General features: G+C 36.2%; 46 protein-coding genes and 1 pseudogene (1 of these 47 running past the window's edge). 23 read left to right on the forward strand and 24 right to left on the reverse strand.

Annotation, left to right across the window (positions count from 1 at the left end; all coding sequences use genetic code 11):
- Positions 1 to 188: 188 nt before the first annotated feature.
- The 3 genes from BD809_RS14550 to BD809_RS14560 all read right to left on the reverse strand — a co-directional run bounded on the left by BD809_RS14550 (position 189) and on the right by BD809_RS14560 (position 4,859).
- Positions 189 to 1,448, reverse strand: a complete 1,260-nt coding sequence (locus tag BD809_RS14550; RefSeq protein ID WP_148783715.1) for an aminotransferase class I/II-fold pyridoxal phosphate-dependent enzyme — start codon at positions 1,446 to 1,448, stop codon at positions 189 to 191.
- Positions 1,449 to 1,597: 149 nt separating this feature from the next.
- Positions 1,598 to 2,638 carry a PLP-dependent cysteine synthase family protein gene (locus BD809_RS14555; protein WP_148783716.1) on the reverse strand — a complete coding sequence of 347 codons (1,041 nt, stop codon included), beginning with the start codon at positions 2,636 to 2,638 and terminating at the stop codon, positions 1,598 to 1,600.
- Positions 2,639 to 2,726: 88 nt separating this feature from the next.
- Positions 2,727 to 4,859 carry a S9 family peptidase gene (locus BD809_RS14560; protein WP_148783717.1) on the reverse strand — a complete coding sequence of 711 codons (2,133 nt, stop codon included), beginning with the start codon at positions 4,857 to 4,859 and terminating at the stop codon, positions 2,727 to 2,729.
- A 165-nt stretch (positions 4,860 to 5,024) separates the two neighbouring features.
- On the opposite strand from BD809_RS14560, the gene BD809_RS14565 reads away from it, so the two are divergent.
- Both BD809_RS14565 and BD809_RS14570 read left to right on the forward strand, forming a co-directional pair.
- Complete coding sequence (locus BD809_RS14565; protein ID WP_148783718.1) at positions 5,025 to 5,348, forward strand: YbaB/EbfC family nucleoid-associated protein; 324 nt, start codon at positions 5,025 to 5,027, stop codon at positions 5,346 to 5,348.
- A gap of 80 nt (positions 5,349 to 5,428) precedes the next feature.
- Positions 5,429 to 5,749 (forward strand): YegP family protein, encoded by a 321-nt coding sequence (locus BD809_RS14570; protein ID WP_148783719.1) that lies wholly within the window; start codon positions 5,429 to 5,431, stop codon positions 5,747 to 5,749.
- A gap of 62 nt (positions 5,750 to 5,811) precedes the next feature.
- Here the strand turns inward: BD809_RS14570 and BD809_RS14575 are convergent, their stop codons facing one another.
- On the reverse strand, positions 5,812 to 6,828 hold the full coding sequence (locus BD809_RS14575; protein ID WP_148783720.1) for a threonine aldolase family protein: 1,017 nt from the start codon (positions 6,826 to 6,828) through the stop codon (positions 5,812 to 5,814).
- Positions 6,829 to 6,857: 29 nt separating this feature from the next.
- Positions 6,858 to 9,263, reverse strand: coding sequence for a zinc-dependent metalloprotease (locus tag BD809_RS14580; RefSeq protein ID WP_148783721.1), 2,406 nt, complete (start codon positions 9,261 to 9,263; stop codon positions 6,858 to 6,860).
- Between the two features lie 100 nt (positions 9,264 to 9,363).
- Here BD809_RS14580 and prfB point away from each other — a divergent pair.
- The 4 genes from prfB (at position 9,364) to BD809_RS14600 (ending at position 16,114) form a co-directional block, all read left to right on the forward strand.
- Positions 9,364 to 10,462 (forward strand): peptide chain release factor 2 gene (gene prfB / locus BD809_RS14585; RefSeq protein ID WP_148783722.1). Its coding sequence is split into 2 segments (ribosomal slippage): positions 9,364 to 9,426 and positions 9,428 to 10,462, totalling 1,098 coding nucleotides; the frame shifts between segments, so codons are not numbered across the junction.
- Between the two features lie 12 nt (positions 10,463 to 10,474).
- Positions 10,475 to 10,819 carry an arsenate reductase (glutaredoxin) gene (gene arsC / locus BD809_RS14590; protein WP_148783723.1) on the forward strand — a complete coding sequence of 115 codons (345 nt, stop codon included), beginning with the start codon at positions 10,475 to 10,477 and terminating at the stop codon, positions 10,817 to 10,819.
- 305 nt (positions 10,820 to 11,124) lie between these two features.
- On the forward strand, positions 11,125 to 13,545 hold the full coding sequence (locus BD809_RS14595; RefSeq protein ID WP_148783724.1) for a TonB-dependent receptor domain-containing protein: 2,421 nt from the start codon (positions 11,125 to 11,127) through the stop codon (positions 13,543 to 13,545).
- Positions 13,546 to 13,651: 106 nt separating this feature from the next.
- Positions 13,652 to 16,114 (forward strand): TonB-dependent receptor domain-containing protein, encoded by a 2,463-nt coding sequence (locus tag BD809_RS14600; RefSeq protein ID WP_148783725.1) that lies wholly within the window; start codon positions 13,652 to 13,654, stop codon positions 16,112 to 16,114.
- A gap of 61 nt (positions 16,115 to 16,175) precedes the next feature.
- Here the strand turns inward: BD809_RS14600 and BD809_RS15660 are convergent, their stop codons facing one another.
- Positions 16,176 to 16,352: a hypothetical protein gene (locus tag BD809_RS15660; RefSeq protein ID WP_170251900.1), complete on the reverse strand. Its 177-nt coding sequence runs from the start codon at positions 16,350 to 16,352 to the stop codon at positions 16,176 to 16,178.
- A gap of 181 nt (positions 16,353 to 16,533) precedes the next feature.
- Between BD809_RS15660 and fumC the strand changes: the two genes are divergently transcribed.
- Entirely contained in the window at positions 16,534 to 17,931 is a 1,398-nt protein-coding gene (fumC, locus tag BD809_RS14605; protein WP_148783726.1) for a class II fumarate hydratase, read from the forward strand.
- Positions 17,932 to 18,004: 73 nt separating this feature from the next.
- On the opposite strand, the gene BD809_RS14610 is transcribed toward fumC, so the two are convergent.
- Positions 18,005 to 19,255, reverse strand: coding sequence for a cystathionine gamma-synthase family protein (locus tag BD809_RS14610; RefSeq protein ID WP_148783727.1), 1,251 nt, complete (start codon positions 19,253 to 19,255; stop codon positions 18,005 to 18,007).
- Between the two features lie 203 nt (positions 19,256 to 19,458).
- On the opposite strand from BD809_RS14610, the gene BD809_RS14615 reads away from it, so the two are divergent.
- Both BD809_RS14615 and BD809_RS14620 read left to right on the forward strand, forming a co-directional pair.
- Positions 19,459 to 19,911: an Lrp/AsnC family transcriptional regulator gene (locus tag BD809_RS14615; RefSeq protein ID WP_148783728.1), complete on the forward strand. Its 453-nt coding sequence runs from the start codon at positions 19,459 to 19,461 to the stop codon at positions 19,909 to 19,911.
- Between the two features lie 378 nt (positions 19,912 to 20,289).
- Positions 20,290 to 20,895, forward strand: a complete 606-nt coding sequence (locus BD809_RS14620) for a porin family protein (protein ID WP_148783729.1) — start codon at positions 20,290 to 20,292, stop codon at positions 20,893 to 20,895.
- Between the two features lie 6 nt (positions 20,896 to 20,901).
- Here the strand turns inward: BD809_RS14620 and holA are convergent, their stop codons facing one another.
- Positions 20,902 to 21,906, reverse strand: a complete 1,005-nt coding sequence (holA, locus tag BD809_RS14625) for a DNA polymerase III subunit delta (RefSeq protein WP_148783730.1) — start codon at positions 21,904 to 21,906, stop codon at positions 20,902 to 20,904.
- Between the two features lie 26 nt (positions 21,907 to 21,932).
- Between holA and BD809_RS14630 the strand changes: the two genes are divergently transcribed.
- From BD809_RS14630 to BD809_RS14645, 4 genes are all read left to right on the forward strand, one after another.
- On the forward strand, positions 21,933 to 22,382 hold the full coding sequence (locus tag BD809_RS14630) for a type I restriction enzyme HsdR N-terminal domain-containing protein (protein ID WP_148783731.1): 450 nt from the start codon (positions 21,933 to 21,935) through the stop codon (positions 22,380 to 22,382).
- A gap of 120 nt (positions 22,383 to 22,502) precedes the next feature.
- Entirely contained in the window at positions 22,503 to 23,528 is a 1,026-nt protein-coding gene (locus BD809_RS14635; RefSeq protein WP_246131556.1) for a glycosyltransferase family 2 protein, read from the forward strand.
- Between the two features lie 109 nt (positions 23,529 to 23,637).
- Complete coding sequence (locus BD809_RS14640) at positions 23,638 to 24,504, forward strand: OmpA/MotB family protein (RefSeq protein ID WP_148783732.1); 867 nt, start codon at positions 23,638 to 23,640, stop codon at positions 24,502 to 24,504.
- Between the two features lie 210 nt (positions 24,505 to 24,714).
- Complete coding sequence (locus tag BD809_RS14645; protein WP_148783733.1) at positions 24,715 to 26,796, forward strand: DUF5723 family protein; 2,082 nt, start codon at positions 24,715 to 24,717, stop codon at positions 26,794 to 26,796.
- Between the two features lie 58 nt (positions 26,797 to 26,854).
- Here the strand turns inward: BD809_RS14645 and BD809_RS14650 are convergent, their stop codons facing one another.
- The 4 genes from BD809_RS14650 to BD809_RS14665 form a co-directional block, all read right to left on the reverse strand.
- Complete coding sequence (locus BD809_RS14650; RefSeq protein ID WP_148783734.1) at positions 26,855 to 27,475, reverse strand: L-threonylcarbamoyladenylate synthase; 621 nt, start codon at positions 27,473 to 27,475, stop codon at positions 26,855 to 26,857.
- Positions 27,476 to 27,555: 80 nt separating this feature from the next.
- A complete protein-coding gene (locus BD809_RS14655; RefSeq protein ID WP_148783735.1) occupies positions 27,556 to 28,104 on the reverse strand; it encodes a hypothetical protein in 549 nt (182 codons plus the stop codon).
- 41 nt (positions 28,105 to 28,145) lie between these two features.
- A complete protein-coding gene (locus tag BD809_RS14660; RefSeq protein WP_148783736.1) occupies positions 28,146 to 28,667 on the reverse strand; it encodes a GNAT family N-acetyltransferase in 522 nt (173 codons plus the stop codon).
- A gap of 26 nt (positions 28,668 to 28,693) precedes the next feature.
- A complete protein-coding gene (locus tag BD809_RS14665; protein WP_148783737.1) occupies positions 28,694 to 31,018 on the reverse strand; it encodes an ATP-dependent helicase in 2,325 nt (774 codons plus the stop codon).
- A gap of 278 nt (positions 31,019 to 31,296) precedes the next feature.
- On the opposite strand from BD809_RS14665, the gene BD809_RS14670 reads away from it, so the two are divergent.
- The 5 genes from BD809_RS14670 to BD809_RS14690 all read left to right on the forward strand — a co-directional run bounded on the left by BD809_RS14670 (position 31,297) and on the right by BD809_RS14690 (position 35,786).
- Complete coding sequence (locus BD809_RS14670; RefSeq protein ID WP_148783738.1) at positions 31,297 to 31,584, forward strand: hypothetical protein; 288 nt, start codon at positions 31,297 to 31,299, stop codon at positions 31,582 to 31,584.
- Positions 31,585 to 31,798: 214 nt separating this feature from the next.
- A complete protein-coding gene (locus BD809_RS14675) occupies positions 31,799 to 32,335 on the forward strand; it encodes a DsrE family protein (protein WP_148783739.1) in 537 nt (178 codons plus the stop codon).
- A 4-nt stretch (positions 32,336 to 32,339) separates the two neighbouring features.
- Positions 32,340 to 33,632, forward strand: coding sequence for an amidohydrolase (locus tag BD809_RS14680; RefSeq protein WP_148783740.1), 1,293 nt, complete (start codon positions 32,340 to 32,342; stop codon positions 33,630 to 33,632).
- Between the two features lie 9 nt (positions 33,633 to 33,641).
- Positions 33,642 to 35,246 carry an FMN-binding glutamate synthase family protein gene (locus tag BD809_RS14685; RefSeq protein WP_148783741.1) on the forward strand — a complete coding sequence of 535 codons (1,605 nt, stop codon included), beginning with the start codon at positions 33,642 to 33,644 and terminating at the stop codon, positions 35,244 to 35,246.
- A 21-nt stretch (positions 35,247 to 35,267) separates the two neighbouring features.
- Positions 35,268 to 35,786, forward strand: a complete 519-nt coding sequence (locus BD809_RS14690; RefSeq protein ID WP_148783742.1) for a DUF7935 family protein — start codon at positions 35,268 to 35,270, stop codon at positions 35,784 to 35,786.
- A 164-nt stretch (positions 35,787 to 35,950) separates the two neighbouring features.
- On the opposite strand, the gene BD809_RS14695 is transcribed toward BD809_RS14690, so the two are convergent.
- Positions 35,951 to 36,874 carry a patatin-like phospholipase family protein gene (locus tag BD809_RS14695; protein WP_148783743.1) on the reverse strand — a complete coding sequence of 308 codons (924 nt, stop codon included), beginning with the start codon at positions 36,872 to 36,874 and terminating at the stop codon, positions 35,951 to 35,953.
- 8 nt (positions 36,875 to 36,882) lie between these two features.
- Positions 36,883 to 38,958, reverse strand: a complete 2,076-nt coding sequence (locus BD809_RS14700) for a M1 family metallopeptidase (protein WP_246131558.1) — start codon at positions 38,956 to 38,958, stop codon at positions 36,883 to 36,885.
- A gap of 102 nt (positions 38,959 to 39,060) precedes the next feature.
- Between BD809_RS14700 and recG the strand changes: the two genes are divergently transcribed.
- Both recG and BD809_RS14710 read left to right on the forward strand, forming a co-directional pair.
- Positions 39,061 to 41,163 (forward strand): ATP-dependent DNA helicase RecG, encoded by a 2,103-nt coding sequence (gene recG, locus BD809_RS14705; RefSeq protein ID WP_148783744.1) that lies wholly within the window; start codon positions 39,061 to 39,063, stop codon positions 41,161 to 41,163.
- Positions 41,164 to 41,293: 130 nt separating this feature from the next.
- Positions 41,294 to 42,439, forward strand: a complete 1,146-nt coding sequence (locus BD809_RS14710; RefSeq protein WP_148783745.1) for a saccharopine dehydrogenase family protein — start codon at positions 41,294 to 41,296, stop codon at positions 42,437 to 42,439.
- A gap of 2 nt (positions 42,440 to 42,441) precedes the next feature.
- Here BD809_RS14710 and BD809_RS14715 read toward each other — a convergent pair whose 3' ends face one another.
- Positions 42,442 to 43,173: a DUF3307 domain-containing protein gene (locus tag BD809_RS14715; protein WP_148783746.1), complete on the reverse strand. Its 732-nt coding sequence runs from the start codon at positions 43,171 to 43,173 to the stop codon at positions 42,442 to 42,444.
- Complete coding sequence (locus BD809_RS14720; protein WP_148783747.1) at positions 43,170 to 43,769, reverse strand: SatD family protein; 600 nt, start codon at positions 43,767 to 43,769, stop codon at positions 43,170 to 43,172. Before BD809_RS14720 ends, BD809_RS14715 begins: the two co-directional genes overlap by 4 nt.
- Positions 43,770 to 44,368: 599 nt before the next feature.
- Here BD809_RS14720 and BD809_RS15905 point away from each other — a divergent pair.
- Positions 44,369 to 44,650, forward strand: a complete 282-nt coding sequence (locus tag BD809_RS15905; protein WP_246131559.1) for a hypothetical protein — start codon at positions 44,369 to 44,371, stop codon at positions 44,648 to 44,650.
- Positions 44,651 to 44,781: 131 nt separating this feature from the next.
- Complete coding sequence (locus BD809_RS14730; RefSeq protein WP_148783749.1) at positions 44,782 to 45,300, forward strand: hypothetical protein; 519 nt, start codon at positions 44,782 to 44,784, stop codon at positions 45,298 to 45,300.
- A gap of 38 nt (positions 45,301 to 45,338) precedes the next feature.
- Here BD809_RS14730 and BD809_RS14735 read toward each other — a convergent pair whose 3' ends face one another.
- From BD809_RS14735 to BD809_RS14770, 8 genes and pseudogenes are all read right to left on the reverse strand, one after another.
- Positions 45,339 to 45,953 (reverse strand): hypothetical protein, encoded by a 615-nt coding sequence (locus BD809_RS14735; RefSeq protein WP_148783750.1) that lies wholly within the window; start codon positions 45,951 to 45,953, stop codon positions 45,339 to 45,341.
- Positions 45,954 to 46,047: 94 nt separating this feature from the next.
- The gene (locus BD809_RS14740; protein ID WP_148783751.1) at positions 46,048 to 46,653 is read right to left on the reverse strand and encodes a hypothetical protein; all 606 of its coding nucleotides are present in this window, start codon (positions 46,651 to 46,653) and stop codon (positions 46,048 to 46,050) included.
- A gap of 141 nt (positions 46,654 to 46,794) precedes the next feature.
- Positions 46,795 to 48,975 carry an endonuclease gene (locus BD809_RS14745; protein WP_148783752.1) on the reverse strand — a complete coding sequence of 727 codons (2,181 nt, stop codon included), beginning with the start codon at positions 48,973 to 48,975 and terminating at the stop codon, positions 46,795 to 46,797.
- A 147-nt stretch (positions 48,976 to 49,122) separates the two neighbouring features.
- Positions 49,123 to 49,737 (reverse strand): annotated as a pseudogene (locus BD809_RS14750) (nitroreductase family protein); the annotation flags it as partial.
- A gap of 537 nt (positions 49,738 to 50,274) precedes the next feature.
- Complete coding sequence (locus BD809_RS14755) at positions 50,275 to 51,459, reverse strand: acetate/propionate family kinase (RefSeq protein ID WP_148783753.1); 1,185 nt, start codon at positions 51,457 to 51,459, stop codon at positions 50,275 to 50,277.
- A 37-nt stretch (positions 51,460 to 51,496) separates the two neighbouring features.
- Entirely contained in the window at positions 51,497 to 53,590 is a 2,094-nt protein-coding gene (gene pta / locus BD809_RS14760) for a phosphate acetyltransferase (RefSeq protein ID WP_148783754.1), read from the reverse strand.
- A gap of 78 nt (positions 53,591 to 53,668) precedes the next feature.
- Positions 53,669 to 54,898: a peroxiredoxin family protein gene (locus BD809_RS14765; protein ID WP_148783755.1), complete on the reverse strand. Its 1,230-nt coding sequence runs from the start codon at positions 54,896 to 54,898 to the stop codon at positions 53,669 to 53,671.
- Positions 54,899 to 54,984: 86 nt separating this feature from the next.
- The gene (locus BD809_RS14770) at positions 54,985 to 55,383 is read right to left on the reverse strand and encodes a hypothetical protein (RefSeq protein WP_148783756.1); all 399 of its coding nucleotides are present in this window, start codon (positions 55,381 to 55,383) and stop codon (positions 54,985 to 54,987) included.
- A 210-nt stretch (positions 55,384 to 55,593) separates the two neighbouring features.
- Here BD809_RS14770 and pheT point away from each other — a divergent pair, with 210 nt between their 5' ends.
- On the forward strand, positions 55,594 to 57,671 hold the 5' portion of the coding sequence (gene pheT, locus BD809_RS14775) for a phenylalanine--tRNA ligase subunit beta (protein ID WP_148783757.1). Its footprint extends 349 nt past the window's final position; 2,078 of the gene's 2,427 nt are visible here — the first part of the coding sequence; the start codon lies at positions 55,594 to 55,596; the stop codon falls past the right edge of the window.

A 57,671-nucleotide genomic window follows, 5' to 3' on the forward strand; every position in this document is an offset into this window, starting at 1 on the left:
GAGAACTAATTCATCACTAACAGCAGTAATACTTAAATTATTCCTTAAAACCTTTTGTACTGCTTTAAATTTAAAATCTTTGGAATGTTTGATTTTTCTACTCATAAAATACCCCCAAATAGTGTCTAACTTTTTGGGGGCACTTCAGATTGGTGGCTTTTTCTTATAATATAACGGAGGAATTAAGGCTACTCCCCCATAGCTGCTGCAACTGCAGCTGAAATTCTTTTATAAGTACCGTTTTCCAGTGTCTCACGAATGGCTGAGAAAGCAACTAATGTTTCATCTATATCCTGTTGTGTATGAGACGCAGTTGGGATCAATCTCAATAAAATTAATCCTTTTGGAATCACAGGATATACCACAATCGAACAGAAAACCCCATGATTTTCCCGTAAGTCTTTCACCAATGCCATTGCCTCAGGAATACTTCCTTTGAGATACACAGGTGTCACACAACTTTGCGTTGTACCTAGATCAAAGCCTCTTTCACGCAATCCGTTTTGCAATGCATTTGTATTTTCCCATAACTTATCTTTAAGCTCTGGCATTGTTCTAAGCATATCCAAACGCTTTAACGCTCCGATAACTAATTGCATTTGCAAAGACTTTGCAAACATTTGGGATCTTAAATTATACTTTAAGAAATCTATAATTTCTTTATCAGCAGCAATGAATGCTCCTGTACTTGCCATTGATTTTGCAAATGTAGCAAAATAAACATCTATCTGATCTTGGACACCTTGCTCTTCACCAGTTCCTGCACCTGTTTTACCTAAGGTACCAAATCCGTGAGCATCGTCTACAAAAAGTCTGAAGTTATATTTCTCCTTTAGCGCTACAATTTCTCTTAGTTTTCCTTGTTCACCGCGCATACCAAAAACCCCTTCAGAAATCAATAAAATTCCTCCACCGGTTTTTTCTGCCATCTTAGTGGCACGTATCAGATTTTTCTCTATACTCTCTACATCATTATGACGATATGTATATCGCTGCCCTTGATGGAGTCTTACCCCATCAATAATACATGCATGTGCGTCCACATCATAAACTATGATATCATCTTTTGTTACCAATGCATCTACTGTAGATACCATACCCTGATAACCAAAGTTAAGAAGATAGGCCGCCTCTTTATCAACAAAAGCTGCTAATTCATCCTGAAGCTTTTCATGTAGATCTGTATGACCACTCATCATTCTGGCCCCCATAGGATATGCAGAACCATAATCAGCTGCTGCTTGAGCATCCACTTCTCTTATTTCAGCTTTATTAGCCAATCCTAAATAATCATTGATACTCCAGGTGATTACATCTCTACCCTGAAACTTCATTCTATTTGATATAGGGCCTTCAAGCTTTGGAAATACAAAATAACCTTCTGCTTTGTCTGCCCACTTTCCTAAAGGACCTTTATCCTTGTAAATTTTATCAAATAAATCTCTCATCTACCTTAAATTTGATTTTATAAGTTTGCGAAAATACTGAAAATTGATGTGATGACATAATAATATTTATCATCACTTAAGAAAAAATAGTATTTCACAAAAAAGCACCTGAAAAATGATCAGATGCCTATTGTTTTTAACTTGTACTATTACTTAACCACTTCGATATCTGAAGTTGTCGTTGTTTCTTTGCTATCCATAAAGCCTTGCTCCTGCATCCATTCGTCACTATAAACTTTACTCATATACCTGGATCCGTGATCCGGCAGCAACACAACAACATTACTTGTGCTATCAAATTCTCCTTGTTCAGCTAATTGCTTAATTCCTTGAATGGCAGCACCACTGGTATAACCCAGAAACAAACCTTCTAATCTAGCCAATTCTCTTGCAGTAAGTGCGCTATCTTCATCTCCAACCTTTTCAAATTTATCAATACTATCAAAATCAGTAGCTGTTGGAATTAAATTCTTTCCTAAACCTTCTATACGGTATGGATAAATTTCATTTACATCCAACTCCTTAGTTTCGTGATACTTTTTCAAAACTGAGCCATAGGCATCTATTCCCAATACGCGAACTTCCGGATTTTTAGATTTCAAATATCTTGCTGTACCGGATATTGTTCCTCCAGTTCCGCAACAAGCTACCAAGTGAGTAATATGCCCGTTGGTTTGTTTCCATATTTCCGGTCCCGTAGACTTAAAGTGTGCATCGATATTCAGCTCATTAAAATATTGATTAATATAAACCGAACCTTTTGTTTCTTTGTGTATTCTTTTGGCAACTTCATAATAGGATCTTGGATCATCTGCAGCTACATGTGCAGGGCAAACATGCACCTGAGCCCCCATAGTCTGAAGCATAGCTATTTTATCCTTCGATGATTTTGAGCTAACTGCCAAAATACACTTATACCCTTTAATTGCACTTACCATAGCCAGACTGAATCCGGTATTTCCGCTGGTAGTCTCAACTATAGTATCTCCCGGTTTTAAGATTCCTTTCTTTTCTGCCTGTTCTAAAATATAAAGAGCAATTCTATCTTTAGAAGAATGTCCCGGATTAAAAGATTCAACCTTTGCATAATAATTGCCGGGGAAATCCTTTATTATTCTGTTCAATTTAATGAGTGGAGTGTCGCCGATAAGCTCCAGAATACTATTGTACGCCTGTATCTTTTCTTTCATAAAGTAAGTTTTTACAGTTTATCGAACAGTATTTTGGGGTGTCGATAAACGGCTAAAAAACGCCACGAAGTTACATTATTTTTTTCAATTATTCGGTTATCCCCTCTAAATCTAGCAAAAACGCATACTCTTCGGCCACTTCTTTTAGGGCTTCAAAGCGCCCTGAAGCTCCTCCGTGACCAGCCTCCATATTAGTATGTAATAACAATAAATTATCTCCTTTCTTTGTCGCTCTCATTTTTGCCACCCATTTTGCAGGCTCCCAATATTGTACTTGAGAATCATGCAAACCTGTGGTCACTAATAAATTTGGATACTCTTGTGCAGTCACATTATCATAAGGAGAGTACGTTTTCATATAATTGTAATACTCCTCATTATTTGGATTACCCCATTCGTCATATTCTCCAGTTGTTAATGGTATACTATCGTCTAGCATTGTTGTAATCACATCTACAAATGGTACAGCTGCTACTACCCCATTATATAATTCGGGTGCCATATTAATAACGGCTCCCATAAGTAACCCTCCGGCTGAGCCTCCCATAGCGTATAAATGCTCCTTTGAAGTATACCCTTCAGAAATCAAAAATTTTGAACAATCTATAAAATCAGTGAAGGTGTTTTTCTTCTTTAGTAATTTTCCGTCTTCATACCAGGGACGTCCAAGATATTCCCCACCTCGTACATGCGCAATAACGTATACAAATCCTCTGTCAAGTAAACTTAATCGTACTGTAGAAAAATAGGGATCAATCGTCGCTCCGTAAGAACCATATCCATATTGCAATACAGGATTAGTTCCGTCCTTTTTTAAGCCTTTGCGATAGACAAGAGACATCGGTATTTTAGTTCCATCTGATGCCGTTGCCCAAACACGTTCTGAGGTATAATTATTTTTATCAAATGTTCCCCCCAATACTTCTTGTTCTTTTTTAACTTCTTTCTCTTTTGATTCCATATTGAAATCAATTACCGAATTAGGTGTTGACAAAGAGTTGTATGCATATCTCAAAACTTTGGTGTCAAAATCCGGATTTGTACTTACATAAGCAGTATACGTTTCATTATCGAAAGGAAGGTAGTAGGTTTGTGAACCATCCCATCGTTTAATTTGAATTTTATTAAGTCCGTTATTACGTTCACTTACTACCAAATACTCCTTAAAAATCTCAATATCTTCAAGTAAAGTTTCTTCTCGATGTGGTATAACGTCTACCCAGTTTTCTTTACTTGTCTTACCCTCTCCAGTTTTCATAAGTTTGAAGTTGGTAGCATTATCGGCATTGGTCAGAACATAGAAATGATCTTTATAATGTGAAATCCCATATTCTAAACCACGCACTCTGGGTTGAAAAATTTTAAACTCCCCATCAGGTTCATCTGCTTTTAATATTCTATACTCAGAGGTAAGGGTACTTGTTGATCCTATAACAATATATTTGTCTGATTTAGTTTTATAAACAAAGGTATTAAAGGTGTCGTCATCTTCTCTAAAAACTTCAACATCATCAGAAACCCGAGTACCTAATGTATGCTTCATAATTTTATAAGATCGAAGCGTTTCAGCGTCTTTTTTTGTGTAAAACAAAGTTTTACCATCTGCAGCCCACGTACTACTACCGGTAGCATTTTCTATGGTATCATCATACACGGTTCCGTCGACCAAATTCTTGATTTGAATGGTATACTGACGACGACTCACTGTATCCACTCCAAAAGCTACACGGGTATTGTCCGGACTTACGTTTAAACCAACTAAACGATAATAACTATGACCTTTTGCCTCTTCATTACAATCAAATAAAATTTCTTCTTTCGCGTCCAGCGTTTCCTTCTTTCTTGAATAAATTGGATAATCCTTTCCTTTTTCATAACGCGTAATATACCAGTAGCCATTATATTTATACGGAACCGAAGCATCATCCTCCTTTATGCGCGCTTTCATCTCTTCAAAAAGTTGCTTTTGCAACCCCTTGGTATGAGCGGTCATTTGATCGTTATATTCGTTTTCTCTTTCCAGATAATCAATAACTTCAGGGTCTTCTCGGTCATTTAACCAAAAATAATTATCCTGTCGAATGTCATCAAATTTCTCTAATTGATTTTCTTTTATTTCTGCGACTGGAGGCGTTGGTTTTGTATTCAATTTATTTTCTTTTTTGGTACACGAAGTTGCAAAAATAAGCGATACTACGCAGATAATTTGAAAGGTTTTCATCTAATGTTGGTTTTTCAGAAATTTAGCTAAACAACAGCATTGTAGGGAAAATTTGAGATTTACCACTGAATTAAAAGTAATGCATAGTTTTTAATAAAAATCCTGTCTAGTTTATCATAGCAAAATAGTAATTTTGTATTTAATACTAATTAAAAAGAAAAAGAAATGTTTGGAGACATGATGGGAATGATGGGGAAACTAAAAGAAACCCAGGCTCGAGTAGAAGAAACTAAAAAAAGAATGAGCTCTGTACTTATCGATGAAAACAGTACAGATAATTTATTACAAGTGACCGTAACTGCAAACCGAGAAATAAAAAAAATCGCTATTGCTGATGAACTTATGGAGGACAAAGATCAATTAGAAGATTATTTGATTCTAACACTGAACAAAGCTATTGCAAAGGCAACAAAAGTAAATGAAGATGAATTGGCAGCCGTTGCAAAAGATGGTATGCCAAATATCCCTGGACTGGATAAATTCATGTAAACACTGTTACGACAGTTTCCTTTTAATTCATCATTTAATTCCATATTTTTATAGAATTAACTTTAACTTGAAGCGTTTATATGTTTGAATTAACGAAAAAGGATGATGATACATATCACTTTATACTGAAGGCCAAAAATGGTCAGATTATTTTAAGTAGTGAGCTATATTCCAGTAAAGGTGCTGCTGAAAACGGTATCGAATCCGTAAAGAAGAATTCGGTAGAAGATATTCGTTACGAGAGAAAAACTGCTAAAGATGGCCGCTTTTATTTTAATTTGAAATCCTCAAATGGTCAAGTCATAGGAAGCAGCCAAACGTATACCTCTGAGTCAGGTATGGAAAATGGCATTGCATCGGTTAAGAAAAATGCGTCTAACGCAACAAAGACCGCTATGTAAATAATTAATTTTGATATATACAGGCTGAAATCATATCCGTTTCAGCCTGTATACACTAAAATTTAATCCATACTTTGTAAGACTTCCAAAAAATACTGATGCATTCGTTCTGAATAATCATGATGTGTTACAAGCCGTAGCTTACCTTGCCCCATACTGTAAAAATGAATATCTTTTTCTGCCATTTTAGCAATAAATTCATCTTCATTGGTAGCTATTTTGAAAATTACAATATTAGTATCGATCGGTTCAACATGCAATACAAAAGGCAAGGTACTTAATACCTCTCCTATTTCTTGTGCACGCTTATGATCCTCTGCTAATCGATCCCACTGATGTTTTACCCCATAGAGTCCTGCAGCAGCCATAAAACCTACCTGACGCATACCTCCTCCCAAAACTTTGCGCACACGTATCGCATTTTTCATTAGTTCAGTATCCCCAATAAGAACTGATCCCATAGGAGCTCCTAAACCTTTGCTTAAACATACCGATATAGTATCGAAAAGCTTACCAAAATCTTTTGGCGATTGATCTTTTGCAATCATGGCATTCCATAAACGTGCTCCATCCAGATGAAAGCCTAATCCATGTCTTTCACAAACATCTTTTATGCTTTTTAAGGTCTCTATATCATAGCATGCTCCCCCACCTTTATTCGTTGTGTTTTCTACGCAAACTAAGGCTGTTAATGGACTGTGATAAAAATCCGGTGGATTTATAGCCGCTTCCACCTGATCAGCAGTAATCATTCCGCGATTCCCTTCTATTAATTTACAAGACACTCCGCTATTAAATGAAACCCCTCCCCCTTCATAATTAAATACGTGGGCATAGTGATCCGCTATCAATTGTTCTCCCGGTTGTGTATGTAATTTTATAGCTGCCTGATTTGCCATACTTCCCGTTGGAAAAAACAGAGCCGTCTCTTTGCCAAAAAGGTTCGCTAGGTAAGCTTCCAGTTCATTAACTGATGGATCCTCTTTATACACATCATCACCTACTACCGCATTCATCATACTTTGAAGCATCCCCTTAGTGGGCTTGGTTATGGTATCACTTCGTAAATCTATTCTCATTCGTTATAATGCTATTATAAAATTTGTTTTTAAAAGGTACACTGAAAGCTCCCAATTGGAGATCCATCAGGAATTTCTATAGTATTCGATTTTAGAATTAAATCTGGTTTTTCTGTATACTTTTTTAGGGTATGAATTAAAAATGTGTTGTATGCATCATCCATTTTTAACGTCTTATTTTCAAGCTTTACTTGCAATGCCTTCAATTGAGTCAGAGCAATGGCGTTAACCTGTGGATAGGCTGTAGGTTCTCTGCTCAAACGAAGTAAATGCTTTATGACACTGAACTGTATACTCTTTTGAATCTCCATATAATAAGTATTCGAGGCCTTGTTTAAAAAAGTTGTCGCTATTACCTGATCAAGTACCTCTGATAAACCTAGTTGATCTGCATCTAAACTTTTTTGTTGAACAAGTCGAGAAGCACGCTCCGGATGCAGCAATAATGATAAGGTCATTTCACTTGCAGTAACAGGCGCACTAATTGCATCAAATGCGACTCCGGTTTTACTTTTAAAGGATTCTCTCGTTCTCGCAAAGCCATACGCTCTTGGCGGAAATAAATTCAATTTATCTTCCGGAATCGCTAGAACGTCTGCTGATAAGGTTTTACTTAAAACCTGTAATGCTTTGCGCTGCTTTTTTGGTGAAACCACCGACGTGATAAGTTGCTTATCACCTTTAATTGCATAATTATAGGTTAATCCGCCAATTGACTTTATGACTGCCTCTGTTTGATACCGATGAAAGAAATACAGAGGAACAAAAACATCTTCTAACACAGAATAGGATTCACCAACACGAATATTATCCTTAGAAAAATTGCGCATTGCTATTTTTCGAATAGCCAACACCTCTTCTAGTCCATCGCTCACATCTGCCCCATTATCCCATAAGTGTGCCTTAGCATGTGCACCTCCTTTGGTCCGTGCGTCGCTATCAGTAATAAAACGCAGACCTTTGGCATAGGCAGTATTCAGTATTGAATCCAAAACGTTGCTCTCATTAGCCTCTCCGGCATCAGCATAACTGTACGCGACAGTTACTTTATCCCATGCTCCAATTTCTTGTGTGTACGCTTCTGACAAATCAATTTTACCTCCCTCTAATTGCACCAAAGGATGCGGATAATCCATGACGGATGCGCGCTCAAATGTACTTGCAGCAAAATTATGAGCAAATCCAAGGGTGTGCCCAACCTCATGAGCCGACAGTTGTCGGATTCTGGCCAATGCCATGTCCAACATGGGTTGATGATTAACATCACTAGCCGCAAAAGGTTTATTAAGCAGCGCTTGGGCAATTAAAAAATCTTGTCTAATTCTCAAGCTTCCTAAACTTACATGACCTTTTAGTATTTCTCCTGTTCGAGGATCAATAATACTGGCTCCGTAACTCCACCCTCTTGTCGAGCGATGCACCCACTGTATAACATTATATCGTAGATCCAACGGGTCAGCATCAGGTGGTAACATTTTAACCTGAAATGCATTTTTATATCCAATCGCTTCAAAGGCTGTATTCCACCAAGAGGCTCCCTCTAACAAAGCACTTCTTACCGGCTCTGGTGTACCCGGATCTAAATAATAAATAATAGGTTCTTTTGCTTCACTCAATGGTGCATCCGGATTCTTTTTTTCCAACCGGTGACGTAAAATAAATTGTTTTTTTAATGGAGATTCAATCGGCGTTGCATAGTCATAGAATGACATTGATATGGCCCCACTACGCGGATCAAAACTTCTCATTTTATAACCAGCATCCGGCAACGCTACAAAGGAATGATGCTGTACAACGGTAATCGCCTTTGTATCTGGTACCACACTTGCTAGATATTTGCCGGTGGACGTCCCTGTGAAAGTAAGCAGGCTCTCAAACTCCAGATTCTTCGGAAAAGCTTTTAATTTATCAAGTAGTAAAGCACTTCGTTTTTTATCCAAAGCATACGTTCCTTCTTTCATTTTTTTTAGCCGCTGAGTTACACCGTGACTATCTTGCAACAAAAAAGGTGTAAGATCAATAACGTACTTCCCGTTTTTTTCTTCCTTGATAGGGAAACCAAACAAGACTGATTGTGCAAATGCCTGAGCTACACTTTTCTTCTCAAGCATATTATCAGTATTGGCCCTGTATTTTAGATTTTCTTGAACTAAAAGTAATTTATTGCCTCGTTTCTGAAACTTTACGATATCTCCTCCTCCCAATTGTCCGCGGTCTAGTCCTATATCATTAGAACCTACACCGCTTACTAAAGCATGAACATACAAAAACTCTTCATTTAAACGATTAACTTCCAAATACAACTCATCCTTAGCTTCATTATAATGAAAAGTAAAAAATCCTTTGTATGATTTTAGTTCTTCTTGCTTCTCTAAAAACTGAGCGCTTACTTCAGTACATAGAATCACTAAAAAGTAAAAGCTAAGTATTCTCATGAGTATGGGTTTATATTTAAGACCTTAAATCTATAAAAATAATACCAAAATCATTTTATTCTAGTCGCTTAAATCCTATTTTTGCCTAAAAATCGAACATATGATTACAGCTGAGACAATTCTTGATCTTAGAGAGCGCCAGGTAGCGTTAAGGAGGTATCTTTGACATTGATGCCAAAACTATAGAAATCACCAATCAGGAAGAAAAAACATTTGCTCCTGATTTTTGGAACGATGCTCGTAAAGCCGAACAATTGATGCGAGAATTGAATACCGAAAAAAAATGGGTCGCAGATTACACTAAGAGTGAATCACTTGTGGATGATCTGGAAGTAGTATTTGAATTTTACAAAGAAGGAGAAGCTACAGAAAAAGAACTTCAGGAACGTTATTCATCTGCATTGGAGCTAATTGAAGGTTTGGAATTCAAAAACATGCTTAGTGATGAAGGGGACTCTTTAAGTGCTGTTATACAAATCACTGCCGGTGCCGGAGGTACTGAAAGCTGTGATTGGGCCAGTATGCTCATGAGAATGTACCTCATGTGGGCTGAAAAACACGGCTACAAAATAAAAGAACTGAATTACCAGGAAGGCGATGTAGCCGGCATTAAAACCGTTACGCTTGAAATTGAAGGAGACTACGCCTTTGGCTGGTTAAAAGGTGAAAATGGTGTTCATCGGTTAGTTCGTATATCACCTTTTGACAGCAATGCTAAACGCCATACATCCTTTGCTTCTATTTATGTATATCCACTTGTCGATGATTCTATCGAGATCGAAATAAACCCTGCTGATATTAATTGGGATTTTGCAAGATCGAGTGGTGCGGGAGGACAAAATGTAAATAAGGTAGAAACTAAAGCCATTCTTACCCATCACCCAACCGGCATCGTTATTCATAACTCTGAAACACGTTCGCAACTAGAAAACAGAGAAAAAGCAATGCAAATGCTTAAATCTCAGCTTTACGAAATAGAACTAAAGAAACAACAAGCTCAGCGTGATGAAATTGAATCTTCGAAAATGAAAATAGAATGGGGATCACAAATACGTAATTATGTGATGCACCCCTATAAGTTAGTGAAAGATGTCCGTACAGCGCATGAAACCGGAAATGTTGATGCTGTTATGAACGGGAATCTTGATGAGTTTTTAAAAGCCTATCTTATGATGATGGGACAAAAAGAAGAAGAATAAATTATATATTTTATGTACACAATCTATCATAATCCCCGCTGCAGTAAATCAAGAGCTACATTAACTATCTTGCAGGAAGAGCAAACAGCGCCCGTGGAAATCATCAAATATTTAGATCAAAAATTAACGAAAAAGGAAATGCAAGCGTTATTGACAAAGCTACAGATGGCTCCCCATGAACTAGTGCGCAAAAACGAAGCCGTATGGAAGGAAAATTATAAAGACAAGCAATTGACTGATGATGAACTTATCTCAATTTTGATTGAGCACCCAAAATTGATCGAGCGACCGATTGTCACAAAAGATAGTCAAGGGGTGATTGGTCGACCACCAGAAAATGTAAAAAAGCTGTTCTAAAGCCCCAATGCAATAAATAAAAAATTTTAAAAAGCGATACGCATGTTAAATGCATATCGCTTTTTTAATTAGAATCCTAAAATCGTCCGGGTTTGCCGTACGATAAATGGTTTAATTACGTATTTCAAAAAGATTTAAACTTTAAACCTAATTTTTATTAAAGAATAGTTAATTATTTCTTGATTATTACGGGGTATAGTCATAAAATTGTAGTCCTAAAGAAGCCAACACTTTAGTCATTAGTATATTATTTGAAATAAATTACCAACCCCAAACAGTAAAAAAACTCTTGAACCCATAGAATAATGAAGAAAGTTATTGTGCTTACTATAATGCTTTTGAGTTTGTCAATATATGCGCAAAACAAAAAAGAAATAACAGTATCTGGACAGATTTTGGAAGCCGGTAGTTCAATACCTCTAGAATATGCCACTATTGCTTTTATAGAACAGAATACCGAAAACATAGCGTTTGGCGGCATCACAGACAAAAAGGGTAAATTTCAGATAAAAATTAATCCGGGTATATATTCCATCCATCTTGAGTATATTTCTTGTGAAACCCGAATAATTGAACACACTAAGTATCTCAAGAATACTGATCTGGGAAATATCGAATTAAAACCATCCTCTGAGATGCTGGAGGATGTAATCATACAAGGGGATAAAACCACTGTAGAAATTCGATTGGACAAAAAAATATACAATGTTGGAAAAGATCTGACTGCGGCAGGCGGCTCATTGAGTGATGTCTTAAATAATGTTCCCTCGGTAACTGTAGCTCCATCAGGAAGCGTTGCGCTAAGAGGTAACGGAAATGTTCGTATTTTGGTGGACGGTAAACCTTCTGCACTGGTAGGTTTACGAAGTGCAGAGGCACTAAGACAACTCCCGGCAGAATCTATTGATCGCATTGAAGTTATCACCTCCCCTTCCGCCAGATATGACGCTGAAGGTACAGCAGGGATAATTAATTTAATAATGAAGAGAAACAAGTTGGCAGGAATCAATGCAACCTTTCTTGCTAAAACCGGTTATCCCGAAACAGGTGGAGGTTCAGGAAATTTTAATTATCGAACAGATAAGGTGAATATTACCAATTTTACTAGTTATACCTATCGCGAAACGCCTGGTAACTCCTTTGTGGAAAATCACTTTTTTAATTTAATTGAAGACCCTACAGCGCCCAATGGGGTCAGAAATGATCCGGACTCTTACATTCAGGAAGATAGAGAATATGATAGAATTTATAGAGGTCTTACCATCAACTCGGGAATCGAATGGTTTGTGAATCAATCTTCTTCTATTACCAATAAGTTTTTATACCGTGCTTCCAATATAGATAATAAAACTACCAACTTTATTACGGAGTTTGACGAGAATAGAAATGCAGTTTCTGATAATGTACGGATTGATCCCAATAAGGAAAAAAATATAACTCGTCAGTATTCTCTAAACTATGATAAAAAGTTTGAAAATACAGATCATAGACTTTCATTTGATTTTCAATTTGAGAATAGTGAAGAAAACGACAATACTCGCATCACGCAAACAAATTCAAGCATCGAAGAGTTAGTCGAGACAGTTATCGATCAACAAAATATCTTATTGCAATCAGATTATAATTTACCATTATCTGACAACTATAAAATTGAACTTGGGTATAGAGGTATTTTTAATAATAGAGAAACAGCATATTTGGTAGAAGAAGATAGAAACAATACTATCATCACAAATACGGATCTATCCAATACGTTAGATTTTCAACAGTATGTGAATGCCGGGTATGCTCAATTCGAAAGTAAATTCGGAAAATTCTCTATTCTTCTGGGAGTTCGAGCTGAAAATACACGAATTACAATTGAGCAAAAAACAAGCAACGATTTTAACAAGAAAAAATACACCGATCTATTTCCTACCACGAACATTGGTTATGAAATTGGTGAAAAACATACACTTACTTTAGGGTTCAATAGAAGAATCAGAAGGCCCGGAACTGCATTCTTAAATCCTTTTCCAGCACGATCAAGTATTTCAAATATTTTTCAGGGAAATCCCAATCTTGATCCCAGCTATAGTAATGTAGTGGAGTTATCCTACTTAAATAAAATGCCTAAACTCACACTAAATGCTTCGGTATATTATAATCATACGTCTGATGTTTTTACCTTTATTGACATTAATACAGGAGAACGTGTAACGATTGGTACAGATGCAAATAATAATCCAACGTTTGTACCTGTGATCTCAAGAACACCGGTAAATTTAGACCAATCAGATCGTTACGGAGTGGAATTTACCGTCATTTATAATCCTACTAAGAAATGGAGAATTAATGGTAATTTCAACGGGTCGTATTACGGTATCAAAGGAGATTTCGAAAATGAAAATTTTGACGCTTCAGATGTTAGCTGGTCAGCACGTTTGAATAACAAATTTACATTACCTGGCGAAGTTGATTGGCAAACTATTTTAGATTACCGAGGTCCTATACGTAATGGACAAATTGAAAATGAAGGTGTTTTCACAGCCAATCTTGCCTTCAGCAAGAACTTATTCAAAAACAAGGCTACGCTAACATTTGGTATTAATGACCTTTTTAATTCAAACGTAGGTAAAAGTACCGTTTCAGCCACGACTTTTTCATCGTATAGTGAATACCAATGGCGTATACGAACATTCAATCTTTCCTTTACTTACCGTTTTAAACAAAAAAAAGGATCATAAGAATCTCATAGTGATCTATTTAAATAAACTGTAGTGTTTTTAACATGACCTTAACTTTTTCAAGTTAAACCTTGGTGGCATTTTGCTGGTCAAATGGTCAAAAAAAATGTCCAAAATCAAATTACTGGTAACAACTGCCTTTTGCCTTCTAAGTTTAACTTTCCTACATGCACAACCTTCAACGAACACTATTCAAGTGTCCGGGAAAGTGGTTGATGAAATATCGGGTGAACCTCTAGAATATGCCACAATTAGTTTTTATAGTCCACGAAAACAAAAAATTATCACGGGAGGAATCACTGATCAAAACGGAGCTTTCAATATAGAGGTTCCTAAAGGGTTGTACGATGTTACTATTGAATTTATTTCATTTAAAACCATTACGCTACCCAAAAGGAAATTATTTGCAGACACCACCCTCCCAACAGTAGCGTTACGTTTGGATACGGAATCCTTGGAGGATGTTGTTATTATCGCCGAAAAAACTACTGTGGATATTCGTTTAGACAAAAAAATATATAATGTTGGTAAAGATTTAACTGTAAGTGGAGGAACCGTAAGTGATGTACTTGACAATGTTCCTTCGGTTTCTGTAGACGTAGAAGGCAATGTTGCGTTACGTGGTAATGACAATGTTAGAATCTTAATAAATGGTAAACCTTCGGGTTTGGTTGGATTGAATAGCACAGAGGCTCTACGTCAGCTACCAGCAGAATCTATTGAGCGTGTAGAAGTTATAACGTCACCCTCTGCCCGATATGATGCAGAGGGCACTGCAGGTATTCTGAATATAATTTTGAGAAGAAGCAAATTGCAAGGACTCAATGGCGCGATAACGATCAATTCAGGCTATCCCTTTCAAGCAGGTGCTTCGGGAAATATAAATTATCGAACAGGTGACTTCAACTTTTTTACAACTTCTGGATACAACTATCGCGAAGTTCCCGGAAATTCTCTTACAGAAACAAGATACTTTAATATCGATCCAGCTACCGGAGAAGATTTACCTGATTCGTTTTTAAACGAAACCCGGGATTTTGATAGAATTCGTAAAGGTTTTAATACAAACATCGGCGTTGAATGGTATGTTAATGAAACTTCATCAGTAACCACTTCATTTTTATATCGCGATAGTAATAATGAAAGCAATACCACTAATATTATCGTAGAACCTGACAGTGATGGTAATATTTTAAACCGGAATACACGTTTTGATCCAGAATTAGAAGACGATATCACCAAACAATATTCTTTAAACTATGTCAAAAACTTTAAAAAATCCGGGCATAAACTAACTTTTGACTTTCAGATTGAAAATAATATAGAAGAAGAAAATTCTGCAATCACACAGGACAATACTTCTGCAATTGAACTTGTCAATACTATTGAAGATCAGGATCGCATCCTTTTACAAAGTGATTATGTATTACCTATAGGAGAGCAAAGTCAGTTTGAATTAGGATATCGTGGTAATTTTAACACGTTGGCTACTGATTATCTCGTAAGCAATCAAGTCAATGGAGAAGTTACTGTTGATACCGATGTCTCCAATAATTTGATATACACAGAACATGTGAATGCTTTTTATTCTCAATTCGGAAGTAAGATCAATGCTTTTTCATTTTTGTTGGGGCTTCGTCTAGAAGAGACCAGAATAACTATTGATCAAACCACTAGTGGAGACTACAGTAAAAAAAATTACTTAGATTTCTTTCCAACTATTAATCTAAGTTACGAACTGACAGAAAAACAAAGTTTGACCCTAGGGTACAATCGTCGACTAAGGAGACCCCGATCAAGGTTCATCAATCCGTTTCCTTCACGCTCTAGTATTACGAATGTATTTCAAGGAAATGCTGATTTGGATCCCAGTTATGCAGATGCGTTTGATTTAGGATATCTCAATCGTATGGGTAAAGTAACTTTAAACACTTCGCTATACTATAACCATTCGACTCAGATTTTTACTTTTATATCAGAAGATACCGGAACAACCACTGTCATATCTAATACTGATACTTCACAAACCGTGGTTCCCGTAATTCGTAGAACACCAATAAATTTAGCCAGTGCAGATCGCTATGGTTTTGAGTTCACAGTTACTTATAATCCCAATAAAAAATGGAGAATGAACGCAAATTTTAATGCTTTTCAAGACAATACCCGTGGAACGTATGAAGGGGTCAATTTTGATAACGACAATTTCAGTTGGTTTGCCCGTTTTAGTAATAAAATTACACTGCCTGCAAAAATTGATTGGCAAACAAGTTTGTTTTATAGGGGTCCCAGCGAAACTGCTCAAAGTAAAAATGAAGGAATATTGAGTACGAATATGGCTTTTAGCAAAGATCTTTTCAAAGAAAAAGCATCTGTTACATTTAATGTTAGTGATCTTTTCAATTCCAGAAAACGCTCAGGAACCTCCACTACTGATACTTTTGAATCCTATAGCGAGTTTCAATGGAGAGAGCGAAGTTTTAATATCTCGTTCACCTATCGTTTTAATCAAAAGAAAAAACGCGAGCGACCTGCTAGAGATGGTAATGGAGAAGAAGAATTTGAAGGATAATTATAATGTAAAAAAGGGAAGCCTATTGGACTTCCCTTTTTTAATATAGTTTAAATAACAATTATGCCATTTCTTTAGCTTTTCGCTTTTCTTCTCGCTTTAATTTAAAATTCTCAATTGTTGCTCCAAAGATCCAATAAGGTACTACAAAGGTTAATAAGAAGATCATTAACCAAAAACCTATTGTAAGAATGGTTAAAAAAGCTAAAAAACCTAAGTATTGATCAAATTCAAACATAATGCTATAGTAATTTACAATTTTGTCAAAGATAGTAACTCTTCAGTTTATCTCATAAAATTACTTCAAAATATTTCGGTCTATCCAAAATAAAATCATTGAAAACGAATAATCACCAGTTTTCTAAACATCTAGTGTAACAAATTCTTAAATTTGCACTCTAAAAATTAATCAGCATATTATGGATTTTAGAATAGAAAAAGATACCATGGGGGAAGTAAAAGTTCCCTCAGATAAGTTATGGGGCGCACAAACAGAACGTTCAAGGAATAATTTTAAGATTGGAGCTCCTGCATCCATGCCTTTAGAAATTATTTACGGTTTTGCTTACCTTAAAAAATCAGCTGCCTTTACTAACTGTGAACTTGGTGTTTTACCTATCGAAAAAAGAGATCTAATCGCTCAGGTTTGTGACGAAATTTTAGAGGGAAAACACGATGATCAATTCCCTTTAGTAATTTGGCAAACCGGTTCTGGTACGCAAAGTAATATGAATGTGAATGAAGTGATAGCTAACCGAGCCCATCAATTAGCTGGTAAAACTATTGGAGAAGGTGAGAAAACATTACAGCCTAATGATGATGTAAATAAGTCACAATCTTCCAATGATACGTTCCCTACCGGAATGCATATTGCTGCCTATAAAAAATTAGTAGAAGTCACCATTCCGGGAGTTACTCAATTAAGAGATACGCTAAAGAAAAAATCTGAAGACTTTAAAAAAGTTGTTAAGATTGGACGTACGCATTTTATGGATGCTACACCATTAACTATCGGACAAGAATTATCCGGATATGTTTCTCAATTGGATCACGGACTTAAAGCGTTAGAAAATACGTTGCCACATATGGCAGAGATTGCACTAGGTGGTACAGCTGTAGGAACCGGACTTAATACGCCTAAGGGATACGCTAAAAGAGTGTCTGAATTTATTGCCCAATTTACGGGTCTTCCTTTTATCACAGCAGAGAATAAATTTGAAGCCTTGGCAGCCCATGATGCTTTTGTTGAAACGCATGGTGCTTTAAAACAACTGGCAGTTGCATTGAACAAAATTGGAAATGATATCCGAATGTTAGCCTCTGGGCCACGAAGCGGTATCGGAGAATTAATCATCCCGGCCAACGAACCAGGAAGTTCCATTATGCCAGGCAAAGTAAACCCTACACAGTGTGAAGCCTTAACAATGGTATGTGCTCAGGTGTTAGGAAATGATGTTGCTATCGGTGTTGGCGGTATGCAAGGACATTTTGAATTGAATGTTTTCAAACCGGTAATGGCTGCAAGTTTATTACAAAGTGCTCAATTGATTGGTGATGCATGTGTATCTTTTGATGAGCATTGTGCGCAAGGTATTGAACCAAATCAAGCGAGAATTACAGAGTTATTAAACAACTCACTTATGCTTGTTACTGCGTTAAATACCAAAATCGGATATTATAAAGCTGCAGAAATTGCAAATACAGCACATGAAAATGGTACAACTTTGAAACATGAGGCTGTTGCCTTAGGATATGTTACTGAAGAAGAGTTTGACCAATGGGTTAGACCTGAAAACATGGTAGGTGAGTTGAAATAAACACTTAGTAATTAAAAGTAAAAAGCAGTCTAAACGTGGTATTTAGAATGCTTTTTACTTTTAATACTAGTTACTATACGTTATCCAGAGCTTGTTTTAGATCCCAGATAATATCTTCATGATTTTCTACTCCGATAGATAAACGAACCAATTTATCTGATATTTTAAGTTTTTTACGGTGCTCCTCTTCTACTCCTGCGTGGGTCATTGTTTTCGGATGCTCAGCCAAACTCTCGGTTCCACCTAAACTGACAGCCAGTTTCATTAATCGTAAACTATTAAGAAATTTAAAAGCCTCCTTCTCACCTCCTTTGATGTCAAAAGAAACCATAGCTCCCGGTGCAGAGCACTGTTTCTTAAAAATATTATATTGACGTGTCCCTTTTGCTAATAATCCTAAGTAATGAACTTTTTCAATTTTATCATGACTGTTTAGAAAAGAAGCGACCTCTTGTGCATTTTTGGTCTGTTGATCCATTCTTATCTTTAAGGTCTCCAAGCTTCGTAGCAACAACCAAGCTGTATGCGGACTCACCATATTTCCTAAAAATGTTCTTAGCACCCTAACACGTTGCATTACCTCTGCTCCTCCTAAAACCGCACCTGCTATCAAATCACTGTGTCCTCCTATATATTTTGTAGCAGAATAAACTACTAAATCTGCTCCGCATTGTAAGGGATGTTGCCATAAAGGCCCCATATACGTGTTATCTACAGCTAACAAAACCTTTTTATCATCTGTGCTGTACGAAGCAGCCAACTCACTAAAATCCTGAATATCTACGATATCATTTGTTGGATTTGCCGGAGTTTCCAAATAAATCATAGCTAATTTATCAGCTTTACCGGTAGCCTCAATCATACTACGAATTTCATCCATGTCCTGATCTGGAAAAACAGCCAATGTATGCACCCCAATTTTATCCAGAAAATGTTGAATAAAATGATCCGTACCACCGTATACCGGATTACCATAAACCAGTAAATCTCCCGGATTTAAAAATTCCATGAGCACTGTACTAATAGCAGACATTCCGCTTTCAAAAACGGCACAACCATCCGCCTGATCCCATAAGGAAAGACGATTTTCTAAAATTTCCAAATTAGGGTTATTAATACGACTGTAGATTAATCCCAATTCTTCGGTAGGGTCTTTTTCACGTAAGCCGTATGCCAATTCAAAAAAAGCCTTTCCTTCTTCGGCAGTTTTAAATACAAAAGTAGAGGTTTGAAAAATTGGACATTTTATCGATCCTTCTGATAATTCGGGCTTATAGCCGTAAGTCATCATTAAACTTTCAGGGTTAAATTTATGGTCTTTCATTTTTTATAGTAGTTTATTATCTGTTCTCTTTATTTAAATTATAGCAGCTCGAAAATCCGGCCTTAAATACCCGTTCAAAGTACGGTTTTGCAGAATAATAAACCGAAATACCGATAAATAAAGAATATAATTCTTTATAAATAAACTTAATAGTTAATTTTGCTGATTAATTGATTATATTGTCACAATTTTAGAATAAAATTATGGATGCAACGGACAAAGCAATACTTCTTTTACTTCAAAAAAACGGTAAAATAACAATTAAAGAAATTGCCGAGCGTCTCAACTTAACAACTACCCCCATATTCGAACGGGTTAAAAAATTAGAACGCGAGGGTTTTATTACCTCTTATAAAGCGATTGTTGATCGCAAAAAAGTAAATCTTCAACTTATTATATTTTGTAATGTGACCTTAAATTTACATCAAACAGATTTTCTGAAAAAATTTGAAAAAGATATACAACAGTTTCCTGAGGTGGTAGAATGCTATCATGTTGCGGGTATGTTTGACTATTTAATAAAAATATATGCTAAGAATATGGAAGAATATCAGCAGTTTCTCTCCAACAAATTGGCTTCTCTGGAAAATATAAGCAAAGTACAGAGCTCGTTTGTTATGACTGAAGTAAAAACATTGTCCCATTTACCATTGTGATTACAATTTATGATGATTTTCTTAAAAATGTGTTAAACATCCTTAGTTAAAGTATCTATAAATATAAAGCCGTAACATCTAAGCAAATGTTAACGTAAAGAATAGCGTTATGAATTGATTTAACTTTAGAATGAAATTTGTGTTTTATTTTAATCGATGTTGGAGTATGCCGAATTTATTACAAACCTACACTAATTTCTTTTTTATAGATGTTTGATTTGCGCTCCTGATCGCTATAACTTGCCTTCCAATCCAACTGATATTTTAAGTTTTTAGTAACATTTACTTTTTCGTACGAATCTCTTCACGCTCTGGTATCGATTGATTATGATTTACATTTGTTTTAGGAAAACACACAAATTATCTAATCAACCACCAATGAAAGTTAACAAAGTTTATCTTTTACTCATTACCATCTGCCTTCATAGTTCGCTATACGCACAATATCATAAGCGAGATAATCCTTGGGTTTTAGGAGCTGGTATAAATATAATCGATGATTCTGGAACGGGACTAAGTGGTAAATTTAATTTTAGTGAAAATTATAATTACAGTGCTCCACTTTCTGTTTCTATCGAAAAGCGATATCACGACGATTATGGTATCTCTCTAATGTTAAGTCATAATAGTTTTTTGGCAGGAAAACGTGTCAATGCACAAATACTTGACGAAGAAAGAACATTTTATGCTGTAGACGCGAATTTCAAATATTATATTACGAATAATTGGTTATATACTTACCGAGCCATGTACGAAGGTTACTTAACTACAGGGGCCGGAATTAGCGTCTTTGATGGCAAAAGAGCAACTATCGTTAACGCCGGTCTTGGTGTTAACATTTATCTTTCTGAGCGTATGCGCTTAAATCTTCAGGGTTTAGCCAAATTTTATCCCGGATCACAGAATTTATTAGCCAGTAACTATCTTCAATACAATATTGGTCTAATTTTTCGACTAACAGATGGTAAGGTATGTCAATGTTAGAAGCAATTACGCAAAAACCTTAACCAATAACTCTTTTAAAATATCACCTTGCGATAAACTTACAGCACCTACTCCTTTACTTTTAACATCTGCATCTCTCAGTAGGTTAATTATACTACTGACTTTTTTCATAGGAAAATTATGAGCCGCCTCAGTGTAATCTTTTACGAAATATGGATTTATTTTTAGGGCTGAAGCAACGCCTCTTGGAGACTTATCTGATAATCCATGATATTGCAAAACCTGAGAAAAGAAACTATATAATAAAGAGATTGTTACTACTAACGGATTATCCTTAGGATTTTGTGAGAAATAATTAATAATTCTATACGCCTTTAAAACATTTCTCGAACCTATTGCTTTACGTAATTCAAAATTATTAAAATCTTTACTTATCCCTATATTTTGTTCGATATGATCAGGTGTGATTTGAGAACCTTTGGGAAGTATCAGTTTAAGCTTATCCAGTTCATTACTTATTTTTCCTAGATCAGTACCAAGAAACTCCACCAACATTTGAGAAGCCTTAGGATCAATAACATATTTTGCTCCCGCCAATACTTTTTTTATCCAATCAGCTACTTGATTTTCATATAACTTCTTACTTTCAAAAATAATTCCCGATTTGGCAACTGTTTTGTAAAGCTTCTTTCTTTTATCAATTTTCTTGTACTTATAACAAATAACCAACACCGTAGTAGGTTGTGGATTTTCGGCATAGGTAGCTAATTTTTCGATCGTTCTCGACAAATCTTGAGCTTCTTTTACGATAACGACTTGTCGATCTGCCATCATAGGATACCGCTTTGCATTGGAAACAATATCCTCAACCGTTACATCGCGACCATATAACACCATCTGATTAAAACCTTTCTCCTCTTCGGCCAGCACATTGGTATCAATATATTCTGAAATTCTATCAATATAATAAGGCTCCTCACCCATTAAAAAATAAATAGGCTTGATTGCACCTTTTTTAATATCACTAACAATTTTCTTTACTTCTTCCATTCAGAAAAATTCCTCAAATTTGTGATATGGTTTCTTTAAACTTTCCGACATATCAATTTCGATTCAAAAATAGCGAAAATAAAATTTCCATTTTTGACAGAATCCGTAAAAAATTTGTCACCCTTACCCCCGAAGAATGGGTAAGACAACATACAGTAGCATACTTAATCCATGAAAAAAAATATCCTCAAAGCCTGATTAATGTAGAAAAATTGATTTTGCTAAATGGAAGAAGAAAACGTTATGATATTGTGGTCTTTAATTCTGATGGCAGTATTCATTTGATTGTGGAATGTAAAGCGAATTCTATTCCAATTACTCAAAGCGTTTTTGATCAAATCGCACAATACAACCTGGAACTGAATGCAAATTATTTAATGATTACCAATGGATTGCATCATTTTTATTGTCAAATGAGATATAACGAGCAAACGTATCATTTTTTAAACGATATACCAGAATACAGTAACGTTTGACGAATTGTTTAGCATAAAGTACTTCTGATTATTATAACTTACTGGTTTAGTATCATTTAGATATATTAGTTAGTTGTGACCTTTCCTTTATATTTGTTTTAAATTTATAACCACACAATCTTGACCACTACATCACCCGAATCGATACGTACCCTTACAACTGCAGTAGTTATTCTCAACTGGAACGGTGTACACCTTTTGGAGAAATTTTTACCTTCAGTATACAAACATTCTCCGCAAGCATCCATCTATGTTGCTGATAACGCCTCGACTGACAATTCAATACCATTTTTGGAGCAACATTATTCAGACATTAAAATCATTCGAAACACTGAAAATGGTGGCTACGCTAAAGGATACAATGATGCGCTACAACATATTGATGCCGATATTTATTGTTTATTAAATAGTGATGTCGAAGTTACCGAGAATTGGTTAGTGCCCATAATAGAAAGATTTCAACAGAATTCGAAGGTAGCTGCCATACAACCAAAAATTCTGGATTATAAACGAAAAAACTATTTTGAGTACGCAGGAGCTGCCGGCGGATATATTGATCAATTGGGGTATCCTTATTGTCGAGGACGTATTTTTGATACAATTGAAGAAGACATCGGGCAATATGATGATGCAGTTGAAATTTTTTGGGCTAGCGGAGCTTGTTTATTTGTCCGCAAGCATATTTTTGAAGATGTTGGTAAATTGGACGAAGCTTTCTTTGCTCATCAAGAAGAGATTGATCTATGCTGGCGTATTAAAAATCATGGTTATAGCATTTTTTACGAAGGTAAATCTCACGTATACCATCTTGGAGGTGCTACACTAAGTAGTATGAATCCTAAAAAAACCTATCTCAATTTCAGAAACAGTCTGTTTAATCTCGTCAAAAATTGTAGCGGCTCCAAGGTTATTTTAGTATTATTTATTAGGATGCTTCTGGACGGCTTGGCAGCTATTCAATTTGTAATATCAGGAAAAATACAGCATGCTGTTGCAATACTTAAAGCGCACTTCAACTTTTACTTAAATTTCAACACCTTTAGAAAAAAAAGAAAAAATTTCCCCATCCAAAAGAAATATTTTACCGTTTCCTCCGTTGTATGGCAGTACTTTATTTTAAAACATAAATATTATAACCAATTATAACCATTTATATCTGCTCTTTACATAAATTATTGTTAATGCCTAACGTTTGGAGGACAATTTTAATAATTTTGAGCTTTATAACAGGTTTAAGACTAAAACAAATTTTCTAATGAAAAAAGCAATGATTATTGGGGCTTCAATGGCAGTACTTCTTTCTTCTTGTGTCTCGCAAAAGAAATATGCTGAAATGGAAGCTAAACAAAAAGAAACTCAGGATTTACTGAATACAGCTACCGTTAAACTAAATAGCTGTTTAGAAGAAAAAGCAAGTGCTTCTTCTGAACTTAAAATTCTTCAGGATCAAGTAGGTAATCTTAAAAATACGAATGCTGCATTGTTAAATAATGTTGGCAATTTAGCTACCCTATCTACAAAAGAAGCTGAGAACTTAGAGCGTTCTTTAGAAAGTATCAAGGAAAAAGATCTACAGATCAAAACCATGAATGATGCTATTAACAAGAAAGATTCTGTAACGCTTGCATTGGTTACTAGTTTAAAAGGAGCTCTTGGTAACTTAAATGACGAGGATATCGAAATCAACGTTGAAAAAGGAGTAGTATATGTTTCAATTTCTGACAAACTTCTCTTCAGAAGCGGAAGTTATAATGTATCCGAGAAAGCTAAAAACGTATTAGGTAAGGTTGCTAAAGTAGTTAATGATAAGCCGGATATCGAGTTCTTAGTAGAAGGACACACAGATAATGTGCCGATCAAGAACAAAGTACTTTTAGATAACTGGGATTTAAGTGTTAAGAGAGCTACCTCTGTAGTTCGTGTTTTACAAAACGAATTCAAAGTTGATCCTAAGCGCATGACTGCTGCTGGTAGAAGTTATTATGTACCGGTTGCAGATAACTCAAGTGCAGAAAACAGAGCTGCAAACAGAAGAACAAGAATTGTTGTACTTCCTAAGTTAGATCAATTCTACAATATGATTGAAGATGGTATGAAAAAAGCTTCTCAGGGAGGTAACTAATTCTAACCACATCACTTTTTATAAAACTGCTAAGATTTCTCTTAGCAGTTTTTTTTGTTATTAACCTTACTTGATAATAGTTATAATTTTACATCCGATAATGATCCTAATCAGAACGTGGCAGATTTAATATAAAATCAATACTTGTTAAATTTATTAACATATATTTGCTGCTTCAAAAATTTTAACCAAATCTAAAAAAGATTACCAATGAAAAATTTATTACTCTTCGGAGTTCTGATTTTTGGCTCGATCGCAGCAAATGCACAATCTTATATCGGATTTTTATCCGATAATTATAGTGGTGTAAATAGTGTAATTGTGAATCCGGCTAATATTGCAGACTCTCGTTTTAAAACTGATATTAATTTAGTTGGCGTAAGTGCCTTTTTAGGTAATGACTACTACTCTGTAAAATTAGACAACGTTTTTGATAGCGAATTTGATTTTGACGATGATGGCAAGAAATCTCCTAGTGATAACAACAATATTATGGGTAATGTTGATATATTGGGACCATCCTTTATGTTTAATCTAAACTCAAAAAGTTCGATTGCTGTATTTTCCAGAGCTCGTGTTTTTTATAATGTAAATGAGGTGAATGGTAAAACCTACGAAAGTATTGAAGATGGTTTTGACAACAATGCTGATTTTAACATCAACGAAAAGGATGTTTTTCTTACCGGAAATGCCTGGGCAGAAGTTGGCGTGTCATATGCACGTATACTTATGAACAAAGAGCAACAATTCTTAAAAGGAGGTCTTTCGGTTAAGTATATGCAAGGATTAGGAAATGCCTACGCCAGTGGTAGAGACGTAACTATAGATTACGACGCGGACGGAAGCGGAACTACGGGTAGTATTGCAACCACAGGTGAAGTAACGTACGGGTACTCTAGTAATGTCGAAGATGATTTTGATGAATTCGAAGTTTTAAGTGGCGCAAATGGTGTTGCGTTTGATTTAGGTTTTGTATACGAATGGAGACCTGACCATGCAAGTTATATGGTCACCGACAGTAAAGGAAATACGTATGCTCCCAAAGACATTAATAAGTATAAAGTAAAATTTGGTTTATCCGTTACTGATTTGGGTGCACTTAAGTATGATGATGCCACTGAAGAGATCTATGATATTACCAATACGGTTAATGAGGATGATTTTGATAACGTTGATGGTTTTCAAGACAAGCTTCAACGATTTTATACACGAACTAGTGTTAAAAATGTTACCAAAGCAATTTTACCAACTGCGCTACATCTAACAGCAGATTGGAATATTAATAATCACTTTTACATGAACTTAAACTCTGATCTTTCTTTAACTTCAAAAAACAAGGAAAATACGAGTCGTGTAGCTAATAGCCTGTCATTAACACCAAGATTCGAGAGTAAATGGTTTAGTTTCTACTCACCTATTAGTATGATGCAGCACAGTGGCTTTCAATGGGGAGCTGGTTTAAGAGCCGGACCTCTCTATGTTGGATCCGGATCGATTCTCTCGTTATTAATTTCTGACGAATCACAAGCTGCCGATATGTATGTAGGGTTAAAAATTCCTGTATACCAAGGTCGATTAAAAGACAAAGATGGTGATGGTGTTTTAGACAAAGTTGATGACTGTCCAGAAGTTGCTGGTCCGGAAGAGAACTTTGGATGTCCATGGCCCGATACCGATGGTGACACCGTACTTGACAAGGATGACTCCTGTGTTGATGTAGCTGGTCCCGTAGAAAATAAGGGATGTCCTTGGCCAGATACTGACGGAGATTCTTTACTTGACAAAGATGATACGTGTCCGGAAGTAGCTGGACCGGTTGAAAATGGTGGATGTCCTTGGCCTGATACTGATGGAGATTCAGTTTTAGACAAAGACGACAATTGTCCAACTATCGCAGGTACTGTTGCAAATGACGGATGTCCTGAAGTTACAGATGAGGTTCAAAAGACATTAAATGAGTACGCTAAAACAATATTGTTTGACTCAGGTAAATCATCTATCAAATCAGAATCTAATCAGGTTCTAAGTGATATCATCGGTATTTTAAAAGAATATGCGACAGCTAAATTTACGGTAGAAGGTCATACAGACAGCGCAGGTAGTGCTAAACTAAATCAACGTTTGTCTGATGCCAGAGCTAATGCGGTTAAAAACTATCTAGTTGAAAACGGAATTGATCAATTTAGATTATCAGCGATTGGTTATGGTGAGGATCGCCCTATTGCTACGAATAAAACCAGAGCAGGTAGAGCACAAAACAGACGTGTAGAGATTAATTTGGTAAAAGAATAAACTCACATACCAAAAATAGTAAAGAAAAAAGCGCCCGATAAAGGCGCTTTTTTCTTTTTTAAAAAATATCGGTACTCCCCTTGCCTTCTCTCACTAACATTGGATCTCCTTCCGTCAAATCAATAATGGTTGAAGGTATATTATCGCCGTATCCACCATCAATTACAATGTCTACTAATTTATCCCATTTCTCAAGAATAAGTTCAGGATCGGTGGTATATTCTATTACTTCATCTTCATCTCGTATTGAAGTGGAAACAATAGGATTGCCCAACGCCTCAACAAGTGCAAGACTAATCGCGTTGTTAGGCACACGAATACCAACTGTTTTCTTTTTTTTGAAAACCGTCGGCAAATTATTATTCCCAGGAAGTATAAACGTATACGGACCGGGTAATGTTCGCTTTAATAACTTAAAGGTGCTATTATCAATTTGCTTAACATAATCAGATAAGTTACTTAGATCTTTGCATATAAAAGAGAAGTTCGCCTTTTCGAGCTTTACATTTTTAATTCTTGCTATACGCTCCAGCGCTCTTGTATTGGTTATATCACAACCCAAACCGTACACTGTATCCGTTGGGTAAATAACTAAACCTCCCGCCTTAAGAACTTCTACGACTTTGTGAATCTCTTTAGGGTTCGGATTATCTTCGTAAATACGTATTAATTTTGCCATGAGTTTTAATTTCTACATTAAAGATACTTGTATTCATTAAAACCTGGTAAATTTTAAAGTTTTATTAATACTTGATCAACCTAAGAAATGTTTTTGGACATCAAAAGCTTACGGATGATATACTGGGTAATCAATTCGGCGTAGTGATGTTTTCTATAAAATTCATGCCGCTCACCGGGATACTCAATACGTTGATTGACGAACTTTTTTTGCCAGTGACTATTCGGCATGTTCGCATCCAGACCTCCATAAAACAATGAGACATCACAATTTAGAGGGCCTTGCTCTTTTCGTAAACGTGTGGATGAAACTGCGTACAGGTTTCGGAGTTGCAAGCCCTGCAATACAGCTTTCCATGCGATGGTTCCGCCGATACTAAACGCAAGAACATACTCTGTATCCATTGTTCTCAACTCGTTAACTGCTTTAGCAATACCTTTGGTTATAAATTGATCGTGTAATAGGTCTATTTGGCTAACAGAAAGATCGATACCTCCCAGAAGACGAACGTCGAGTAGCTGTATTTGGAAATAAGGTTCAAGAAAATCACGATACCCTTCAATCCAAGAATCAGTAACAATACCCCAAATATCTGAGAGTATAATCAGTTTTGGTTTTAATCTGCTCATCTTATACCTTAGCCATTATCCCATATATCCAAGTCATAGCTTTACTTTCTATTCGTTTTGAGGGATGCGAAGAGATCTACACTGAAAAATTGACCGTTCTTAATTTCACTATCAACCATTGTTCCTTCATAATTGAAGTTCAGTTTTTGCAATGCTCGCTTACATTTCATATTTTCAGAATCTACAAATCCTTCTATTCTATGAAGTTGCAATACATCAAAAGCATAATTCAAAATCAATGGCATCGCCTCTCCCATAATACCTTGCCCCCAATATTCTTTTAAGAGCCACAAACCTACTTCGGCTTTTTTATGTTCCTGAGAAAGGTCATTTAGTCCCCCAGCTCCCAAAAATTTTCGAGTGGTAGTGTCACAAATCGCCCACCAGATTCCTTTATTTTGATCTTTAAGGTTTTTAAACCATATCATCTGCTCTTTAGTAGCCTGTAAAGTTTCAAAATGTACACCGTAATGCTCAATAACGTCAGGATGGGATAAACCAAGGAATACATTTTGAAGATCATCGGATACTATCTCTCGTAAAAAAATTCTATCTATTTTCATAAGTATCTAATTTTAAAAAGCAAAAATTAAAGTACTTTCAATTTTGCAAAGCGAAGCAAGAGATTCTTTATTCCTCCGTTTTCAAAGTTTATTTCGGCTTTACGATCCTGACCTACTCCTTCTATTTTCAAAATTTTTCCTTTTCCAAAGCGCATATGTTCCACCTCGGTACCCGGACCAAAATTCTCATCAAATATAGACGTATCATTAGTAGATGCCGAGTTTCCTGCAGGTCGTAGCTTTCTTAATTTACGCAATTGTTCTTCACTCGGCTTATGCGCTGGTGGTGGCGATCCGGAAATTGGTTTCTTCAACCGTAACTTACTCTTATCTACTTCTCCAAAAATATCATTATCTACTAAGGGTTTATAACGATACGTGTCTATTGGCGTGATATATTCTATGAATTTATCGTCAATTTCTTCAATAAAACGACTTGGTTCTGCATCCACTAGTTTACCCCAACGGTAACGTGATTGTGTATAGGTCAAATAGGCCTGTTTTTCTGCTCTTGTAAGTGCTACATAAAACAAACGCCGTTCTTCCTCCAGTTCACTACGCGTATTCATACTCATTCCTGATGGAAAAAGGTCTTCTTCCATACCAACGATATACACATACGGAAATTCAAGACCTTTTGCCAGATGTATCGTCATTAATGCCACCCGATCATCATCTCCCGTATCCTGATCCAAATCAGTAGCCAATGCTACGTCTTCCAGAAACTCAGCTAAGGAACCCGAGCTATCAGCTAACTCTTTTTGACCTTCAACAAAATCTCTGATTCCATTGAGTAATTCTTCAATATTTTCAATGCGAGCAATTCCCTCGGGAGTACCATCTTTCTTTAATTCTTGAAGTAACCCGGTTTGTTTTGCAACTGTTTCTGCCAAGACAAATGCATCAGCGGTTTGATTTGTTACCTGAAAACTTCTAATCATATTCATGAAGTTTTCTAAACGCGTCTTAGTACCACTGTTAATTTTTAAATTAATACGATCTAGATGTTCTATTACTTCAAAAATACTACGTTCGTAGTGGTTGGCAGCTACAATTAATTTATCAACCGTTGTTTGTCCGATTCCCCTCGCCGGATAATTAATGATTCTCTTTAAAGCTTCTTCATCTTTAGGATTAATTATTAATCGCAAATAAGCTAGTACATCCTTAATTTCTTTTCTTTGATAAAATGATAAACCTCCATATATTCGATACGGTATATCACGTTTTCTTAAGGCATCCTCCATAGCACGGGATTGTGCATTGGTACGATATAAAATAGCAAATTGCCCATTACCAAGTTGATGTTCCATTCTATTTTCAAATATAGAACTTGCGACAAATCGTCCTTCATCTCCATCAGTAAGTAAACGATTCACCAAAATTTTAGGTCCCGGATCATTCGCTGTCCAAACTATTTTATCAAGCTTCGTTTTGTTTTTATCTATAATTGAATTGGCTGCTTGTACTATATTATTTGTCGAGCGATAATTTTGCTCTAAACGATATTGCTGCACGTTATCATAATCCTTCTGGAAATTGAGGATATTATTGATATTCGCTCCGCGAAATGCATAAATACTCTGCGCATCATCTCCTACAACGCAAATATTTTGAAATTTATCTGATAGTGCTCTTACAATAAGATATTGTGAATGGTTTGTATCTTGGTACTCATCAACGAGAATATATCTAAACCTGTTTTGATATTTTGCCAGTACCTCCGGAAAACGATTCAGCAACTCATTCGTTTTTAATAATAAGTCATCAAAATCCATAGCTCCTGCTTTAAAACAGCGTTCTACGTATTTTTCATAAATCTCTCCAAGTCTAGGGCGTTTTGCCATTGCATCGGCCTCTACCAATTCTGCATTCTGAAAATATGCTTTTACTGTAATTAAGCTATTCTTATACGAAGAGATTCTGGAGTACACTTGTTTGTACTTGTAAATATCCTTATCCAATCCCATCTCCTTTATGATAGAAGCAATAAGTCGTTGTGAATCTTGTGTATCGTATATGGTGAAGTTTGAAGGGTAGCCCAGCTTATCGGCTTCAAATCGTAATATTTTGGCAAAAATGGAATGAAAAGTTCCCATCCATAGATTCTTAGCTTCACTGGGTCCCACGATATCTGCTATACGCTTTTTCATCTCGCGTGCAGCTTTGTTGGTAAAGGTTAGCGATAATATATTAAACGCATCAACACCCAAATGCATCAAGTAAGCAATTCTATAGGTTAAAACTCGTGTTTTACCAGAGCCAGCTCCAGCAATAACGATCATAGGACCGTCTTTTTGTAATACCGGGGCACGTTGAGCATCATTTAACTCAGCAATATATTCTTCCAAACCGTCATCAATTTTTATCGTTCGAAATTTAAGGAAACCCGAGAACTTATTAAATGATTTTCACAACTAATTTCTAAAATCAAAATCTTGTTCGCGTGTTGAAAAACAAGGATAATCCTACAAATTTAAGTATGTTTTTTCTTACTTATCAACAAATTTATCTACACAAAAAGACGATAAAAAACATATTATTAAGATAAAATACATTATCTTGTACAGAGCTTATGTAGTTTTAAAGACTAAAAGCCCCAACAAATACTAACCTAATTATATACTTTATGACCCCAAATCAACCCGTTTCAATAGTAGAGAAAGAACAAATCAAATTTTTAAAGTTTCCTAAAGAAGAAGTTTTAAAAAAGCGCAAAGATCAAATTGATCGAATTCTAGATTTACAACGTGCACTCTCCTTAGGGAATCTAGAGCATCAAAAAGTCAAAATTCTATTTATGGATGATCAAGGATCAAAAAAAGTTGAAACTACCATTTGGGGAATTACAGATAAAGCTGTTATTCTCAAAGAATCTACAGTGATCCCGATGGAACGGATTTTAAAAATCGCTTAAATTCAGCTTGCCAATTTGAATTTGACTCCCCTATCTATTTATTTAGATGGTGGGAGTTTTGGTTTAACATTCAACTTCAACAAAATCAACCAAAACAACTATTATAATGTTACACACTAGAGCCCTGAAAACGAGCTGACTCATATCAAAACCAATTTTAAATTTTTTCAGGATACTTATTTTAGATACCTTTAGAATTCAAAATTGAAAAAAATTGAAAAAACTAACATTCCTATTACTAACAATAGGCCTCTCTGCTTCGGGATATGCCCAACAAAAAGCACACAAAGGTTCTGTGATAAAAAATTACGGCGAAACGTTTACGGTCGACGCCCCAACTTTCAAAACGCCTATAAATGCACCTTATAAAGTTGTATTTGATATCGGCAAATCCTATTCGAGTGATAAAATGAATCCGCTTTTTAATACGGCTGCAAGATTTGTTAATATGCACGCCGAAGCCGGGGTTCCACTAAATCAAATTCAAGTGGCACTTGTCATTCATGGATCTGCTGCTTTTGATGTACTTAATGACAAAGAGTATCAGTTAAAATTTGGACGTACAAATCCAAACACCGAGTTGCTTTCTGTCTTAAAGCAAAACAATGTACGATTGATACTTTGTGGTCAAACTGCGGCGCATAAAAACCTCAAACCATCCCAACTGTCTCCTGATATCCAATTGGCATTATCAGCAATGACAGCCCTTGTGCAATTACAAAATAATGATTACAGACTCATAAATTTTTAATACTATGAACCTACGTGTTCTCACTACCCTTACGCTATTTGCTCTTTGCATAGTTGCAAGTAACGCTCAACAAATAGATCCAGAAATAAAATCTATGGCAGAAGCTATAGAAAAAAAAGTCATTGACTGGAGAAGAGATTTTCATCAAAATCCCGAATTATCTAATCGAGAATTTAAAACCGCAGAAAAAATTGCAATCCATCTCAAAGCCTTAGGGATTGAAGTTACCGAAAATGTAGCTAAAACCGGAGTTGTGGGTCTTCTCAAAGGTTCTCAACCGGGTAAAACAGTGGCCCTTAGAGCGGATATCGATGCATTACCTGTAGAAGAACGTACAGATGTTCCGTTTAAATCCAATGTAAAAACGACATTTCTCGATACAGAAGTTGGTGTAAGTCATGCTTGCGGACATGATACGCATACGGCTATTTTGATGGGAGTTGCCGAGATATTAAGCGCTCATAAAGATAAGATTAAAGGAACGGTCAAATTTATTTTTCAACCTGCAGAAGAAGGTCCGCCACCTGGAGAAGAGGGAGGTGCAAAGCTGATGATCAAGGAAGGTGTCCTTAAAAATCCCGATGTAGATGCAATTTTTGGTCTTCATATTAACTCCGGTACTCCCGTAGGTATGTTACGATACAAGGTTGGAGGTACTATGGCAGCTGTGGAACGCTTTGTTATTAATGTAAAAGGTAAACAAACACATGGCTCTGCTCCATGGACGGGTGTAGATCCTATTTTAATTTCTGCTAAAATTATAGACGGCCTTCAAACCATCATAAGTCGTGAAGCACCATTAGTCGATGAAGCTGCTGTGATAACCGTCGGAAAGATAACGAGCGGTGTACGCTTTAATATCATTCCCGAGACCGCAGAATTAATCGGTACTGTACGCACCTTAGATTATAATATGAGAGATCTGATTATAAAGCGAATGAATGAAATGGTGCCGGCTATTGCCAAAACTTACGGTGGCGAAGCGACCATTACTTTTCAAAATAACACCTCGATTACGTATAATGACCCGGAACTGGTGAAGCAAATGCTTCCTACTTTAGAAGCTGTAGCCGGAAAAGCAAATGTTGTTACATCCAAAGCAACTACAGGAGGTGAAGATTTTTCTTATTTTCAGGAAAAAGTACCCGGATTTTATTTTTTCTTGGGCGGCAAATCCGCTGATACTAAAATTGCTCCTTCTCATCATACTCCAGAATTTTATATTGACGAAAAGGGATTACTCCTTGGAGTAAAAACAATGTCGCAATTGGCTTTAGATTATCTAAACGCTGAATAAATCAATAGTATGAATGATTTTTTAAAGTTGCTTGCAGTAATACCTTGGTGGGGATGGGTGCTGTTATGTGTTATTTTACTCGCAATACGAGATGTGTTTTTTAATAAAAAACATACAATCACGCATAACTTTCCTGTGGTGGGCCATTTTAGATATATGCTTGAGAGCATAGGTCCGGAACTTAGACAATACATCGTTGCAAATAACAGAGAGGAGCTGCCTTTCAATCGAATAGAACGTGGTTGGATATACGCCTCTGCCAAAAACCAGAACAATTATGAGGGTTTCGGTACGGATCGAGATATTTATGAATCGCAATATATTTTTATTAATAATGCGATGATTCCTTACAAAGTTCCAAAAGACCATCCTAATGAAAAAGACCCTTACTTTTTGCCTTGTGCAAAAGTTATGGGAAGTTTCAATAACCGCAGAAAACCCTACAGACCGGCATCCATTATCAATGTGTCTGCCATGAGTTTTGGTTCTCTCTCTGCCAAGGCTGTAGAGTCTCTAAACAAAGGATGTAAAAAATCTTTTGCATACCATAATACGGGTGAAGGTGGTTTATCGCCATATCACAAAAATGGAGCGGATGTAGTTTTTCATTTTGGAACCGGATATTTTGGAGTGCGTGATGATAACGGTAATTTCTCTATGGAGAAAATGAAACAGCTCGTTCAAGATAACCCGCAGATTCGTGCTATTGAGATCAAACTTTCGCAGGGAGCCAAACCTGGAAAAGGCGGTGTCTTACCTGCCTCAAAAATCACAAAAGAAATTTCTGAAATTCGTAATGTACCCCTTAATAAGGATGTGCTCTCTCCGCCAAACCATTCCGCATTTAACAGTATTCCTGAGTTAGTTGACTTTATCGAGCAAATTGCTGAAGCTACTGGCCTACCCGTAGGTATCAAAGCCGCAATAGGTAAAATTGATCAATGGAAAGAACTTGCTACCCTGATGAAAAAAACTGACAAAGGTCCAGACTTTATTACCATAGATGGTGGTGAAGGAGGTACCGGTGCAGCTCCGCCAAGTTTCGCTGATCATGTAGCACTGCCTTTTGTTTATGGATTTAGTGATTTTTATCGATTATTTAAAGATTTTGAACTTACTGATCGTATTGTTTTTATTGCCAGCGGAAAATTAGGTTTTCCGGCCAAAGCCATGATGGCGTTTGCAATGGGCGCAGATTGCATCAATGTAGCAAGAGAAGCTATGTTAAGCATAGGCTGTATTCAAGCAAAAGTTTGTCATAATAATTCATGCCCGACAGGTATTGCGACTCAAAATAAATGGATGCAAGCCGGAATCAATATTGAAGATAAAGCTGAACGTGTAAGTTTTTATTTCAAAAACTTTAAGAAAGAAGTTCTAGAGATTACACATGCTTGTGGATATAGACATCCATGTGAAATGACCATGGATGATGTCGACATAAATTTGGGTGACAAAAGCTTAACACAACCGTTGGCCAATACGTACGGCTATAATAAAGTTAAGGTCCCCTTTGATACTATACAAAGCATGAGAGATTGTCCGCACTTGGGTGGAGAGTATAATGAACTCAATGCCACGGCCCTTCTAAATCAAAAAGAAATTCGTTATTAACAAACCCCTTATTTTAATTTTATGAATACTACTGTATTAGACATTCTGCTTACCATTCTTCCTTCACTTATAGTTGGATTGGTAGCCATCTATTTTTTTAATCAACATTTTAGAAATGAAGACCGTCGTCGTAAATATCAGATCTATAAGGAAAATCAAAATCAATCCTTACCCGTAAAATTACAAGCATATGAACGCATGGTTTTATTCTTGGAACGGATTTCTCCTAACCAACTTTTGACCAGAATTTCACCGATAGATCAAAATAAAAAGGGATATGAAATGATGCTGATTGGTACCATCGAACAGGAATTTGAGCATAACCTGAGTCAGCAAATTTACATAACCGCAGACTGCTGGGACATTATTAAGGCTGCCAAAAACGGAACGATCGCTACCATTAGAAAAAATACGATGAATGAGGAGATTGAGACTTCTGATCAATTAAGAGAAAAATTACTTACCAGTTTACTACAAAAAGACGCTCCAAGTGATGCCGCAATAGCCTTTGTTAAGAAAGAAGTTAGCGAGTTGATCTAAAAACTCTCAACTTTATACACAAGGTTGTCTAAAAATATATTTTAAACTAAATGTCACATTGAGCGGAGTCGAAATGTATTGATGATTATGTATGATCAGCTCTTGACTCCGCTCGAGTTGACAGAAGAATTACCTTTTTAGAAATCCTTTTGTCTTCCGCTCTTTTACCCTGCCATATCAATATCCTTCAGCTCGTTATCATCTGCCCGTTCATTTTTCTTTCTGGCATATTCATATCCTTGCTTCCACCAACTTTTCATTAATTTCTTATTAAAAATTAACGAGTTTTCTGTCAGTTTTGAGGGTGTATAATATAAATTAAGCGGAACCTTTTTGTTGATTGCCGCCAGTTTTCCCACCACAGTATCGTGACCTTCTACTTGATCAAGCATAAAACTAAACAAATTTACCATGAGTGAGAACGGATTTTTACCCAGTATTTTGCGGTATTCCATATTTTCTGATTCCAGAATGATCGCATCGACCTCTGTTGCACCTCTTCGTATTGCTTCGCGAATTGGTACCATACAACCAAAGCCTCCATCTGCATATTCACACCCATTTTTTGTAACCAGACTCATAAAGGGTACATAGTTGCACGAAATCCAAATCCAATCACAAAAGTCCTCGTACGAATAATCTTTAATTGATTTATATTCCGTTTTGTTTAAGGTAAGATTAGAAACAGTCACAACAACATCCTCTGCCCTACGCCTTGCCAAGCGATAATCTGCTTTAGTAAAATTGCGTCGAATTGCACGTCTCAAGTTTTTACTCTCGCCAAAGGTTCGTTTCTTTTTTACAAACTGTAGAAATGAAGCGAAAAAATTTATAGAAACAAACTCGCGATCTCCTTTATGTCTTACCACAAAAGGATTTATATTAAAAATTGTACTTTGATTTACATTGGTATAAATATCGTAGGTCTTATCAATATTACCTAAAGCTAATTGAGGAATCAATAAACTGCCGGTCGATGTGCCAAGAAACAGGTCGTACTTTTTACCTTTTTGTTGCATTAAGTACTGTGCTACTCCGCCGGCGTAGGCGCCTTTACTTCCTCCTCCGGAAATAACTAATGCTCGCATAGTTTTATTTATGGGGTTAACTTTTTTGCCAAATAATCTTTCTGATCCTCTGACAAATTATTCCTTAAAACTACATATTTCTTTTGATATTTGGGATTTTGAAGCAGTTTATCCAATATTTCTCGACATTGGTTTCTAAAACGCCAGTTATAATGTACAGCTCCATCTACCAAGTTTAACAAAGCCTCATCAGAAAAAAATTGTAAGCTTTCAAGATACATGAAGGCATTCTCTCGCGTACTAAAATGGTGCTTTGAAGAAGTATACCCTGATAATTCCTGATAATAATTTGCGTGATTTGACGGATTATAATTGGGAGTGTTTAATGCCAGGACTAACCAAAGAATTCTAACATTCTTATCATTGAAACCAATGATATCTTTCGTTTGCTGCAAATACACCGATCGTTTTTCGGGATAATTTGACCATAAATAGTAAAGTGCTGCCTCTATGGTAGCATAAGACTCATCTGTCAACAGGGTTTCATACTGTTTTTGCAGATCCGGTGTAATTTTACTGAGCGTTGTTGCAATCGCCTGTCTTACCAACAAATTATTCGTCTCAAAAGCTTTATTATACATAGCCAATGCTTCCTGAGAAGTCTGTCCCTCTAATTGATACGTAGCCTCTTGTGCTAAATACTCATTAATGGGAAATTCTAATACTTCAGCCAGACGTCCCCATTTCCCAGCCAGAGGTTGGGTACGTTCCTGAGCTAAACTCAAATACGCTTTGATAAAGTTTGACTGCGTCAAGATCTCTAATGCTTCGCGCGCTGGAAAACGTACATTCTCCAACCATTTGTTTTTGAATACATCAAGCTTCATTTTACTAACCCGTTCTGCTACTTTTAGAAAGTTAGCTGTTGTAACATTTTTAAACTGATATTCTTTAAGATACTCCCGTATCGTCGTTTTGAAATGATCTTCGCCGATTAGATTTCGCAAAGCGTGTAGAGACCATGCGCCACGCTGATAAAAAGTAAGGGAGCTTGCTTTTGGGTCTAGCAAGGCTGTAGCCTGATCTTTTTTGGAGAGCGCAATTAATTGTTCGGCACTCTCATACAATTTGAATTCAAAATAGTCATCGCCAAAAATTTCACGTTCAGCTAACAGTGCATAATAGGTGGCAAAACCTTCTTGTAACCAGTGATGCGTCCCCTCAGTCGCTGTTACCAAATTACCAAACCATTGGTGAGCAAGCTCATGGGCATTGACACTAATATAATTACGATCCTGGTAAGCTATAGAGTCCACCACAAATGCATCAGAAAAAATAGTAGTGCCTGTATTTTCCATTCCGGCATAGAGAAAATCCTTTACCGGTATTTGTTTATAATTCTGCCACGGATAAGGAATTCCAATTTCTTTTTCTAAAAAGTTGAACATGCGTTTACTATGGCGATAAGTGGGTTCAACTTTTGCTGAATCCTCTGGATAATAATACAGTGTTAACGGAATCCCGCTTTGTGTCGTTTTCTCTATTTTATTGTACGATCCGATGGCGAATGCGACCAAATAACTACTCATCGGCTTTTTCATGTCATATTTCCACGACTGAATAGAATCATTGACCAACTTTTTCTCAATCAACTTTCCGTTGGCAAGCACCTCAGCTTCTTTGTTATAATTTAAGGTAAGGTCAAAAATTACTTTCTCTTGCATATCGTCAAAACTTGGTAACCAATGCGATGTATATTTGCCTTGTCCTTGTGTCCAGATTTGATTTCTTCCTTGATAGTCTTTTACAAAATACACTGCTTTCTTTGGGATTGCAGTGTAATTGATAACAATCGTATGTGTAGTATTTGGTTTCAAATTTGTTGACAAACTTATAACAGCATTGTCATAGGTATATGATATTTTTTTTCCGTCAAGCGAAAGGGCTTCCAATTGCATTGCACGCGCATCGATACGAATAGTTTGTGCAGCCTCAAGTGTTTTAAAAGTATACTCAACTGTTCCTGCAACACTTTTTTCTTCAGCATCAATTAAAATATTAGCATCAGCAGTTAAAAAATCTACGGATTGTGCAGCTACTGTGAGACTAAAAGCCATGCAAATATAGGATACAATAAATTTCATAATCGGGTGTATTCAAATAGGTTGCCAAAATAACGATTTTATCGCGGTTATGTGACAAGATTGACTTTGATCTGTTTCGCAATAAATAGTATCTTCGTCCTTATGAATCCTAACATCTTACAAACTCCTATTGACTATCTCAAGGGCGTAGGACCCAATCGCGCTGCCTTATTAAGGTCAGAGCTCGGGATTCATGCATATCAGGATTTGGTAAATCTCTTTCCTAACCGATACATTGATAAAACGCGCTATTATAAAATAAACGAGTTGCAGCGAAGTGGTGCTGAGATGCAAATTATAGGTAAACTGATGCATCTTAAAACAGTTGAGCAGAAACGAGGTAAGCGTTTGGTTGCTAAGTTCATTGATGATACCGGCGAAATGGAATTGGTGTGGTTTCGTGGACATAAATGGATCAGAGAGAATTTAAAACTTAACGTGCCTTATGTAATATTTGGAAAGGTAAATTATTACAATGGGTTTAGCATGCCGCACCCTGAGATGGAATTACTAAGCGAACATGAAAAAAACCTAAAAATTGCAATGCAGCCGATTTATCCTTCTACAGAGAAACTCTCAAACAAAGGAATAACGAATCGGGTGATTAGTAAAATGATGCAACAGGTGTTTATTGAAACCAAAGTTCGATTTTATGATACGTTGTCTACCGATATCTTGGAATCATTAAAACTGATCAGCAAAAGTGAAGCGGTTTTGAATATTCATTTTCCAAAAAATCAGGAACTGCTGGCCAAAGCACAATTTCGTTTAAAATTTGAGGAGCTTTTTTACATACAATTACAACTCATAACCAAAAACCTCATCAGGAAACAAAAGGTAAAAGGGTATCCGTTCACCGAGGTAGGAGAACATTTTAATTCTTTTTATAGCAATCATCTCCCCTTTGACCTCACCAATGCCCAAAAACGTGTGATTAAAGAGATTAGAAATGACATGGGTAGCAGTGCGCAAATGAATCGTTTGTTACAGGGAGATGTAGGTTCTGGTAAGACCATCGTCGGACTTATGGCAATGCTCTTAGCTATTGACAATGGTTTTCAGGCCTGTTTGATGGCTCCCACTGCGATTCTTGCTAATCAGCATTACCAAGGCATTCAAGAGCTGGTGCAAGAGCTACCGATTACAGTCAAACTATTAATGGGTAGTACTAAAACCAAAGAACGACGCGTATTACATGAAGAACTTGAAGCCGGCACATTAAATATACTCATAGGCACCCATGCCATTCTTGAAGATAAAGTAATATTTAAAAATCTCGGATTGGCGATCATTGACGAGCAACATCGTTTTGGGGTGGCACAACGATCAAAATTGTGGCATAAAAACAAGTATCCTCCTCATGTTTTGGTTATGACAGCCACCCCAATACCGCGAACGCTAGCCATGAGTCTATACGGAGATTTGGATATCTCGGTGATTGATGAACTACCTCCGGGACGTAAAGCAATTAAAACCGTACACCGATTTGATAGCAACCGCTTAAAAGTATTTAAATTTATTGAGGACGAAATTGAAAAGGGCCGACAGATTTATATTGTCTATCCCCTAATTCAGGAATCAGAAGCTATGGATTATAAAGATTTGATGGATGGATATGAGAGTATTGCCAGATCTTTTTCCCAGCCCAAGTATCAAATCTCAATTGTTCATGGTCAAATGAAGCCTGCCGATAAGGATTATGAGATGGATCGCTTTGTAAAAGGCGAAACCCAGATTATGGTGGCTACCACAGTGATCGAAGTGGGTGTCAATGTGCCTAATGCAAGTGTTATGATTATAGAGAGTGCAGAGCGTTTTGGTTTATCACAGCTCCACCAATTGAGAGGTCGTGTGGGACGTGGAGCAGAACAGAGTTTTTGTATTCTTATGACCAGTCATAAATTATCAGAAGACAGTAAAACCCGATTAGAAACGATGGTACGTACCAATGACGGTTTTGAAATCGCCGAGGTGGATTTAAAACTTCGCGGACCGGGAGATATTATGGGAACACAGCAAAGCGGAGTATTGAATCTTAAAATTGCTGATATTGTTAAAGATAACGATATTTTGAAGTTAGCGCGATCCTATGCACTCAAAATATTGAAAGAAGATCCAAGCCTTGGAATGGAGAAACATAAAGTGCTTTTATACACCTATCAACAAATGGCGAAGCACAAAAACATCTGGAATTATATTTCTTAGCACGGGATCGACATAGACACTTAATTTTCTATAAAATTCGATTTCCCTTCTACATTCTTTCTTTGGTTTGAGAGCTTTCTTTAACTGAAAAAAAAGAGCTAACAATCTAAAAAAATAGTATCTTTCTTATATGAACAGTCATTATAATATCATTATTGTTGGAGCTGGCGGTATTGCTGAAGCGGCGGGGCTACTCCTAGCTGAATGGAGCACGGTGTCCCCTACCATTTTTATAGGAAACAGAACGCTTGCTAAAGCTGAAAAAGTAGCACAATGGATACAGGAAGGCACTGCAAAATCATGTACTGTGAATGCTTTTCATCTTTCTTCAACCCTTACTGATGAGATGAAAGAGGTTTTTACTACCGGTGATATTATTCTTGACTGCCTCCCGGGAAGTATGGCGCCGACAATAGCTCGTTTTGCCAAGGACTTTGAGCTACATTATGCGAATCTTACTGAGTATGTGGATGAAACTAATGAAATCATCGATTTAGCAAAAGATGCGAAAACCGGTTTTATTCTTCAAACGGGTTTGGCTCCGGGTTACATCGATATCTTAGCGAATATGTTATTTCAAGAATTTTGTAAGGATTTTGAAGTGGATAAGGTTGAAAAGTTAGAATTCAAAGTTGGGGCCCTTACAGACCATGCGGTGGCTCCGCATTATTATGGTTTTACCTGGAGTCCGGTTGGCGTAGCTACCGAGTATCTGAAAAGCGCTCTGGTCTTAAGGGATTATAAAAAGACAGAACTACCTTCATTATCAGAAAGAGCTCGTATCATTGTTGATGGGATTACGTATGAAGAAGATTTAACCTCGGGTGGCGCAGCTGATTTGCCAGATGCCTTAGGTGGTAAAGTGCGTTGGTTAGACTATAAAACCTTACGACATCCCGGTCATTATGCGTGGGTGGAAAAACTATTAATTGGCACAGAAAACACCGAAGATGCTATTGAAACTTTACAGTATGAGATGGAGCGTGTCATCCCTCATATTGAAAATGATCACATCATTTTGTATGCTGCTGTCGAGGGAAAAGATAAAAAAGGAAAACTGCATCGAAGAGAAGTTGCAAAGAAAATTTTACCCCTTAAAGTTGGAAAACATACCCTGAAAGCTATCCAAACTACTACTGCCGTACCTTTACTACAAGCGGCTCAATTATTACTTCAATCCTCAAATAAAGGCGTGTTATTACAAAGTGAAATTGATCCTATTCCTTTTTTAAATGGAAATTTTGTAGCAGCTGTTTATGGAGAAGTGGTGACATAATCCTATATTTCAGTAACACTCAATATACCCATTGCATAAGTATATAAAAGTCCGACAATCATAGCCAGACCAAAACTTAATAAGGTCCCAATCAAAACGTACTCGGTAAGTTTACGGTCTTTGGCTTTTGACAGGTCTCCGAATCTAAAAACTGATTTGGCGGTTATCAAAAATCCGATAGCTGCCCATTGACCTAATGCGATAAAAGCAAAAACAAATAATCTTTCCAGAATACCGATATATTTGCCTGCTTTTTCAAGTGAGTCTTTAGCATGATCTTCGTTAAGGTTCCAAGTACTCATTAGTAGCTTCATTATAACAGATGAAATAGAAGTAACCGCGATGATTGCTAAGACTAGATATAAAATTTCAATTGAATACACCCTACTCAGATCTATGGAAAAAGGTTGATACCAATAGACGATACCTGCAATAACAAGTAAATGTGCAAGCTGATCCAATAGAAAAAGTAATTTAAAATTCACTTTTTTATCAAGATTTAATTTGATCAGATCAATCAAAAAATGACTAAATACGATGATAAGAATTGCCAGTAGATAACGCCTATCAAACGATAGCATACAAAGTAAAGTTACTGCATGTACTAGTGTGTGTAGATACAAAAACAACGACGCCTGCTTTTTTTCCTTTTTATCCGCTACCCATGTATCCGGCTGCAGAACAAAATCTCCAAGCACATGAGCAATTATTAATTTCAATACAAGCAACATCATAGAGTAGCAATTAGGTTTTGATAGTAATTGTTTAGATGCATTATTTCATCATAGCCACCACGTTTTAGTGCTTCGCTGATACTACTCTGGGATTTTTCTAAGAGTGTTGCAAGCTCCTTTTGTGTTTTCTTTGGATGCTCGATTGTGGCTGTAATAACCTCGGCTACAGTACTACTCCATGTATTTGCAGTGAGCAAGGCCAGACTCAGCATAAGATTGAGCGTCTGATCATTATGGGCATCATTAGAATTTATAGCGAGGGTTTGTTTACCTAAAGCTTCAAAGGCCTCACCTGAGTTTACATACGCAGGCCCATTAGATTCGGTGATGCGTTGTGCCCTATGGGTCTCTGCACCCAGCCCGATAGCAATGCGTACATCTAGCTTTTTATTTTGTTTCATTACTGCTTTTATGTGAAGGGCAGCTTTTAAAGCATCCTGTGGCATGGTTACTAATTGAAAACTATCTCCTCTAAATAGTTCCCACTGGGTTGGTGTATTACCATAGGTTGTTAGCACCGCTTTCAGTTTTTGTAACCACTTGGGTGTATCGCTTTCTCTTGAATTAATAATATCACCTGTTAAAACAGCAACCATTCTCATGTATTTGATTCAAATATATCGTTTTAAAAGACGATATCCAAATAAATCGGCTTTAAAGCCGATAAATTAATAAATCGGATAGAGAGCCGATACTTTAATGTAATTAGGCAATTATTGAATCCGGCACCTCTTATACATCATAACAATGAATTTTACAAAGGATATTTATTTACGCTCTTTATATCAAACATCATAAAAAATCATTTGACTCAAATATTAAAGTTAAAACAACCAACTCAAAAGTTTTCTGTAGTTTAGTGGATACTTTAAATCACTCAACCCGAAATGAGTAGCTTAAAATTTTTTAAACTACCTTTTGGAAGTAAAAAATAGTTTCGAGGGTGATTATGTTATGTAATGTTGTTGTACTACATTGAAAATAAAAAATAATTGAGTTATGAATTTTTTGGAATACTTTAAAAAATACTATTTCTGGAAAACCAAGAAGTGCAACGGAGTTTGTCCAAAAATTTATTAGAGACAGTAAAAAAAGTCGAGTTCAATTAGAAATTATTGAAAATGATGAAATTTTAATTCAAATTGATTCCTTAAAATTTTCACCTTCTTGGCTCGAATTATTTAACGTTCAAAAAGTGGACTTTGAAAACGGATTTGTAGTTTTCTTCACAATTAACCAAAAGAATATTGAAAAAAATCAGAGATATAAATTATATAAAAAGTCTAAACTTCAATTAATGGAGTTGGACGAGTTTCATGGAGATAGACCAATTCGAACTATTGCAAAATTTATTGCTCAAACAAGTGATCCTGTATATTTAGGAAATGAAATAAAGACAATACTTGATAGCATATATCGTTCGGATAAAAAAAATCCACAAGCTCTTTTTAACCTAAGATATATTTACGAGAAATAGAACGTTCTCCGATCCGCAAAGTTTCCCGACTTCGCGATATTTTTATACCTTTATTAAGTTCATAAACTTGAAATTTACACTCACATGTTACATACCATTACTATTACAAACAATTTGAAAATATACTTTTAATGGAAAAAGTTATTTTAGAAGACAGATTTACTACACACCAAAAAATTACTTTCCTTTTGTATATAGGCGCCCCGTTTATAATTGGAATTGTTACAATGTTAAAAACTAACTTGACGTCCATCGGCTTTTTAGTATTGTTATTATTTATCGCAATCTATACGTTCTTAGTCTCTGTGGCATTTTTAAAGAGAGGTTTTGTGAAAATAGATTCTCAGTTATATAGAGGATCCTTTGTAAGAGGAAGATTATTCTTCAAGACAAAAATCGATATTTCTCGAAGCCCTAAAGTATCTGTACTTAAATTTAAAAAAAATCAAAAATTTTCTTGGTTTAGCATGGCAAAACCAGATTTAGCAACAGATTTCAATGCTTTTGAGATTAATATCTTAAATGAAAGACACACTAAAAGAGAAGCGATCTTGAGTTTAAAAAACAAAAATAATATTGAGAGAACAATTAACTTCCTGACTTCAAACTTTGATTTAAAGAGCGAAGTATATAGTCCTAATTTTAATTAAAACAGAAGGTCCCTACTCTGCATTCTATGTAAAAAACACTACTCTGTATCTACCGCACACTCATCGATATAAAAAGTAAGGATCGCTTTCAAATCTCTTTTTCTATAAACCTTATCTTGTATTTTTTGAACCAGAACAGGACAATCCTCAAAATAGGCAGCTGCTGTTTTTTTAAAATTTTTGCTAAATAGTTGATTGGAGCCAAAATGCGTGATCGCTGGCTCACCTTCTTTTTGCACGTAATAATTCTTGATAGGTGCACTACCTGACATCACAAACCCATTACCAAATTGATCCGGTTCGCTTCTCATAGTACGATAACTGCGATCATACGTACGGTATAACGTAACTTTACCTTGTTTTACTAATTCTACTATGGCATAGTTTCCGGTTCCGCTGACTTTGCGTCGCACATAATGTACCATACCGTAGGGTTCATATACGGTAGCCCTGGTTATACTATCAAAACTATAATTCTGAGCTTTATCTTTTTTAGTCTTTTTAAACTTAATCTTTCCGGAAGCTCTTATTTTACCCAACCCTATAAGTTGCTTACCGTCCTTATAAGTAAGTATGGCAGTGGTAAGTTGTGCTTGTGTACAAGTTGTTGCTAATAGCACTACTGTGCAGGTCAAAAAAAATAGATACTTCATCAATTTGGGGTTGTTGATTTAAAAACAAAGATAAACGTTCTCGTTTTTATTTTATTACGATATACAGATTTGTTATTTCGAGAGAGTATTATATCTATTTACACTCTTCATCATAAAAAGTAACAATCTCGACTACTTCTTTCTCCGTAAATTCATTCCGGTTAATTTTTTCTACTAATGCAGGGCAATCTTTAAGATATTTTTTAAGCGCTTTTCTAAGTCCTGTCATCGCCCAACTGTCTTGTCCCAAATATTGAACTGTGTTTTCATCATCTTTACCTATAAAATACGCGTTAGAAGATGCTTCCAAAGTGGAACCAAGTAACTGAAAAACATTATTTTGCTTAAAATTGGGGATATCGATTCTAAGTTCATTAGAAATCTTATACAACACCACATCGCCATGGTACACCCATTCTAAAATAATACCCTTATTGGAGTCTTTTAAGTAACGGCGCACAATCTCTATTTCTTCCCCATTGCTATCAAATAAAATCTTATCAATGGATCGAAAATAAAAAACTTTTGTTTCTGAGTAACCACTATTTTTAAACCATAGCTCATCCGTATTTACTACTTTTATAAGCCCAGCGCTGTGAGTGCCATCTGCAAAAACGACTGTAGCATTGGTACGCTGTGCACTCAGAGTGCAAATTGAAAAAAAGACTCCTAGAATAGTTATAACAAAATGATACTTCATTAATTATATAATTGTTTTAATCGCAGTGTTATAAAAAAATTTTGATGTCTATTGTAGATTGTAATTTATAATTACACAAGAATAACAAAAATCCGCATTACGTAAAGCAATGCGGATTAGTAATAAAATTATTTGTAAAGGTTATCGCTTTATAAAGCGCTTATACGTCGTTTTTTGGTCGGTAGTCACCGAGACAAAATATATACCTGTTGGTAACTGTTCCAGAGAAATTTCTTTACCTGAAACCATCCCGCTACGTACTATCTGTCCGTTTTGACTCATCACTTTATACTCAGAAACTTTTAGGGTTGTACTTCGTAAAATGATAAAATCACTAGCCGGGTTAGGATATACAGTAAAATCAATTGTCTCTGGCGCCTGAGCCTTTACCTTTTTGCCTTCTTCAATCATGCCGTAAGAAGATCTCGCAGTACTATTAGTACAAAAATTCTTTGTGTCCTGCGTAGTATAACTACCTCCAGAAGCTAACACTGCTCCCGTAGTAGCATTTGTTAATTGATAAGATCCGTTACCATAACTACAGCATATTCCGTCTCCGTAGGTATCTTTAAAAATCAATGTATAACAATCCTCTTCTAAGGTTCTTGTAAGTGTTAGTGTAGAATTATCGGCTTGTGACCCGTATGTTCCACCGCTAAAAACAATTTGATTTGAACTATTTCTTATCTCCCAACTCGTCTCTTCAGGATATTGATCAAAAGTAATACGTAGATTCACATCTACGGTCGATGCAACGGGTGCACCCCCAGCATAACTACCCAAATCACCAAAAGCATTTTGAGCATAACTATCCCATTCTGCACTTACATACGAAGTGTTAGCAGTCGTTACTGAAGTCTTACGGCGTAAGGTTTTATCCTTACCAAAGTTAGCCGTTCCACCATTAAAGGTACCTACGATGTCAACAAGTGTATTGTTTTTGAATAAACCGACCGCGTCATTCCCATTAAAACTCATCTCGGTTGCAGAAGAAAGTTTGTCAGCAACATTCTTAACGGTTGCAGACGCCTGATTGTTTGCAATCACATACACAGCGCCATTAGTTAAGGTTCCGGATAAGGCCAAGCCTCCGGACCAGGCTCCTGCACCGTTGGATTGCTTTTTAAGGCTATAATCCGATAGGTTTATAGTACCACCCGTTAGGTTTACAACTTCAATCGCTTTGTTATAAGAAGAACCTTCAACATATTCTGAAATAAATACTGCGTCACTACTTCCGCCTGGCGTTCCGCTTTGCGTAGTTACTGTTCTTGTATTACTAACAGCAGATCGATTTCCTGCCGCATCTTTAGCTTTTACAGTAAAAGTATAGGTGGTTCCTGCCAACAAGCCAGAAACTGTAGTCGTGGTTCCGGATACTGTTGTAGATAAGCTTCCGTTTCTAAAAATTTCATATCCGGTTACTCCTACATTGTCACTTGAAGCATTCCATGAAAGTTGTGTACTGGTTTGCGTGGTTGAAGCGCTGATAAGATTTGCCGGTATTGTGGGAGCTTGTGTATCAGTCTGCGTACCTCCACTAAAGCGATCTTCTGCTTGAGGCCCTCCCCAAATGGAGGTTGCAAAAGCAGGGTTATCGATAAATGGATTACGGTTTCCCTGAATATTTTCGAGAATTGGATTACGTTGCAGTTCTAACTGAGAAACAGGATCTTCTGCATTCCATTGTAATAGCAATTCTACCATATTAGCATCGCTGGCAGCAGAGCTCCCTACCGCTACATTAATCGGTAAGCAGCGGTTACCATAACGTATGTACATAAATAACATCATACGGGCAACATCTCCTTTGAATTCATCGCCGGGATACCAATGCCCTTGTGCTGTGGTACCGGAATTACCAGAGCCGGCTGCAAACTTACGACTTCCACGATTGGAGTTACGTTGTACATCAGCAGGTCGCAAATGATGTGCATCTGCTCCGGGACCGGTAGTTCCTAAATTTGGATTTCCCAACGATTTTGGATACACATGTTCTCGATTCCAATCTGTACTTCCTCCTCCATTATTATTTACCCCGCGTGTACGATCTGTGGTAGAATTGCCATCAGCATCGTTAAATCCGTAGATTAGTATAACCTTACCCGATCCTGCAGGGTCCAAATCGGTTTGTTTGAGTGCATCCCATACTCCGGGAGTATACGTTAAAAATGTAGTATGCGTATTAGTAACTTTATTCGTCAATTCATTTTTGAGTGCTGTACCTGATAAATTAATATTTACATCATTATAATAAGCAGGCACTTGACTATAAGCATACGCTGCTACTATAAGCATAAAAAAGAGTAAAACTTTTTTCATAATTCTGAGTGTGTGTTTGTTAGTAATAAGTAGGGGCGAAAATACTACTATTTTATGAATACTTAAATACACTCAATATTACCACAAGGTTAACGTTTGTATGGTAGCCAATTTTTATCTCTATCTGTGTAGTTTTTATCACTCGTTCTATCCAATATATTGGTAAACCTCATCAAATGGAATTCTAAATTGAGGACCATACACCCCTTGTACATCTCGAATACCGCAGCCAATAACCATAGTAATTTCTGCTCCGTAAGGTAATTTCAAAATGTTTTTTATTCTTATAGTATCACTACCCTCCATCGGACAAGTGTCGTATCCTATTGCAGCCATCTTGATCATAAAATTCTGAGCAGCTAGTGCAGCACTTTTATGCGCAACTATTCGCATATCGCTGGTACGAACTTGACGATAGACAGGCCTAAACAATCCAATTACCCAAAAGAATACATACTTGATCCAACCAAAAATCCCTACAAAGTCTTTGTATACTACGGGAATTAATTTTTGATAATAGTTCAAAGCAAACTTTTCACGAGATGTATAGTCTGAAGCTTTTTTGTTTCCGTACATCTCTTTCAGAAAATTAATATTTGCCTTTTTGCGATTACGCCACAAATCTTTGCGTGCTACCACCACAACCAACTGTTTTGCGGTTTTAGCAGCGTTCTGATCAAGACAAGCTTTAGTCATTTTTTGTAAGGTTCCCTTATTAGTAATGTGATAAAACTCCCATAATTGCATATTACTGCTGGTAGGCGCTAATACCGCATTTTAAATACATTTTTTCACCTTGGTTGACGAGATATCCCTATCAGCATCAAATACACGAACCGATCGACGGTACTGAATGGCTTCTTCTACCCTTTTTTCTATCATACGATTATTTTTATCACAATATATAATGTATCTATTGCTCTAAAACTATGAGTACAATAAAACCGTTATTATTTTGTGTAAATCACTCCAAACTATGTAAGTAATTTCTACTATATTTATTTGATAACAATAGTAATCATTTAAAAATAATACACTTATGAAAAAAATTAAAGAATTAAAAGGGATTAAAACACTAAGTAAAACTGAGCAAAGTTCAATTTTGGGTGCCTGGGGCAATAGAGTATATTGTGGAGGCCCCCGTCAGTGCTGTTTTAGAACTGCTAACGGACAGGAATTTTGTGATTATGGATACTGCCAGTCAAACGGTAATTGCGTCTGGGCATAAGTATGATAGAGAATAGGTATTTAAGTTCTAAACAAATCAAATTATAAAAATTTACTTTGTTTAGAACTTTTTTAGTTTAAAAGTTCATAGGATTGTTCCGCAATTTCTAATTCTTCATTCGTAGGAATTATTAATATCTTAACGGGAGCATCTTTACTATTTATTTCTCTAATGTTCTTAGATCGTATAGCATTTTTAACCTCGTCTAGCTCAATTCCAAAGGTTTCCATGTCCGTACAGACCATATTTCTAATCACATCAGAATTTTCTCCTATTCCTGCAGTAAACACAATGGCATCAACCCCATTCATTACAGCAATATAGGAACCAATGAATTTTTTAATTCTATAAGCGTTCATCTGCAGAGCTAACTCGCAATCTTTATTTCCTTCGGCAGCTTGTGCTTCTATATCTCTAAGGTCACTATACCCTGTAAGTCCCAGCATACCGCTTTCTTTTTGCAATAAATCACTTACTTTTTCAAGGGTATATCCCAAGGTATTTACCATATAAAATATGATCGCGGGATCTATATCTCCAGATCGTGTACCCATGATCAATCCGTTCATAGGAGCAAAACCAAGAGAATGATCTATACTCTTACCATTTTGAATAGCGGTCATACTACACCCGTTACCCAGATGGATGGAAATTACTTTAGCATTATCTTTATCTAAGTATTCGGTAGCCTTCTTGGCTATATATTTATGACTCGTACCATGGAAACCATATACTCGAATATTATGCTCTTCCAGAAATTTACTCGGAATAGCATATTTATGAGCCTTTACCGGAATTGTATGATGATATGCGGTATCAAATACAGCAACCTGCTTTGCCTCTGTAAAAATTTCTTCAGCAACTAAAATGCCTTGCAAGTTGGCAGGATTATGCAGCGGCGCCAAAGGAATTAAACTTTTTATTTTATCCATTACCGCTTCAGTGATTAAGGTGGTATCGGTAAAATCACTTCCTCCATGTACCACACGATGCCCTACAATCGCCACTTCTTTTGGAGACTTTAAAACCCCAATATTTTTATCTAGCAAATAAGTTAACAACAGTTGCAATCCTTTCTTATGCGTACTTACCTCAACATTTTTGTCTAAAGAATTATCCGTCGTCTTATAAGTTATATGCGCATCTCCAAATCCTATACGCTCTATAATACCCGAACAAATTACGGTCTTTTCCGGCATTTCAAAAAGTTGAAATTTTAGGGATGAACTTCCTGAATTGAGTACTACGATTTTCATGAATGATTATTTGAATGGATAGTATTATTAAACTTATTTAAAGGCCTTGTGCCTGAATTGCGGTTATTATAACGGTATTGTAAACATCATCAACAGTGCATCCCCTACTTAAATCATTTACCGGTTTATTGAGTCCTTGTAACATCGGACCAATTGCCAGTGCTCCGGTCTCCCGTTGCACCGCTTTATACGTATTGTTACCTGTATTAAGGTCAGGAAAGATAAGCACACTAGCTTGCCCTGCAACTTCAGAGTTAGGTAATTTACTTTTGCCGACACGCATATCTACAGCTGCATCATATTGAATCGGTCCTTCAATTTTCAATTCGGGATGACTCTTTTTAACGATTTCTGTCGCTTCTCTAACCACTTCGACATCCTCTCCCTTTCCAGAAGTACCTGATGAATAGGAAAGCATAGCTATTTTTGGCTCTATACCAAATGCAGCGGCAGAGTGTGCCGAGGATATGGCTATTTCGGCTAATTCTTCGGCATTTGGGTTTGGATTAATCGCACAGTCTCCAAATACGGATACACGATCTTCTAAACACATGAAAAACACTGAAGAAACCACTTTAACTCCGGGTTTGGTCTTTATAAATTGTAATGCAGGTCGGATGGTATGTTGCGTCGTATGTACGGCACCAGAAACCATACCATCAGCATGTCCTTTATATATCATCATTGTGGCAAAATATGAAACATCAGCCATCATATCTCTGGCCATATCCATATTTACATTTTTGTGTTTACGTAGCTCGTAAAATGTTTTTACATAGTCATCATAATATGGAGATTTGGTCGGAAAAACAATATGCACTTTCTCAAAATCTATGGGGATATCCAATTTTGTTGCTTTGCTCTTAAGTTTCTTTTCATCACCAATCAGCGTAATCTCGACCACATCTGAAGCTAACAATCTCGAAGTCGCCCGTAAAATTCTTTCATCGGATCCTTCTGGTAAGACTATATGTTTTTTATGTTGGAGTGCTCTTTTTAATAAATTATATTGGAACATTCTGGGAGTAATCCCAACTGGTTGAAAGGTAATAAGTCGATCAGCAAGTTCCTCGACATTGACATACTTTTCAAAAGTACTAATGGAGGTAACTATCTTTTGTTGATTATCAGCATATATTCTGGATTTAATGGCTCCAATTTTATTTGTGATAGAAAAAGTTCCACTGGAAACAGAAATTATAGGAAAAGATAAAGAAACTCCCTCAATTAATTTTAAGATAGAGGGCTCAGGGATAATCCCACCGGTTAAAATAATTCCTGATATCTTTGGATAATTTGCAGAAATATTAGCCTGTAACACTCCCAAAATAATATCTGCTCTATCACCAGGAGTAATAACCAGACTGTTGTCCTTAAGATGAGTAAGATAATTACGTAGCTGCATTGCTCCTACTCCGTAGCTACCTGCCTGATTGTTTAAAAATTCTTTACCAAAAAGAACCTTACCTTCTAATTTATCTGCGATTTCTTTAATTGTCGGATTTATCAGAGAGTCAACCTTCGGAATTAAAATTTTCTTGACATCCTTGTCAAAATTTGAATCAAAAGCTTGTTGCAAACCTTCCAAGTGGTTTTCAGAAATCTTGTTAGCAACAACAGCTAGTACCTCTACTTCTCTACCTTCGAAACGATTGTAAGCCAATTTTAAATTCCCTGTCGTATCCTCAATTGTTTTATCAAAACCACTGGCAATGATAATTGCGGGAATCCCCAAATTTTTTGCAACTATAACATTGATATCAAATTCAATAATACTTCCTTCGTCAGAGAAGTCAGTTCCCTCTACAAGCACAAAATCAAATGTGTCTTCAAGATATTTATATTTTTGAATAATAACGTCAATAACTTCGCCGGATTTACCCTGATTGTATTTTTTAAGTACTTCACTTCGGGTAAAGGCGTATGCTTTTTTTACATTTATATCCAATTCAAAATGTGAGATAACAGTTTGAATATGATTATCTATTTCTCCTTCTTTTGGGTCATCAATTATAGGCCTAAAGTAACCTACTTTAGCTACTTTGCCCAACAACATACGCATCAGACCCAATACCATAATAGATTTCCCACTATTGGGTTCGATCGTCGCTATATATACTGCTTTACTCATGTAGTATTTTTTTTTAATAACAAAAAGGTTTGAACGGACAGCGTATCATCAATTCCTTACTTAACTGTTAGTCGCTTGCTATTTTTCTAAAAGCGTTTTCATAAAACGCTCAAACTCATTCTTGAAATCGATATATTTTTGTCCTGTGGCCGGACCGTTAAATCCGGTATGAATTTTTTGTACATTCCCTTCCTTATCCAATACTATAGTTGTTGGATACGATAGAACATGATTGAGCATCGGAAGTTTTTCTTGTGCTTTTTGCTTACTCGATGTTCCAAATTGGGCCAATAAAATTGGATACGGTACCTCAAGGCTATTCTTAAAACGCTGTATAGATTTAATTGCCTTTTCTTCTGTTTTAGCATACTCAAACGCCAATCCCACAAATGCCAAGTCTTTGTCCTTATTTGCTTCATAAAATTGTCTGTAATACTTTGTTTCATCTACGCAATTTGGACACCAGGTGCCTAAGACCTGTATGACAAGAACTTTATCTTGAAACTGCGGATCTGTATTGGAGACCATAGTACCTTCAGTATCCGGGAACTCAAATGTAAAAGATTTTCCTTCTTCTGTAATGGTAGTAAGTGAATCTTCCGACGGCAACTCAAAATCGGGATTCAATTTTGCACTAAAAGGTTCTTTCCAGTGTTGTCCCGAATAGAACATTCCTTGCATGGTACTATCAGCAACCTGAGCTGTAAAAAGAAAAGCATGCGCCCCATCAAATGTAGATAATTGAAGCTGATCTCCATTAAGCACACCTTCTAAATAGCGATAATCACCGGTGGTTGTTCTAAAAGTTCCTGTAACCACATTTCCGTTTTGTTTAAAAATACCTTTAGCAATATAACTATCCTCTGTATTTGGACTAAAAACAGTCTCCCAACTCCCAGTAATCTGATGCTTAGGTTGGGCCTTTACGGCAAAACGATCCTGTACCCCATATTGAGCTTCAAACGGTACCTTACGATTTAATGATTCAATAACAAAATCTCCTTTAATGAGTGTCGAATCAATAAATTTAGCTTTTATATAGCCTTCAAAAACAGGAAGTTTAATTTTTATTAAGTTATCTGTTATTGAAATTTCGTGAACCTCAATGGATTCTTCTGCATTAAAAATTTCTAACGTTTGATCGTCAAAAACTTCAAATAAAAAAGGAGCCTTTTTATTATCCTGCATCATGAGTGTAGCTCTCCAAGCTCCCGCTTTTAGCGATTTTATGTTCGCCTCTTTGTCTTGGTCTTGTTTACATCCAAACGTCAATAATGCAATGGTAAGGATTAGAATAGTGTTTTTCACAAAATAATTTTTAAGTAATATACAATACAAAAGCCGATTGGATATAAGTATCTAATCGGCTACTGATAATTTTAATTTATCTACAATTATTGTTTTTCAATAGTTGTTTTTGACTTAGTTTTAGATTTTACGTTCTTCTCTTTTACAGGTTTCACACCTTTATCCTGCCTTTCTACAACTAGCTCAGTAAATTTAATCTCACCCGTTACCGGATCTTTTTCTTCTATAGAAAAAATTTCATTTCCTTTTTCATCAATAATAGAAGTCATACTTTGAGCACCCTTTTTTCTTTTAGCTCTTTTCGTTTCCTCTTCAGAAGATGTACTTTTCAGGTTTTCGGACTTATCAGAATCCTTGTCTTTTATTTTCTTACTAACTTCGGTAGCAGGAGTATCATTTTTTGTCTTTTCATTTTGAGCCAATGCATCACAAACACCTACTAGCATGAACGCAGAAAATAAAATAAAAAAATTGAGGCTTTTCATTTTCAATAGTTTAAAATTTTATCAAAGATAACATTTTTGCTCAGTTTTTAATCCTTACAGGTTGTCAAATAAAACATAAATTAAAGAAATACCAGAGCATTAATAGGGTTTTAATAAAAATTGCTAGCTTCTTCGTGATATGGGTTGCTTCTTGTTTGTCAACATTGATCATTATAGTATCTTTACCGCCTAATTTCAGAATCATCATAAATGAAAATTTCATATAACTGGCTTAAGCAATTTATTAAACTTGACTGGGATGCTCAAAAAACAGGAGAACTCTTAACCGATTTAGGTCTGGAGGTTGAAGGTATTGACTCCTATCAGAGTGTGAAGGGTGGCTTGGAAGGCATCATTGTTGGGCATGTTCTTACCTGTGAAAAACATGAGAATGCAGACAAACTAAAGGTTACTACGGTTGATCTTGGTACAGGAGAGCCGGTGCAGATTGTTTGTGGTGCAGCCAATGTAGCTGCCGGACAAAAAGTACCTATTGCCACCGTTGGGACGACGCTTTATGACGATAAAGGAGAGGCTTGGACTATTAAAAAGGGTAAAATACGCGGAGAAGTCAGTCATGGAATGATCTGTGCTGAGGACGAGTTGGGATTAGGTAGTAGTCACGATGGTATTATGGTTCTGGAAGCTGATATTCCCGCAGGAACTCCCGCTTCCAAAATTTTTGATGTTGAAAATGATCAGATTTTTGAAATCGGTTTGACTCCGAACCGTGCAGACGCCATGAGTCATTGGGGGACGGCACGCGACCTTAAAGCAGGACTTATACAACAAGAGATTAATCTGGAATTAATAACCCCGTCGGTCTCTAATTTTAGAGTAGAAAATCGTCTGCATAAAATTGATATTGATGTTAAAAATCCAGCATTAGCTCCCAGATATTGCGGAGTCACTATCTCTGATATTAAAGTTACCGAATCGCCAAAATGGCTGCAACATCGCTTGAAAGCTATTGGGATTCTCCCAAAAAACAACGTGGTTGATATTACTAATTATGTGTTACATGAATTAGGACAACCGCTACATGCTTTTGACGCACAACATATCACAGGTAATAAAATCATCGTCAAAACATTAGATACCGGGACCAAATTCACCACCTTAGACGAAGTGGAACGAGAATTACATGAAGAAGATTTAATGATCTGTGATGCAGAAAAACCTTTGTGTATTGCCGGTGTCTTTGGCGGACTAGAATCAGGTGTAACAGAAAAGACAACGTCCATATTTCTTGAAAGTGCATATTTTAATCCTGTAAGCATAAGAAAATCTGCTAAAAGACACGGACTTAACACGGATGCTTCATTCCGTTTTGAACGTGGAATAGATCCCAATATTACCGAGTATGCACTTAAGCGTGCCACCTTATTAATTCAAGAATTAGCCGGAGGAGTGGTTACTAGTGATATAGCGGATTTATATCCTAAAAAAATCGAAGATTTTCAAGTTTTCCTATCTTTTGAAAATACCGCAAAACTTATAGGTGAAGAGCTTCCTGCCGAAACTATTAAACGTATTCTAACCTCGCTTGAAATAAAAGTAAATAATGTCACAGAAAGCGGTTTAGGACTAACCATTCCTGCTTATCGCAACGATGTACAACGTGAAGCCGATGTCATTGAAGAAATTTTGCGTGTATATGGCTATAATAATGTCAAGTTTACTCAAAAATTAAATGCATCCATTTCGAATATTGATAAGTTTGCTGATCATACTATTCAAAATACAATTGCCGGTCAATTGGTCGGACAGGGTTTCTTCGAAATTATGACAAATTCTTTAACTACACCTAATTCAATAAAGTTAAGTGAGCAGTTAAATGATGAGCAATCGGTACGCATGTTAAATCCATTGAGTAATGATTTATCTGTTATGCGACAGTCCATTCTCTTTTCGGGATTAGAAGCTGTTAGTTACAACATTAATCGTAAACGAGCAGACCTCAAACTTTTTGAATTTGGCAAGACCTATCATCAATATGGAGATGAGCGTGTAGAACAAAAACACCTCAATCTATTATTGACAGGTAATAAAAATGATGAACGATGGACGGAAGCTTCACAACAAACAAATTTCTTTATTCTAAAAGGTGTGGTTAGCTCCATACTTGAACGTCTAGGAATTAACACTTCGCGAATAACACCTATAAAGAGTGATGTTTTTTCAGAAGGGATCGCTTTTAGCATAGGTAAAAAACGATTAGTAGAGCTAGGGGTGATAAAAAAATCAGTCTTAAAGAATTTTTCTATTAATCAGGAAGTATTGCACGC

The organism is Aquimarina intermedia, assembly GCF_008124785.1.
Classification (GTDB): domain Bacteria; phylum Bacteroidota; class Bacteroidia; order Flavobacteriales; family Flavobacteriaceae; genus Aquimarina; species Aquimarina intermedia.

Excerpts from the sequence above, each read along its gene's own strand:
- BD809_RS14550 (WP_148783715.1), bottom strand. The coding sequence starts at position 1,448 with ATGAGAGATTTATTTGATAAAATTTACAAGGATAAAGGTCCTTTAGGA.
- BD809_RS14555 (WP_148783716.1), bottom strand. The coding sequence starts at position 2,638 with ATGAAAGAAAAGATACAGGCGTACAATAGTATTCTGGAGCTTATCGGC.
- BD809_RS14560 (WP_148783717.1), bottom strand. The coding sequence starts at position 4,859 with ATGAAAACCTTTCAAATTATCTGCGTAGTATCGCTTATTTTTGCAACT.
- BD809_RS14565 (WP_148783718.1), top strand. The coding sequence starts at position 5,025 with ATGTTTGGAGACATGATGGGAATGATGGGGAAACTAAAAGAAACCCAG.
- BD809_RS14570 (WP_148783719.1), top strand. The coding sequence starts at position 5,429 with ATGTTTGAATTAACGAAAAAGGATGATGATACATATCACTTTATACTG.
- BD809_RS14575 (WP_148783720.1), bottom strand. The coding sequence starts at position 6,828 with ATGAGAATAGATTTACGAAGTGATACCATAACCAAGCCCACTAAGGGG.
- BD809_RS14580 (WP_148783721.1), bottom strand. The coding sequence starts at position 9,263 with ATGAGAATACTTAGCTTTTACTTTTTAGTGATTCTATGTACTGAAGTA.
- arsC (WP_148783723.1), top strand. The coding sequence starts at position 10,475 with ATGTACACAATCTATCATAATCCCCGCTGCAGTAAATCAAGAGCTACA.
- BD809_RS14595 (WP_148783724.1), top strand. The coding sequence starts at position 11,125 with ATGAAGAAAGTTATTGTGCTTACTATAATGCTTTTGAGTTTGTCAATA.
- BD809_RS14600 (WP_148783725.1), top strand. The coding sequence starts at position 13,652 with ATGTCCAAAATCAAATTACTGGTAACAACTGCCTTTTGCCTTCTAAGT.
- BD809_RS15660 (WP_170251900.1), bottom strand. The coding sequence starts at position 16,352 with ATGTTTGAATTTGATCAATACTTAGGTTTTTTAGCTTTTTTAACCATT.
- fumC (WP_148783726.1), top strand. The coding sequence starts at position 16,534 with ATGGATTTTAGAATAGAAAAAGATACCATGGGGGAAGTAAAAGTTCCC.
- BD809_RS14610 (WP_148783727.1), bottom strand. The coding sequence starts at position 19,255 with ATGAAAGACCATAAATTTAACCCTGAAAGTTTAATGATGACTTACGGC.
- BD809_RS14615 (WP_148783728.1), top strand. The coding sequence starts at position 19,459 with ATGGATGCAACGGACAAAGCAATACTTCTTTTACTTCAAAAAAACGGT.
- BD809_RS14620 (WP_148783729.1), top strand. The coding sequence starts at position 20,290 with ATGAAAGTTAACAAAGTTTATCTTTTACTCATTACCATCTGCCTTCAT.
- holA (WP_148783730.1), bottom strand. The coding sequence starts at position 21,906 with ATGGAAGAAGTAAAGAAAATTGTTAGTGATATTAAAAAAGGTGCAATC.
- BD809_RS14630 (WP_148783731.1), top strand. The coding sequence starts at position 21,933 with ATGGTTTCTTTAAACTTTCCGACATATCAATTTCGATTCAAAAATAGC.
- BD809_RS14640 (WP_148783732.1), top strand. The coding sequence starts at position 23,638 with ATGAAAAAAGCAATGATTATTGGGGCTTCAATGGCAGTACTTCTTTCT.
- BD809_RS14645 (WP_148783733.1), top strand. The coding sequence starts at position 24,715 with ATGAAAAATTTATTACTCTTCGGAGTTCTGATTTTTGGCTCGATCGCA.
- BD809_RS14650 (WP_148783734.1), bottom strand. The coding sequence starts at position 27,475 with ATGGCAAAATTAATACGTATTTACGAAGATAATCCGAACCCTAAAGAG.
- BD809_RS14655 (WP_148783735.1), bottom strand. The coding sequence starts at position 28,104 with ATGAGCAGATTAAAACCAAAACTGATTATACTCTCAGATATTTGGGGT.
- BD809_RS14660 (WP_148783736.1), bottom strand. The coding sequence starts at position 28,667 with ATGAAAATAGATAGAATTTTTTTACGAGAGATAGTATCCGATGATCTT.
- BD809_RS14670 (WP_148783738.1), top strand. The coding sequence starts at position 31,297 with ATGACCCCAAATCAACCCGTTTCAATAGTAGAGAAAGAACAAATCAAA.
- BD809_RS14680 (WP_148783740.1), top strand. The coding sequence starts at position 32,340 with ATGAACCTACGTGTTCTCACTACCCTTACGCTATTTGCTCTTTGCATA.
- BD809_RS14685 (WP_148783741.1), top strand. The coding sequence starts at position 33,642 with ATGAATGATTTTTTAAAGTTGCTTGCAGTAATACCTTGGTGGGGATGG.
- BD809_RS14690 (WP_148783742.1), top strand. The coding sequence starts at position 35,268 with ATGAATACTACTGTATTAGACATTCTGCTTACCATTCTTCCTTCACTT.
- BD809_RS14695 (WP_148783743.1), bottom strand. The coding sequence starts at position 36,874 with ATGCGAGCATTAGTTATTTCCGGAGGAGGAAGTAAAGGCGCCTACGCC.
- BD809_RS14700 (WP_246131558.1), bottom strand. The coding sequence starts at position 38,958 with ATGAAATTTATTGTATCCTATATTTGCATGGCTTTTAGTCTCACAGTA.
- recG (WP_148783744.1), top strand. The coding sequence starts at position 39,061 with ATGAATCCTAACATCTTACAAACTCCTATTGACTATCTCAAGGGCGTA.
- BD809_RS14710 (WP_148783745.1), top strand. The coding sequence starts at position 41,294 with ATGAACAGTCATTATAATATCATTATTGTTGGAGCTGGCGGTATTGCT.
- BD809_RS14715 (WP_148783746.1), bottom strand. The coding sequence starts at position 43,173 with ATGATGTTGCTTGTATTGAAATTAATAATTGCTCATGTGCTTGGAGAT.
- BD809_RS14720 (WP_148783747.1), bottom strand. The coding sequence starts at position 43,769 with ATGGTTGCTGTTTTAACAGGTGATATTATTAATTCAAGAGAAAGCGAT.
- BD809_RS14730 (WP_148783749.1), top strand. The coding sequence starts at position 44,782 with ATGGAAAAAGTTATTTTAGAAGACAGATTTACTACACACCAAAAAATT.
- BD809_RS14735 (WP_148783750.1), bottom strand. The coding sequence starts at position 45,953 with ATGAAGTATCTATTTTTTTTGACCTGCACAGTAGTGCTATTAGCAACA.
- BD809_RS14740 (WP_148783751.1), bottom strand. The coding sequence starts at position 46,653 with ATGAAGTATCATTTTGTTATAACTATTCTAGGAGTCTTTTTTTCAATT.
- BD809_RS14745 (WP_148783752.1), bottom strand. The coding sequence starts at position 48,975 with ATGAAAAAAGTTTTACTCTTTTTTATGCTTATAGTAGCAGCGTATGCT.
- BD809_RS14755 (WP_148783753.1), bottom strand. The coding sequence starts at position 51,459 with ATGAAAATCGTAGTACTCAATTCAGGAAGTTCATCCCTAAAATTTCAA.
- pta (WP_148783754.1), bottom strand. The coding sequence starts at position 53,590 with ATGAGTAAAGCAGTATATATAGCGACGATCGAACCCAATAGTGGGAAA.
- BD809_RS14770 (WP_148783756.1), bottom strand. The coding sequence starts at position 55,383 with ATGAAAAGCCTCAATTTTTTTATTTTATTTTCTGCGTTCATGCTAGTA.